The following is a 45,186-nucleotide window of genomic DNA, read 5'->3' as shown; positions in this document are numbered from 1 at the left end:
TTCTAAATAATTCATCTATTCGCTCTCTTTACCGAGAAGAAAAGAAGTTGAATAATTAACATGCCCACCGTAGTATAAAGCGAGCTCGTCATAATTTTAATCAACGTAAACCACGCCTCCTGTAGCGTAAACACCTCCAGGAAAAACACAAAGCTATGATGGATCAGGATGAGGATAAAGGCGTATGCCAGAAACCAGCGCCAACCCATCAGGTGTATGTTCACGGTGTCGTTGGTGTCATAACCATCGCGTGGCGTGAGAAGGTTCAAAACCGGGGCTCTTAAAAACGCCAGCAGCACACTGGCCCCTGCGTGTATGCCCATGGTGTCGTAAAACACATCTACCGAAAAGCCTGCTATAAAGCCAAGAAATAAAATCCAGGTGCGGTTGGTGTAGATCGGTAAAAAGAGCAGAAAAGCTACGTAAATAAAGCAGAAAGCTGTACTGTATAGCACCAGGTGGTCCATGAGCAGCACCTGCAAGGCTACAAACAGTACATACTGCACAATATGGGTGAGTCCGAACTTACTGGTCATGGGGAATAATTCCTGCGTTGTTTTCCAAAGTTTCGCGTTCCTCGCGTAGCGGGCTTTCTACCACATATACATAAGAGAGCTGCGCAAAATCTACCGACAAGGCTATTTCGATAGTATAAAAGCTCCTGTCCGGCTCCTGCTCTACCGAACTGATGGTGCCCACCACAATGCCCTCCGGAAACACGGTGGCAAACCCACTGGTTACAATGGTATCTCCCACAACCGGCTTTACGTGCAGCGGAATGTAGTCCAGGAGGGCGGTGCGGTAGTCGCCTCCGGTCCATTTAACCGTGCCCATGGTATTGTCTTTTTTGATTTTGGCCGATACCAGCATCTGGGAGTGCAGCAGCGAAGTTACGGTAGCATAATGCGCCGACACTGTTTTAATGCGGCCAACTGCTCCGGTAGAAGCAATAACTCCCATGCCTGGTTTAATGCCGTCGGCACTGCCAATAGAAAGGGTCAGGTAGTTATTCGTGCGCCTGATGGAATTGTTGATAACCCGGCTGGCATGCAGAATGTAAGGACTGGCCATCATAGAGTCGGAGGCAGCATACAGCATACCCGATAGCTCTGCTGTACTGTCGGCCTGTTCCTCGAGGTGCTGCCGGAGCACCTGTTCGCGTAGCGCAGCGTTCTCACGGGCGAGTATGCTGTTAACGGAGGCCAGCCTGAAATAGTCTGTTACGCTGCTTTGCACCTCCAGCACGCGCCCTACATAGGTGCTGGCAGAGTTAAAAAATGCGGCACCCTGGTAGGTGTTGTAGCGCACGACCATGTACACGCAAAGGATCTCCAGTAACACGAACAGCAGGAACGCACGGAACCGATATATAAAAGCGAAGAGGTCACGCATGTGCGCCTGTTACGTCAGCAATACGTTTTTAAAGCCTTCAATGTCTTTTATAGCTGCTCCGGTGCCTCTTACAACCGCTCTGAGCGGGTCTTCGGCAATATGAATGGGCAGTTTGGTTTTGGCAGCCAGTCGCTTGTCGAGGCCACGTAACAAGGCACCGCCACCTGTCAGGTGAATGCCGTTGTCGTAAATATCGGCCGAGAGTTCCGGTGGGGCAATTTCCAGCGCCTTCAGCACCGCTTCTTCTATTTTAGAGACAGATTTGTCGAGGGCGATGGCAATTTCCTGGTAGGTTACTTTTATAACTTTCGGAATGCCTGTCATCAGGTCGCGTCCACGAATTTCGTAGTCGGCCGGTGGGTTTTCTATTTCGGTGAGGGCGGCACCTACTTCTATTTTAATTTTCTCGGCAGAGCGCTCCCCGATCAGCAGGTTGTGCTGGCGGCGCATGTAATCCAGAATGTCTTTTGTAAACACATCGCCTGCCACTCGTATAGACTGGTCGCACACAATACCCGAAAGCGCGATTACGGCAATCTCAGTCGTACCACCGCCAATATCCACAATCATGGAGCCGATGGGCTGCTCCACGTCAATACCGATACCTATGGCGGCTGCCATGGGTTCCTGAATCATCCAGACCTCTTTGGCACCGGCGTGCTGGGCTGAGTCACGAACGGCTCGTTTCTCCACTTCGGTAATACCCGACGGAATACAGATAACCATGCGGTGCGACGGCTGGAACAAGCGCCGACCTGTGTCGATCATCTTGATCATGCCCCGGATCATCTCCTCTGCCGCATGGAAATCAGCGATTACACCGTCTTTTAAGGGGCGGATGGTACGGATATTTTCGTGCGTTTTTTCGTGCATCTGCATCGCATTCCGGCCAATGGCTATTACTTTGCCACTTGTGCGGTCTACGGCAATGATCGAAGGTTCGTCAACTACAATTTTATCGTTATGGATGATCAGGGTATTGGCCGTACCCAGATCTATGGCTATATCACTAGTCAGAAAATTAAATAGTCCCATCTTAAAGAAGTGCAGGCATGCAGATACCTCTGTTATATATAAAAGATACGATGTTCGTAAACAAAAACTTGCGGCAAAATTAGTGAATTTAAGCGGAATTAATAACCAACATTGCTTCTGGCGCTTATTTATTAATTTTTTCTGTTACTTACATGCTACATAATGCCTGTATGGTGGTAGGGTTAGGCAGCTTTCTCTGAAAAATTCTATTTCGGAAGATCTTAAGATATGTGGCTATGCTGAACCCTTGGCATCTAAAAGGTGTAGAACCCTTCGGAAGGCCTTTTTCATTAGAATAATTTGGTTGTTGGTTATTGATTATTAAATCCTGATTATTAAATGGTTGGTTCTGGAGCAACTCTGAATACTCCAACCAGCGGTACCCTGGCACCAAAAAGGTTCAAAATCTTTCGGAAGGCCATTTCCATTCAAATAATTCGGCTCATTCAGACAAATCAATCCTCGTCGAACATTCTTAGCTCAGCTTTAGGGTACGTATCGAAGTGGGCGGGACGTTGGGTAATGTCGTGGTAGCAGATCACGTCTTTGGCGTAGTAGTGGATCACCATGCTCTTGCGCGTGAGCTGTGGGTTCAGCACTGGGTTGCCGCCGTGCAGCAGGTTGGCATGCCAGATAAACACATCTCCCTTTTTAGCAAAAAAGTTCTTTTTCTGCAGTTGCTGCTCCTGAATTACGCTTTCTATCTTGTGCTCGTACTTTTTGTAGGCATTGTCGCCGATACGGAAGGTGGTGGAGCCACTGTCGAAGTCTTTGCTGAGCACGTAGGGGAGGGTGTGGCTGCCGGGGTAGTAGAAGAGGGCTCCGTTCTCCAGGGTTGTATCTTCCAGGGCAATCCAGGCGGCCAGCAGATTGCCCAGCGGGTAAGTTGTCATGTGGATCGAGTCGGAATGCGCTTTCTGCTCGCTGCCTTTCAGGAAGTTGATGGTCTGGAACGGGATGACCTGCCTGCCCAGGATGAACTGCAGGATCTGGAGCAGCTCCGGCGTGTAGAGCACATTTTTAAGTGCCTCCGAGTGCTTAAAGGCAAACATGATTTTTTTGTTCGTATAGTTAAAGCCTACCTCATGTTGCTGCAGCAGCCGGTCTATCTCGCTGTTGATGGTATCTGCAATTTCATCTGAAAAGAATTTCTGCAGAATAAGGTAGCCCTGCTCCGGCCAGGCCTTGAGTTGTTGCTGTATGTGTTCCGGAAAAGTGCTGAGCTTTTTGCTCTGTTGTAGTTCCTGCAGGGCAGTTGGTCTGTCGAGCCAGGGAGAAGGTTGTGGTGGCAGTTGCGCCAACTGCTCGCTGGAGATCGGTCCGAAAATGGATTTATCGAGCTGGAACTGGCGGTAAAGGAGCTTGTTGTGCTGCAGTTTTTTGTAGTTGATCAGGTTATGCAGTACATACACCGCTTTGTAAGAGCGCAGTTTGCCCGTATACTTATCCAGAAATCCCATTCGTAATCTAATTAAAATCAGCTCTAAATATACAGGTTTATCTGTGAAGGAGCTGAGGCAAATTCAAAATTAGAAACGCTAAAAAGAGACAGGCCAGATGTCTGCAAAAAAATAGCCCCTCCCGGCAGCAGAAGCGGGAGGGGCTATAGAACTAACTTCGGCAAAACTTCTCAGAACGCGACAGTAAACTCTTTCACCTCCTGCAGAGGGAAAAAAGTCCAGTGTCTTGTGTCTGACGTCTTGTGTCCTTTTTTAGTGTTTGAAATGACGCACACCTGTCATGACCATGGCCATGTTGTGGGCATCGCAATAGGCTATAGAATCTTTGTCTTTAATAGATCCACCTGGTTGCACCACTGCTTTAATACCAGCCTGGTCGGCTATTTCCACGCAATCGGGGAACGGGAAGAAGGCATCGGAAGCCATTACGGTTTTGCTGATGTCGAACCCAAAGCTCTGTGCTTTCTCGATGGCCTGGCGCAGGGCATCTACACGCGAGGTCTGGCCAACACCGCTGCTGAACATCATTTTGTCGGTAGCCAGCACAATGGTATTCGACTTGGTGTGCTTGCACACTTTGGCCGCAAATACAAGGGCTTTTTTCTCTTCGGCTGTTGGCTCGCGCTGGGTTACAGTTGTAAAGTCGGCTTCTGTTTCGGTTTTCAGATCTTTGTCTTGCTCAATTACACCGTTCAGGAGCGTTTTAAACTGCTTTTTAGAGAGTTCAACCGGCTTTTGCTTCAGCAGAATACGGTTTTTCTTGGAGCAGAGCAGTTCCAGGGCATCGGCATCATATTCCGGAGCTATCAGCACTTCAAAGAACAGCTTGTTCAGTTCGTCGGCGGTGCCCAGGTCTATCGGTCTGTTCGCGATAATAACTCCGCCAAACGCAGACACAGGGTCAGAAGAAAGCGCCAGAAGGTAGGCCTCTTTTATGGTGTCGGCGGTGGCGCAGCCGCAGGCGTTGGTGTGCTTCAGAATAGCTACGGCAGGTTCTTCGAACTCAGCACCTAAGGCTACAGCCGCATCTACATCTACCAGGTTGTTGTAAGAAAGCTGCTTACCGTTGAGTTGCTCAAACAGGTCTTCGAGCTTACCGAAAAAAGTGCCTTGTTGGTGCGGGTTTTCGCCGTAGCGCAGCGGGGTGGCCTGACGCACGCTCTGCTTAAATACCTGCTCCTGGCTTTCCTGGTTCAGGTAGTTAAAAATGTGGGTGTCGTAGTGCGACGAAATGTCGAAGGCTTTGGCCGCGAAGCGCTTGCGGTCTTCGAGGGTAGTGGCGCCATCTTTCTCTTGCAGCAGCTCTACCACCTCGTCGTACTGGTCGCGCGACGACACAATGAGCACATCTTTAAAGTTTTTGGCAGCAGCCCGGATCAGAGATATGCCACCAATGTCGATCTTCTCAATTACATCAGCTTCTGCCGCTCCCGATGCCACTGTTTCCTCGAAAGGGTACAGGTCTACCACCACCAGGTCGATGGGCGGTATCTCAAACTTCTCCCGCTCGGCCAGGTCAGAGTCGTTGTCGCGGCGGTGCAGAATACCTCCAAACACTTTCGGGTGGAGCGTTTTTACACGACCGCCGAAAATAGACGGATAGGCAGTTAAGTCTTCTACAGCTACCACGTTAGCACCTTGTTCCTCTAAAAAGGTTTGGGTGCCACCAGTGGAGTAAATAGTTACACCGTTGGCTTTCAGCAGCTCCACAAGCGGCTCCAGACGGTCTTTGTAATAAACTGAGATAAGTGCGGATTTAATTTTGGTAGTCTCCATATAGTCGTATATGTTATTTGCCTTTTTTAAATTTTGAATGCGTGATTGCGTGAATTATTCAGATGAAAATGGCCTTCTGAAGGCTTTAGATAGATGTTAGACACCAGACTTTTAATTTAGTTAAGAGTTAAAAGCTGTAGTCATATCAGCCATTTAACAATTTAACCATTAAGCCATTTATCAACCATCAATCAACAAACAACAATCATTTTAACTAACGTAATCTTGAAGCAGAGGTGCTAGCGCTGGCTGTTTTCTGTGCCGTTGCTCAGCAGCAGTTCCTCTACCACTTTGGGCAGGTACTCATGCTCGAGCTGCAGCACACGGGCTGCCAGTTCTTCGGGGGTGTCGTGGGGCAGCACCGGGCAACGGTACTGGCGCACCAGGTCGCCTTTGTCATACTCCTCATTCACGAAGTGAATCGAAATACCTGACTCCTGCTCTTTTGCCTGCACTACGGCCGTGTGCACATGTATGCCGTGCATTCCTTTGCCGCCATAATAGGGCAGCAGCGCCGGGTGTATGTTTATAATTTTATTCGGAAAGGCTTTTACAATGTGCTGCGGCACCAGCCACAGAAAACCCGCCAGCACAATCAGGTCGGGCTGGTACTCCTGCAGTTGCAGGAGCACTTTGTCGGAGTTAACGAATTCATTTCTGCTAAACAAAAGAGCCGGGACATTAAATGTCTCGGCTCTTTTCAGGGCATAGGCGTTTGGGTTGTTCGAGAACAAAGCAGCTACACGTATGGTGGTGTGGTGCTCAAAGTACTCCATCAGGCGCTGTGCGTTGCTGCCTGAGCCCGAAGCCAAAATAACTATATTCTTTTTATCTGGTTGTGCCAAGGGTTCTACTCATGAATTTTGGCGCAAAGATAGTGTTTATCTTTTAAGATTGGGAATTTGTCTGCTCCTGAAATGAATGCTTGATCTTAAACTGGCCGGTTGAAGAGGTTTAAACAGCAGGTTTGGTTTAAGGTAGAACTGTGTACCCTTGGCTAATTCAGGCTCAAAAACCTTCTGAAGGCCAATTGCATTCTAATAATTTATTTCTGCTTGGTTCTAGCCTTAAACGACCAGGTAAACCGGAAACTGGCTACATGGTCGCCAGCCTCGTCGGTGCCCAGGGCGGTGGCGGTAATCGTCTGGCCCTCGCCGGTGGCTTTTGCTCTTTCCACTGTCTGCTGTATCTGCTCCCCGTCTTCGCACACAAACAATATTTTGCCAACGGCCTTTTTGGTGAAGGTGGCCTCCATGTGCACCAGCAGCATGGAGATGGCAGGCCGCGCCTGGTGTATGTGCAGCAGGCAGAGCACCCCTGTCGAGAGTTCGGCGGCCATACTCAGGCAGGCGAAATAGATAGACCGGAAAGGGTTTTTGTTCAGGTACTTAAACGGTATGGTGGTGGTAGCCTTGGTTTCGGAGAGGCTGGCAACGCGCACATCTGCCAAAAGTGCCATCGGCAGGTTGGCCAGCATAAACAGCCGCATTTTGGCGGGCGAGGATATTTTTTGAATAAAAACCTCTTTTGCATCGGGTTGAGCCATAGGAGCAGGAGTTACATAAACAGAGCAGGCCAGACAGCCGCTGGTAACACTGGTACGTAAGGCAACCCATAAAAGAAACGGTTTTGCCTTACGAAGTAGCCGCTTGCTGGCTGCAGGTTTTGCAAAGACCTTCGGCCGAGAAGTGCAGCTTGGCTACTTTGTAACCAGCCGGCAATTGCATGGCCGGAATATGCACCTCACTTATACAAAAGGTTTGGCTGCAGTTTGTGCAGCTAAAATGGATGTGGTTGTCGAAGTGCTGGTGTTGCGTGCAGGCTTCCTGGCAAAGGGCATACTTTATGGCTCCGCTGATGTCGTTGATGCTGTGTAAAAGTCCTTTCTCCTTAAAGGAGTATAGCGTGCGGTAAATGGTAACGCGGTCGTAACGGTCGTTCAGGGTCTGTTCTATGTCGGCATGCGCTAGGGCATGGTCGTTTGTCAGGAATAAGTCCAAGATGTCGAGGCGGCACTTCGTGTTCCGGAGCCCGTAAGTCTTAATAAGTTCTTGTGCTTGTTTTGTCATGAGTTTTAGGAACCAACACGGCAAATATACGAGCATTCGCCGAGGCCTGAAAAGCCTTTGTGCGTTCTATATGAGAATGTTGCGAATTCAGCTGAAATTTTACTATAAAAATGTAGCACTTTTTTCATACAGTAACAAAAAACGTACGTATAGCCAAAAAACGATATTCAAAGCGAATTTACAGCAACAATACTTTCAGAGGTGTTTTGTTGTTGGATATTTTTAATGTTTAAATTTTTCTAAAATTTTTATTGAATGATGACAAATTTACGTTCCTTTTTTCTTTCAGCATTTTTTGTGCTGCTCTTTTTAGCAGGCTTCGCAACGGTAAGTAACGGGCAAGTAGTACATACTACCCTTAAAGACCGGACTTTCAACGTGCGCGAGCAGGTTACCTTCGATGTAGTAACTGCACAAGGCCCAGCACCTGCTAACACCAATGTTAAATTACGTTTTACCCTTATGGGTACCAACGCCACCTTGCTGGGCTCTAAAATACAAATGCAGTACATGCAGGGCAGCGATTGGGTTAACCTTCCATTTACTGACGGTGTCGCCACGTTCGGACCCGAAGCTGGTTTTCCGCTGGCAGATGCTACCCGGCAGTTTAGAGCTACCTTTGAGGCCGCCGGTAATCTTGGCTACCGCATCGAAATTGTGCCTGCAGCCGGTGGCGCTGCGCTGGCTGGTGCCGACGAGACATTTAATGTAAATGCCATATCGTCTCCTACAGTTAATTCAACGCTCGATAATTACCCAGCAGGTGAGTTAACATCTGGCCGCGATACCGAGTTCGATGTATTTTACTCAGCAGGCGACAGAACCGCAGACCTGGTTTATTTGAGATATGTTTTCACCAACCCCGCACAACGCGACAAAGTAAGGTTATATATTGCCCCTGACCCTGAAGGCACACCACCTGCATTTATGGCGCTTACAAAAGATGATCAGGGTAATTTTCTGTATGCTCCTGAAGGAGGATTCCTGCTAACAGGCACCTCTACCAGCCAGGCTAATTTGCTAATGCGTATTAACTTTGCGGAAGCCGGAACATACGAGTACAAAGTAGATCTTGTGCACGCCACCAATGGTGTAGTGGTAGCCACTGTTTTGGAAAATGTAACTGTTACACAGGGAGCTACTATTTCGAGCACACTCCATAACATGCAAAATATAGTTAAAGGTACAGCCACCGATTTTACAGTAGCTATAACAGAAGGCGTAACAGCAGATGGCCCGGTTCGCATCAGGTTTACGCTGGCAGACCCGGAGCAGGCTGCTAATGTAATGCTGATGGCAGAAACTGGCACAGCCGGTGAATACGAAACCCTGACATTGCAAGATGGCGCTTTATGGTACGGCCCGGAGGCAGGACTTCCACTTAAAGATGCAACCTTTAAATTCAGAGTACAGTTTGCTGAGGCAGGTAACTATGCCTATACCATACAACTTATTAAAATGACGAGCAACCGCCGTGTATTAGCTATGGCCGATGAAATGGTAGAAGTCTTAACCGTTACCAGTGCCAAAGATAAGATCGAGAACAGCCAGATTGTAGCTTATCCTACTGTTTCTAACGGTTCTGTTCGAGTAGACCTGGGCAGTGTGCGCGATGCCCAGATAGCGGTAGTAGATATGTTGGGCAAAACTGTGCTGACCATTGATCGTGCCAATGGGTCGGCCGAAATAAACACGTTGCGCCTTGCTAACGGCATCTATTTTATAAGAGTAATGAAAGGCAATGAAGTAGCCGTGAGCCGCTTTGTTGTTCGATAGTCTGTTTTGTGTTTTCATAAAAAAAGGCTGGGATATTTCCCGGCCTTTTTTTGTTTCAAAATCTAAGGTTCAAGCATGAAAGTCTTGTAAGGCAAGGTCCGGCACAAATTATTCAAATGAAATTGCCCTTCAGAAGGGAAAACTGTGCTTTAGATCCAAGGGTATATTAGTTTACGAAGAGCATGGAGAGGATGCCGGTTAGCATAAGCAGTTTGCCGAGGTTGCTCAGGAAAGTAAAGTCGCGTTTACGATCGGCCCGCACGAGCTTTACCAGAAACCAGATACTTGGCACGAAAACCAGCAACAGCATATAAATCTCGAAGACGAAACCAGTAGAAGGGTGAAAAATAACCAGCAGGATAAAAGCCAGGAAAACGGCAATAATCGGGTAGAGCACCAACTTTGTATTAGCAAGCCCGGCCACAATAGGTAACGTACGGCAGTCGAAGGTGGCATCGCCTTTAACGTCTTCCATGTCTTTTATTATTTCGCGGATAAACGAGATCAGGAACGCAAACACAGCATAGCTAATAGTGATCTTGTTCAGTTTATCGGCGTAAACGGCTACTACCAGTAGCATGGAGGCTCCCAGCAAGGCAATGGCAACGTTCCCGATGAGCATCATGCGCTTGAGCAGGGCAGAGTAACCCCACAACAACAGCACCGCCCCCAGGTTTATAAGCCCAACCGGCAACGATAGCCAGAAACCCATGAGCACGCCCAGTATCGAGAGCAGAAAATGCCAGCCCATTGCCGGACGCCTTCTGATAGACTTGCCTATAACCAGGCGGTCTGGCTTGTTGATGGCATCTATTTTAACATCGTAATAGTCGTTTATGATGTAGCCGGCAGCAGCCACAAAAACAGTAGAGAGTGTAAGTGTAACAAAGCCTGGCTCCCAGATACTGCTCCACCTGATGTGGTACGACAGCAGGCACACCTGTACCAGCGCCTGGCACAGTATGATCAGGACCAGGTTCGGAAACCGGATAAGACTCAGAAACTCTTTCAAGGCAGCCTTTCGTAGAATGGTAGGGAAAAATACGCTGCAAAGGTAAACCAGGCGCAACAGCATCACAAGGTATTTAAGTGCTCATAAAAAAAGCCCCTTTCAGAAGGAGCTTTTCTCTAAACGGTATAGTAATTCTTTCTACAACCTCTGAATGTTTACGGCATTCACTCCTTTTTTGCCCTCCTGGGTATCAAAAGCAACACGGTCGTTTTGCTGAATTTCTAATCCGTTTAAGCCGGTAACGTGCACAAAAAAATCTTCGTTCGTCTCGTCTTCTGTAATAAAGCCGAAGCCCTTAGATTCAATAAAGAATTTAACTTTTCCTGTTTTCATAAAAAAAATAAAATTTAATAATTATTAATTCCGGGTAAAATTAGAATAAAAAACTATATATGCAAGTACTAATTTAAATAAATTTGTATTGGAGTAAGAAATTTTATGATTAAGCTACCACGCATCCTGCGCTTTCATTACTTTTTCAATTAGTTCGCGCACGGCCCCTTTGCCGCCATCGCGAGTAGCTATAAAGCTACTGATGGCTTTAATGTCATCAGCGGCATCGGCGGGGCAGGCACGTAAACCACATCGTTGCATTACTTCAAGGTCTGGCATGTCGTCGCCCATATAGGCTACTGTTGCCGGATGTATACCCTGCAGGTAAATGTAATTCTCGAACTCCTCTACCTTGTCTTCAACTCCCAGAAAAATATCTTCTATATCAAGCGACTCCAGCCTAATGCGCACACCGGGTTCGTTTTTGCCAGAAATAATAGCCACATTAAACCCTTGCCGAATGGCATGTTTAATAGCAAAACCATCTTTGATATTGAAGGCACGCACCTGCTCGCCATCAGCAAAGGCATAGAGCAAACCATCGGTAAGTACGCCATCTACGTCGAATACGAAAGAATTGATGCGTGTAAGGTCTGTTTGTATGATAGACATAGAATTGATTTTAACTTGTATAAGTCTGAAAATAGAGGAAATTGGTGAAGTCCGGAAGTGTTAACCTGCTGATAAAAAAAGTTTTAGCATGCAGTGCAGCGGCTATATAGGATAAATTTATTTTTTTGAAATTTAGCAAAAAAATAAAGGTTCTTTACCGGAAAGAACCTTTAAAAACAGAGAATTTCTCTGACTCATATGTTTTTGATATTGCCTTAGCGCGTCAACTACGAGGGGTTGTTATCGCGCCACTCATATACCCACTTTGCCTGAATCTGCTCCAGGTGGCCTTCGTTAGCACCTTCGCGCTTGCCCTCGAAATTAGGTAAAGAAAGTACCCAATCTATAAGTTCTGTAAACCGGATGCGGTATATTTTCGATTCTGTGAAATCGTCCCCAAACTTTTCGTACAGGGCCATGGCTATATCTTCATGGTCTGCCCAGTGCATGGGTGGTTCATAGCTCTTGTTCATATGGTTCTTTTTCTTGATTTAAAAACTGCTTTGCCGGCCAGCAAAAATGCCTATCGTTTTTCTGAGGCAAGTTACTGTTTGCCTTCTGCAAATAAAATTAATTGTGGTGCCTGCCAGGCTATTAATGACCCAGGAAATCCTGCTCGGGTATGGTTATTACCAAATCTTCGTTGCCTTGCACCACGCACTGGCAAGCCAGCCGGGAGTTAAGACGCGGATCTACGGCCCGGTCGATAAAGTCTTCTTCTTTGTCTGTAATCTCAGGCAGGTCGTCCATGCCGGCCTCTATATACACGTGGCAGGTGCTGCAGCCGCACACACCACCGCAATTGTGTTGTAGTTTAATGTTGTTGTTGAGGGCCACATCAAGCACCGACTCGCCTTCTACGGCAGCATGAGTCTGGTCGGGAGCGCCATCAGCAAACTTAAACGATATATTTATAACTTTCATTAGTCTTTAATTTTAGAGTGCAAAGTTATGAAACGCTCGGCCCGAATCAAAACCAGCCTGTTTTAAAGCTTTACCTTATACTGCAACCACGGCCTGGCAGATGCCTGAGCGGAAAATTATTGTGGCGGTTGGCTGGCAGTAGCGGCTATGCTGGCAGATAGTAGCTCGTAAAGTTGTCTGTAACCGGTCTGCTGCTGCAGGAGGCGCAGGTGTTCCTCGAGCACGTTGTGGTCGCCACGTACGGCGGGGCCTGTTTGCACAATAAAAGGGTGGAAAGCGGTTGCCTTGGCTATAGTTTCCTGGATGAGCGGCTGCAGCAGCTCATGGGGCAGGTTAGCCTGCTGAAGAATCTCTCTGCTGATGCCAAGCAAATGGTTTGTGAAGTTGCAGGCAAAAACAGCTGCCACATGCAGTTGCTTCCGAGCCTCCGACGATACCATATGCACCGACTGGCTCAGGCTTTCGGCAAGGGCCTTTAGTTCTTGCCGGGTCTGCTCTTGCTGGGCTTCTATCAGAATTGGAATACTGCTGAAATCTACTGGCTTCTCTTTTGAAAAAGTCTGGAGCGGGTAAAACACACCGGCCCGGATGCTGGGTTTCTGTTCAAGCACCTGCAGCGGCTGCGAACCGGAGGTGTGCACCACTAAAGCGTTTTCCGGCACCTGTAGCTCCTGGGCTACTGTGGCCAGTGCAGCATCTGGTACCGCGATAATGGCGCAATCGGTGGCAGTGTGCTGCAGGTTGAGGTGAGCTAGGGGAGACGCTGCCGGTAGTTTTGCGGCCAATGCTTCGCGATGAGTTGCGGTGCGACTGTAAACGTAACTGATGGTATGACCTGCCGCCGCTAAAGCCTGCCCGAGGTGCCAGGCCACATTACCGGCTCCTATCAATGCTATCTTTTTACCATTTTGCTGCATAGGTTTTATTTCCAGGAGCTAAAGTAGGCTTTTTAGCCGCTAGATGTTAGATACTAGACTTTTTTAGTTAAAAGTTATGAATTAGAAATTACTCATTCAATCGAAATTTCTTCATCTTCAAATCAACCATTTAATAATCAGCAATTAACAACCAGCAACCAAATTATTCAAATGGAAATAGCCTTCAGAAGACTTTGCAGTGTTTTTTTGCTGAGGGTTCAGGCTTTACTTTTTAATATTTTTTCTCCCAGTCGGTATCTTCGAGGTTAAAAATACTGTCGACGGTACTGTTAAATATGGCTGCGATCTTAAGCGAAAGCAGTGTGGAGGGCACAAACTTGCCTATTTCAATAGAGTTTATCGTTTGCCGCGATACACTTACTTTTTCTGCCAGGTCTGCCTGTGTCATGTTCATTTTCGCCCTTTCTACTTTTATTGAATTTTTCATGAACAAGGTTACTCTTTAATTAGGTAGATTCTAGCATAAAAAATAGCGATGGCAAGCGCAAAAACCAAAATGCTGAAATGGTTTATCATCTCCAGTTGCCACGTAATAAGTCCTTTTGTAAAAAGATACCCTGTTAGATGTGCTACAATAAATGCCAGTAGAAAAGCCAATGTCATAGAGCTAAACCGTAAACTATACGACCTTTCGTCTTCCATTTTCTCTTTTGAGATAAAAATAAAGAACAAGCCCATCAGGAGTGGTACTTCTGCACCAATTGTATTGTCCAGAAACAATGTTGGTATGCCGACTGCTACTAAAGCAAAACCTGCATATTTTAAAAAATGCGATGTTAATAGTGTAGCTATCATACTGACAGATGTTATAGTGAGTAATAAGTTAAATGTAAATTTTATTACTCAAAAAGACAAGTTTACTTTACAAAAAGATTATTTTAATTTACAATTTTAAACTTTAGATATGGTGATCTCAGAACAGTATATAAGGATAGGTTTAGTAAATGCTTTATACATTGTTTGAATTATTCAGATGAAAAAGCCCTCCAGAAGCTTTTTCAGTAATTTTTGGCTCAGGGTGTATGCCTGCTTAGAGAGAGCTGGAAGTGCGGGTTTAAGGAAAATAGAAACAAAAAAGCCCTTGCTGCTGTAGCAAAGGCTTTTCAGGTAATTTAAGTGAGGTAGTGTTAAGCTACCTGCGCTTTTCGTTTATTCTTTTTGTCAATAGAAGGAGCTTTGCCATCTGCTCCTGTTTCCTGCTTGCGTCGCACAATGGCCATCACAAAGCCAATAGACATCACGATAGTACCGATCCAGAGAATGTTTACAAATGGTTTCTCCATGGCTTTCAGAATAATCCAGTCTTTCTGAGAGGCGTTTACGCCAATGGTGAACGTGTTCTTTTCGGTGTTGATGTTCATGAAGGTAATGCGCAGGCCCAGGTCTTCGATGGTTTCCGGTACACGGCCCATCATCTGGTCTTTAATCATGAGCACAGGGTGCGCGTGGTAGGCTTTGCGCTCGCCCAGAATCTTCATGTCGGCTTGTACTGCTACATCGCCGGCAGCCATTTCTACGCCAGGTACCTGCGGTATGCGCTCTATGCCGTTAAATATGGTTACGTAGTCGTTCAGAATCAGGGTGTCTCCGGCTGCTACCTCATGCTCCTGCAGTTGCCCCCACTCTCTTTCTTCAGGCGCTATAGACGATACGTGTGAGTAAAGGTCTTTGTCGGCAAAGTGCTCTATGTCGGGAGAAGCCAGCAGACCCATGTTCTCGTTTACCTGTGCACGTGGGTAAAGGGTAAATGTATCTTTGTCGCTGCTATACTCTACCTCAAAAAACGTGTTCTCCGGTGAGTGCAGGTCCAGGGTATCGCCAGTTTTGTAATAAACCTTATTTTTGGCTTTGATGTCGCCACGGGCTATAGCAACATATTCATCATCGGTGCGGAACAGGAGTTCTTTGCTCACATAGCCGGGTACGCCTTTCACTTCCATAAACTGGCCGTGGTAGCTCACTTTGTATTTGCCCATTTGTGTTGGAGCGTTGCGCCAGAGCAGCACGTTGTCGCGGTTTATTTCATCCGGAAATTCACGGGAATAAAGTAAGCCCGAGTTGTTTTGCGAGATGATGTTGGAATAGCCTGATGAGAACAGAATACCAATCAGCATAAGCGCTATGCCAATGTGCGCTACAGCACCACCCGATAAGCTCACCTTTTTCTGAACCAGGCCAGCTATAATGCTACCGTTAGCAAAAACAGCAAACAGTGCCGTAACGAACAACGTTATGTAAACCGGGTTATCCAGCTTAAAGGAGAAAATATCAAATTTATTTGACAATATAATAACGAGGCTGGCGAACAGCAGCGTAAACATGAGCGGAAGCGTAATGGCATCTTTAAAGCTGTTCTTGTTTGCTTTTTTCCACCATAGCAGCTGCCCCACACCGGTTAATATGGCAATAGCCACGCCTGCCCATAACTGAAATTTAGTGTAGTGCTCAATTTGGTCGGCAGGTAAGGCTGCATTAGACTCGATGCCGATAAAGCCCAAAAAGGAATTATAAACCGGAATAGAAGTAGTGGCCAGCACCTGGAAACCTGCCAGGCAAAGCACCGCTGCTCCAATAAACACCCAGAACTCGGCACTGTAAGTAGAAAGCTCTTTTTCGGTGCTCGGAATTTGTTTCCAGCGGTATACCAACAGGGCAATGGCCAGTACGGTAAAGGCTGCCAGATAAGTAAATAACTGCCCTGATAAACCTAAGTCGGTAAAGGAGTGCACGGAGGCGTTTCCTAAAATGCCGCTTCGGGTGAGGAAGGTGGCGTACAGAATGAGCAGGAAAGATGTGATAACCAGGATAAACGAAGCACTCAGGCCTTGCTTACTGCGTCGGTACGCGATCATGGTATGAATGGCACCGATGAGTACCAGCCACGGAATATAAACGGCGTTCTCTACGGGGTCCCAGTTCCAGTAACCACCAAAGTTCAGTGTTTCGTAGGCCCAGTAAGCACCCATCATAATTCCAATGCCCAAACTCACAGCCGCAAAATGCGACCAGGGCAGCGCATATTTTACCCAATCAGTAAACTTGCCTTTCCAGAGGCCGGCAACAGCAAAAGCAAAAGGAACCAGCGTAGCCGCAAAGCCCAGGAACAGAGTAGGCGGGTGAATAACCATCCAGTAGTTCTGCAGGAGCGGGTTCAGGCCAGTGCCATCGGTCGGCACAAAGTTCGGGTCCATTTTAAACACAGGCGCATCGGTCATGAAATCGCGCATGAGTATAAAAGGAGAGGAGCCTAACTTAAAATCACCGATAACGACTCCCAGAATCATAGAAGTCAGGAATATCTGAACGAAAGAGAAGGTCGCCATAACAGGTGCTTCCCAGGTTTTGTTGTTACGGGCCGAACGCATGAGCACCAGGCCAAGGGCTACGTGCCAGAACGTCCAGAGCAGAAACGAGCCTTCCTGACCTTCCCAGAAGCAGGAGATCATGTAGTAAACCGGCAGGTGATTAGAGGAGTGGCTCCAGGCGTAATAATATTCGTAGCGGTGCTCGTAAATAATATTGAATAAGCAGAAGATAACGGCTATTACAGCAAAGGAGTGCACATAAAAAGCACCTCTTGCCAGGTTGCGCCAGCTGGTATCGCCGGAGGCTTCGGCCTTTTTGCCGGAAGCCATAAAATAGGCATAAGAGGCTACAATGGCTGCCACAAAAGCAATGATCACACTCACATGGCCAAAGTCCCCGATCAGCGTATTTATCATTTCTAAGAGTTAAAAGTTAAGAGTTATGAGTTAAAAGTGGAATAGAGAAAAGAGCTGAGGGTAAAAAGCGAGTCTTAAACTCATAACTTTTAACTCTTAACTCTTAACTAAATTACAGGCTTGCTGTTACTTCCTTCTCCACGTATTTAGAAGGACATTTAAGTAAGATTTTGTCGGCCACAAACACCTGGTTTTGCATGTTGCCGGTAATAACTACCTGCTCCGAACGTTCGAAATCCTGTGGTTTAGGCTGAAAATAGACCACGCGTTGCTCCACGCGGTTGGTGTCTACTAAGGTAAAAGTGAAATAATTCGGATCTCTTGTTGGGTCGTACTGCATGCCTACAATATGGCCTTGCGCGTCTTTTTTGAGGCGGCCTACTACGTGTACTTTCGTGTCATCGCCATCTTTGGCACGCTCAATGGCTTCACCAAAAGAAACATAAGTGCTGGCGTCGCCTGCCGTAGACATAATAATGCCAATAGCCATAGCGATTACGATCATCCCGATGATATGTGACTTTTTCATCTGTTTTTGATTTAAAAAATACTCTTGCTCCGATTGTCTAACACGCAGAATTAAGATTTAAATCCATTGTGAGAGGCATTTTTAGTTATTTATCAGCTGGTATCCCGATTGTTCTTTACTGATTAAGACCAGATAGCCAGCACGTAAAAATTTGTTCCTTATAGAAGGGGGGCACTTATTAGCGGTTAACCATTTCGTCTTTCAGCTGCTTTTCGAGCTTGCTCACTTTGCGATCCAGTGAGATCAGGTAACCGACAACACCGCCCATTAAGGTTAGTAGCACCACTACCACCACGTATATTTTGCCATCGCGGCGTAGCATGTCTGCCATTTCTACTTCTGGCTCGGCTATAATGGTGGTGCCCTGGTTTTGCGCAGGCTGCGCCTGCACTTTTGCCCCTCCGAAAGAAGCTGCCAGCAGCAGACACCACAAGGTCAGTATTTTAAGCAATTTCATATAAGCGTTGTCTCAGTATTTCAAGTCTTGATTTAATGTTCACAATCCAGATGCCGAGCAGAGTCCAGCCAAGCACGGCCGGGTAAAATACCAGGCGCAGACGGCTGTCGAGGTCGTAGGCGTTAAAGCCGGGGTTGCCACCGTTGCCCGGGTGCAGCGAGTCGGTGAGGCGAGGCAGTATAAATAGTAGCGGAATTAGCGCTGCAAAGGCAAAAATGTTGTAAACCGCACTAATGCGGGCGCGCTGCTGCTGCTCTGCAAAGGAGCTGCGCAGCACCAGGTACGCAAAGTAAATGAGCAGCCCAATAGCGGCTCCGTTTTGTTTAGGGTCGTTGCTCCAGTACTCGCCCCAGGTAAAGCGGGCCCACTCCATGCCGGTAACAATGCCCAGTACGCCAAACAGAATACCCACTTTGGCAGCCTCGTGTGCAATAATATCGTTTTTAATAGTAGGCTGGCGCAGGTACTTAACAGAGTACACCACCGACACAAGCAGAATCAGGATCATGCCAAACCACATGGGCACATGAAAGTACAGGTTCCGGATGGTTTCGTTCAGAATAGCCAGCCGTGGTACCTCCGAAAGGAACCCGGCCACTACTGTAAACACCAGCAGCAGCACCGTTACTATTTTCCACCAGTTTTTCATTTTTAGATGCTAGATTATAGATTATAGATTATAGATGTTAGACAGAGAAACCTAAGCTTTTTGGTTTTGTATGTCTAATGCTAACTCTTTCATCTCTTTTCTATTATTCAGTTATAATTATTTTCTGTTCTAACACTTTTTCTGCTTTTACTTCCCATTTCAGATTATTTTTCTGAGATAGATTTTAGCTCCGGGTTTGTCTGATAATCAGGTTTCGAGAATCTAATATTTAAATTCTAACTTCTAGTATCTACTTAAGAACGCCAAAGGTACGGGAATAAGATATAAGATACAGTGACCACTATCATGTTTATAGCCAGTATCGTGAGTAGCTCGTCGAGGCTGGCACTGCGATCTAACCCATCGAGTGCGTTTTTAGACATTTTAATGAGCATCAGCAGCATAGGCACAATAACCGGGAAGCTTAGCACCGCCATCAGGGTTCCGTTGTTAGCAGCCTTCGCCGCAATTCCTGAAATCATGGTGAGCGATGTGGAGAAGCCAATAGCGCCTAGCAGTATCGTGAGCAGGAACATCGGCACATCCTGCACCGGGTTGCCCAGCACAAAGGCATAAAACACGAAACAGATCAGCGCCAGCACCAGCATCAGGCAGCTGTTATACAAGATCTTGGAGAGTATAACCCCCTGCGGACTCACGATAGAATAGAAGTATAACAAGCGCCCTCTGTTCTCCTGTACAAAACTTTTGGCGATAGCGTTTACCGACGTGAAAAGAAGAATAATCCAAAGTACGGCATTCCAGACAGGTACGGTAAGCACATTGGAGCGCAAGCCAAAGCTGAGGTAGCAGACAAAAACAGTGCTGCCTACATACAGGAGCATGCCATTAAAAGCATACTTCTGCCGCATTTCCAGCAGAAAGTCCTTTCGCATGAGGAATAAGATCTCTTTTAGCAGCACTTTTTGTAAATTTTTACAAAGTTACAACACAAAAGATTGCTTTCGTACTTTTTGTGCTAAAATCAGGAAGAGGGGGGAGAAGAGTTAGAGAGGTAGAAAGTTAGAGAGGTATTCTTACTACCGGCACTTGGTGTTTATACCTGTACTGATTTAAAACAGAAGCACAGACCTCGCAACGTCTTTCAGACCTGCGAGCGTCTGGAATAGCTTCGGTTCCTAGGTTATTTTGCCTCTACTTCTCTCTCCTGTAAGGTTAATTTGTTCGCCCTGTGGTTAAAAGGTGAAACAGGAGGTAGCTGCTGCGCAATCAGATTATTCTAATGGAAATCCCCTTCAGAAGAAAAATCAGTAAAATAGCTCCAAGGGTGTAAGCAGCTTTCTTACTGATTAGTTTTTAAGGCAACCATAAATTTATACTCCGGCGCAGCTCCTGCTTCGCCCAGGCGCTCGCAGGAGCTGCGCACACTGCGAGGTCTTACCTGCTCCTCCTCTTTGAATCAGCGAACAACCCTCAAATTATTCAAATAAAAATGCCCTTCAGAAGGCAAAATGCCTAAAAATGGCAAAGGGGTGCGGGCTAATGCAAGCACATGTTGCTTAGTCTTTCTTTTTCTTCTTCTTTTTGTGGCGGAGCACTTTGGCATCGCGGTAAAAAATTATTTCTTCGGCAATGTTGGTAATCTGGTCGCCGACACGCTCTATTTTTTTGATGATGGAAAACAGCACGAGGCCTTCGCTTACTTTAGCAGGATTAGCGGTAATGGCATTGGCTATAATGGTGTCGGCTTTCGCATAAATTTTATTCAGCGTTTTGTCGCGCTTTATCAGTTGCTTGGCCAGTTCGGTGTCGTCATATAAAAATGCTTTGCGGCAGTCGGCTAGCATGGCTTTGGCCTCTTCATACATTTCGTGGGTTTTGGTAGCCTCTACCAGTTCTGCATCCAGTGGCTTCTCGAGCTTCTGCACAAAGTAGGCAATACCTTCCGAATCATCGCCGATGCGCTCCAGGCTTGAGTTTATCTTGAGGGTCGCCAGCATCAGGCGCAGGTCTATGGCAACAGGTGTGAACAGCGCCAGCACGTTTTCGCTCATCCGGTCAATCTTCACATCGTAATCGTTCACCTTTTTGCCTAGCTTTATAACTTTGGCCGCCAGTTCATGGTCTATGGCCGACATAGCTTGCTGGCCACTCTGGAACTGGTAGTCTACCAGGTCCCACATCTCCAGCAGCTTTTCCTTTATCCGCTTTACTTCAATATCTATATGCGACATTTTTTTAATTTTGAATGAGTGAATGAGAGAATGTATAATTTTGAATGAGAGAATGAATGATTGAGAGAATGTTTATTCCTGATCATTGGATGAATGAGTAAAACTTATGTGGATGCCAGAAGCCTACACCTATTCACTCCTTCACTCAATCAAAACTCAAAATTCAAAAACTACCCGAACCGGCCGGTAATGTAGTTTTGAGTGCGAGTTTCTTTGGGGCTGGTGAAGAGGGTCTTGGTTTTGGCAAACTCCACCAGTTCGCCCATATAGAAAAAGGCTGTATGGTCGCTTACACGGGCTGCCTGCTGCATGTTGTGTGTTACAATTATAATGGTGTAGTTTTTCTTCAATTCATAAATCAACTCCTCTATTTTGGCAGTAGAAATAGGGTCGAGGGCCGAGGTCGGCTCATCCATCAGCACCACCGAAGGCGAAATGGCCAGGGCGCGTGCAATGCAAAGCCGCTGCTGCTGCCCCCCCGATAGCGCCAAAGCCGACTTATGGAGTTTGTCTTTTACCTCGTCCCAAAGCGTGGTCTGGCGAAGGGTTTTTTCGGCTGTCTCTTGTAACAACGTTTTGTCGCTGATGCCTTGTATCTTCAGCCCATAAATTACATTTTCGTAAATTGTTTTCGGGAATGGGTTCGGTTTCTGAAACACCATGCCTACCTGCTTCCGCAGCTCATCTACCTGCACCTCTTTTCGGTAAATATCCTGCTCGTCGAGCAATATCTGGCCTTGTACCCTGAAACCATCCACATAGTCGTTCATGCGGTTAAGGGTGCGCAGAAAAGTAGATTTGCCGCAACCAGATGGTCCTATGAAAGCTGTTACCAGGTTTTCTTCCATGGAAACATTAATATTTTTGAGGGCCAGAAAATCGCCGTAGTAGGCGTTGAGATCTATTGCCTCCAGCTTGTTCTTTTTTTTGCTCATGGTGTTCTATTACCACTTTATACGTTTCTGCCACTTGTGGCGAAGGTAAACAGCGATTCCGTTTAAGATAAAGGTAATTACTAGTAAAACAATAATGGCAGCGGCCGCATTGGTAGTGAAAGCTGCCTGTGGCCGCGATATCCAGTTAAAAATCTGGATGGGCAATACCGTAAACTCATCCATAGGCGAGGCCGGTGCAAAAGGAACATAAGCCAGCGCCCCAATAACGATAAGTGGTGCGGCCTCACCCACTGCTCTTGAGAGTGCGAGAATAACTCCGGTTAAAATGCCGCCAAATGAGGCCGGCAACACCTGGTACCACACCGTTTGCCACTTAGACGCGCCCAGTGCAAACGACCCATCGCGAATGCTGCGTGGCACTGCTTTTATGGCCTCGCGTGTGGTAACAATAACGATGGGCAGTATGAGCAACGAGAGCGTAAGGGCACCTGCCAGCAAACTGCCACCGAGCGCCATGAGCCGCACAAAAATCTCGAGGCCCAGCAAACCGTAAATGATAGAGGGTACACCTGCCAGGTTGGCGATGTTAATTTCCAGTATAGTAGCCATGCGGCTCTTTTTGCCATATTCTTCGAGGTAAACACCTGCTCCTATGCCTAGCGGAAAGGCGATAATGGTGGTCAGGAGCAGGATCCAGAGCGTACCGATCCAGGCGGTGTAGATGCCGGAGCGGTGCGCCCGCCGCGAAGGCAGGTTGTTCAGGAATTCCCAATCTATGCGGCCAATGCCATCTATCAGAATATCGATGAGGAACACGGCCAGCACAGCCAGCCCGATAAAGGTGCAGAAAATGCCGAAGAACTGAAAGGCCTTGTCTTTGAGTCTGTTTCTGTCTGCGTTAGTCATACTTTTCCTGATATTTCTTTTTGATCCAGAAACTGATGTTGTTGAGGGCAAAGGTGAAGATGAACAGCGTAATGCCTACAGCAAAAATGGTCCGGTACTCGAGCGAGCCGTGCGGCACATCGCCCAGACTCACCTGCACAATATAGGTGGTCATGGTTTCTACGGGCACCAGCGGGTTGAGCGTGAGGCGGGGTTGCTGTCCGGCGGCAATGGCCACGATCATGGTTTCGCCTACTGCGCGCGAAATGGCCAGTATAATAGAAACCAGAATGCCGGAAGAGGCAGCCGGTACCATCACCCCAAAAGCTGTTTGCAGACGCGTGGCACCCATGCCATAAGCAGCCTCCCGCAACGATTTTGGCACGGCGCTAATAGCATCTTCGCTCAACGACGAGATCATAGGTATAATCATAATGCCCATTACCATACCTGCCGAAAGCGCGTTGAATCCTGCCAGGCCCGGTATAAGCTGCTGCAGAAACGGCGTAACCACGGTTAGCGCAAAAAACCCATAGACAACGGTAGGTATGGTAGCCAGAATCTCGAGCAAGGGTTTTATAACAGCCCGGAAGCTGGCATCGGCATACTCGTTCAGGTAAATGGCAATGGTTAAGCCAATGGGTAAGGCAACGGCTATGGCAATGGCTGTAGTCAGAAAGGTGCCGGCCAGCAGGGGAAGAATACCAAATCGTTTCACATCGAACAGGGGTGTCCATTCGGTGTCGGTGAAGAACTCTATAACAGAGACTTCAGAAAAAAAGGCCACCGACTCCGACAGCAGTACCCAGATAATGCCCACTGTAACCAGTATGGTAATGGCAGCAGACAACCAGAGCAGCCCTTCTATTATTTTTTCGGTTAGTTTCACTAGGTTTCAGGGTGTAAAAAATTAGCAATAGACTTTTATTAGTTAAAAGTTATAAGTTAAGAGTTATTCACTCATTAAGAATTTACTTATGCCGTCTCCAAATTAAGAATTTAACCATTTAACAATTAAACCATTCAGCCACCAGCCTAATTATTCAAATAAAAATGCCCTTCAGAAGCTAAAATGCCTTTTTGGCTTCAAGGGTTGAGGTACTGGGTTTTAGGGTTTTTTTGCTGTTTCTGCTACAAAAGCTTTGAGTTTGTCGAGTTCCTGCTTGTATTTCTCCAGAGGCATAGGAATATAGCCGACCTCCTGGGTTAGTTCTGGTACCTCCTCAAAATAAAACTGCAGAAAATCGACTACGTGCTGCTTCTGGGCAGCCGTGGAGTTAACGTAAATAAACAGCGGGCGCGAAAGAGGGGCATAGGTGCCGTCTTTTACGGTGGCAAGCGAGGGCATAATGGCTCCTGCACCGTTGCTGTCGTCTTCGTCGTTTATGGGCACTGCTTTTAGCTTGGCCTTGTTTTCTTCGTAGTAGGCGTACCCAAAAAAGCCAAGCGCATAGGGGTCTGTAGATACGCCCTGCACCAGCACATTGTCGTCTTCGGAGGCGGTGTAGTCGCCGCGGCTGGAGTGGCTTTTGCCCACAATGGCTTCTGTAAAGTAGTCGTAGGTGCCAGACTCCACGCCGGCACCGTAGAGGTGCAGCTCCTGGTCGGGCCACTCAGGTCTAATCTGGTTCCAGCGGGTTATTTTGCCCTGCGCCTCCGGCTCCCAAATCTTTTTGAGTTCGGCTGCTGTCATGTCTTTTACCCAGGTGTTGCGGGGGTGCACCACCACGGTCAGGCCATCGTATGCCACCGACAGCTGCAGATAAGAGATGTTGTTGGCGCGGGCATCTTCTGCTTCGCTCTCCTTAATGCTCCTGGAGGCGTTGCTGATATCTATTTCGCCACGGGAGAACTTCTTGAAACCACCGCCTGTGCCCGATACCCCGATGGTGGTGCGCACGTTAGGGGCATGGTAACGGTACTCTTCGGCCACAGCCTCTGTAATTGGATATACAGTAGAAGAGCCATCGATGGAAATGCTGCCTGTAAGGCTGAAATCGGCATCTTCGCTGTATTGTGGGCCGCAGCCACTAAGCAGGCTGCCGGTAAGCACAACTGCAAGTAGCCACACGTGTTTAAGCCTGGTATGCGCCATAAAAATAAAGAAAGGTCTGTAAATTAAGGGTAATAAAGAAGCTTTAAGGTCTAAAATCAGGAATTACTACTCTCATACTGCCAAGTATGCCAAGTAGTTGTATGTGCGGGATGTTTGTCGGGAGATTAGTTTTAGGTGGAGCTTTCTTTAAATAATTATTTTTTAATAACGAACTGGCATGGTAAAAGCCAGTTTGGTGATGTTTTTTTGACTTTTGAATTTATTTTCAGTGTTCACTTCTCCTGTACTGGCTATTGCTGTTCAGGTATATTAGATTCAGTTGGTTTACTTTCTTCTGCTTCGCCCAGACACTCGCAGGAGCTGCGCACGCTGCGAGGCCTTTCAGTCCCTTCTATCAATCAACCATTTAACCATTTAGTCATTTAACCTTCCAGCTACCAACAATCAAATTATTCAAATGAAAAAGGCCTTCCGAAGCTGTTTTCAGGTAAAAAGGGTCAAGGGTCTGGTGCTAGAAGTTGAACTGTGCCTGCAGCCTGAGCCTGTTGCCTACCTGGCGGTTAAAGCCATTGCCCAACATATCGCCGGGGCCGTTGTAGATGGTGCTGGCATTGCTCGTGCTCCTGTCGCCGATGCTATAGTCGGCTACCAGTTCAAAATTCCGGAAAGGCTGCCACTCTGCTCCGATTTCTGTTTCGTAAACCCGGTGGGCGGTAGCATCGCGCTCATGTTTTTTACCTCCCTGGTAATACTGCACCTTCACGAAGGGCAGCAGCAACTGGTCTCCAAGCTTAATTTTATAAATGGTTTGTGCGTATCCACCTTTCAGCGGCTTCACCATAACCGATTTTGTAGCAGCATCATACTCGGGGCCTCGGCCAATGTTATATTCAGCCTGAAAGCCAAGTGGTTGCGGGAAGATTGCTATGGAGGCTGCTACACGCTGGTCGGTGTATTCTGGCAGCACGGTTACACCCGAAGAAACCTGATCGGGGGTAACTACATATTTACCTGTATAGGCTTGCAGGCCGGGTTCTACAAACTGGCCACTGGGCAGCTTAAACGGATAGGTCATGCGGGCAACTACGTGCAGCGTATTGTTGGCTTCCGGGCGGTTAGCGGTTTGGCCATTGTACACACCCAAACCAAACATACCATAATCGCCGGCACCTTTAAACTCGGAGTTAGTCAGCTCGTTCAGGCGGGCGCGGATTTCTGGCGGGGTCCAGTAAAAGAACACGCCCAGGTCGCGTTCGTTGGCTACGGCACTGTTCAGGGCATCGTTCCGGTCGAGCACAATGCGGTTGCTGCTCGACTGCATGTTCTCGAAGCCATAAGGCACCTTGCTCTGGCCAATACGCAGCCTGAAAGCCTTTTCTTTATCGAGTGCCACATCGAAATAGGCATCGCGGAGCTGAACGAAGTTAAGGGTGTTGGAACCAGGGGCAGAGGCAAAGTCTGGCTGCAGGTAAACGAAAACCCGCTCGTGCACATTGCCACTAAAAATAAGGCGCGCCCTTCTTATAAACACGCCTCCGCCTTCGCCAAGCGATTTATCGCACTGGTCGCACTTGAGTAGCGGGTTTGTTTCTAACAGGCGGTTGTAACGCACCTGCACGTAGCCACGCAGGTTTATGATTTCAGACCAGCTCTTTTTCTTGGGCGCTCCTTCTTCTGCAGCTCTAGGCGCTACAACAACAGATGTAGTGGAGTCGGTTTGCGCAGCAGCCTTAGGTGTAGCTCCGGTTAAATACACTATACCTATCCACAGGATAGCCTGTACTGTCTTTCTTACATTCATTATGGGTGAGATTTTTTCTTCAAAATCTGTTTTTTCTGATCCGGGGTCCAGTCGTAACAGAGAGAAACACAAAAGCCAGGTCAGTTAGTCAGGCTGCACCAGCTCCAGCACCACAAAGGTCTTGCTCTAGTATTAGTTGTTTGTTATGCTAATGTTAAGGTAATGTTAAGGTTCTGCAGTGGGCGCAGTAATTCCTTGATTTAATATGGCGGTTCTAAGTGCATACAAGTAAAATATGTCGGGTAAACCCTCGGCAATATTTTGCATCAAAACCTTCCGGAGGTACTTTATATTTGAATAATTGCGTCTTTACTCGGCATATCCAGGTTGAGTGTACTTAGGTGTAGTATCTATGTATAAGTGATCCAAATGTTCTTTACTTAAAATAAGTAAGTTAAGTCCAGGGCAATTAATAGAGCCTTAATATTAGGCTGCTTTATTTAACTATATGTTAATGTTGGCTTAAAGATGGCGTAAAACGAGTGCTCTACTTTTGCAGCGAGACTAAATTGAAAGTAGAACATGAAATCATTATTTACACTTCTCACCATTCTTATGGTTTCTATTAGTGCCTTTGCCCAGCAAGGTAAACTAATAGGCAAAGTAACAGATAGAGCTACCGGAGAGCCTTTAATAGGGGCAGTAGTGGTAGTTAAAGGCACTTCTAAGGGAGCTGCCACCGATCTTGACGGTAATTATGAAATAGCCTTAGAGCCTGGTACTTATTCTCTGGCAGTTAACTCCTTGTCTTTTAAGCCATATGAGAAAACAGGAGTAGTAGTGGCAGGAGGTAAAACTGCCACTATAAACGCGCTAATGGAGAGTAATGCCGCCCTTATAGAAGCTGTAGAGGTTGTAGGTACACGGCAGACTAACACGGAGATGGCCGTAATGCAGCAGATGCGCCAAAGCGAAGTAGTAGTGAGCGGTATGTCTGGTGAGCAAATTGCCAAGTCGCAGGATAGAGACGCAGCTGCTACTGTACGGCGTATACCTGGTGTAACTGTTATGAACGACCGCTATGTGGTTATAAGGGGTATGGGGCAGCGCTACAATACAGTAATGCTCAACGATGCCCTAACACCAAGTGTAGAAACAGATTCACGTGCCTTTTCTTTCGATTTATTGCCAACCAGTGTTATTGACCGTATCTTGGTCTACAAAAACGGTTCCCCTGAACTACCTGGTGAGTTTGGTGGTGGAGTCATCAAGATTTATACAAAAAACGTTGTAAACGAGAACTCTACCACGCTTGGTGTTTCTGGTTCTTACAGAGTAGGCACTACTTTTAACAACTTTCTGGTAGACCACAAAAGCAGCACCGACATGCTTGGTTATGATAACGGGTATCGTGCCATACCGGGTGGTGTGCCGGCTAATATAGATCGTAACTTAAGAGGGACGGATGCTATAGCTCAAACAGGTCGGCTTTTCTCTAATACCTGGGCTCCAAATTCTACCTCGGCCATGCCTGATTTACGCTTGTCACTGGGGTTAAATCGACAGTTCTACTTCGGAGCTGCACAAGTAAGTTCGGTTTCGTCTGTTTCATATAGCAACACCAATACCCTAACCAAAGGGACCTTTAATACTTATGATGATTTCAACGAAGAATTAGGGTACAGCGAATCGCAATTGAGTTTCCGTGATAAAGTTTACACTAACAATGCGCGCCTTGGGTTAGTCAGTAACTGGTCGGCCAGACTGAATAGTAACAATAAGATTGAGTTCAGAAACTTCTTTAACCAACTAGGTGTAAGCGAAGTGCTTGAACGTGAAGGAACCGATAACACAGGGCCGCACCGCTTTCAGCGCAATTATGCACTTCGTTACGAGAGCCGTAGCATTTACTCAGGCCAATTACAAGGAACACACGAGTCTGAAGACGACAAAACGACTGTTACCTGGACCGGAGGCTACTCTTATACCAACAGAAATGAGCCGGACTATCGTCGTTACCGCACGGGTAGCAGCAGCCCGGATGGTCCTTTTGCTATTATGTATCAGCCAATCCCATCCCCAAGCGATCTGGGTCGTTTTTACTCTAACCTTAATGAGCATGTCGTAATGGCTAACGGGCAAATAGAGCATAAATTTAATGCTGCTGATTCAACCTCTGAGAATGCTCCTTTAATCCGTGCCGGTTTTTATGTTGAGCGCAAGAACAGAGACTATGATGCACGCTTTTTCAGCTTTGCTCCATCTAACACAGGTTCTTTCAATCAAAGCTTAGAGTTTCAGCCAATTAACCAGGCTCTGGCTCCAAATAATATTAACAATACAACCGGCTGGACCATACTTGAAGATCAGAACCCGCTTTACAATTACAAGGCACAAAACACTCTGCTGGCAGGTTTTATAGGAGGTGTTACGCCTTTAACAGAAAAATTGTCAGCATCAGGAGGTGTACGGGTGGAGTATAACAACCAGCAATTGCAAGCTCTGTCTCTAACTTACCAGCAAATAGATCAGAACACACCAAAATTAAGTGTTCTACCTTCCGCTAACTTTACTTACGAACTTACACCACGTGCTATGCTGCGTGCCGGAGCAAGTATGAGCGTAAACCGTCCGGAATTCAGAGAACTGGCACCGTCGCCTTACTATGACTTTGTTTACCAACTGGAAGTAATGGGGCAACCAAACCTTGTAACAGCAACTATTTATAATGCAGATATGCGTTATGAGTTCTACCCTAACCCAACGGAGCTGATCTCTATCGGAGCCTTCTACAAATACTTTAACAAGCCAATAGAAACTGTTTTTGCCAACACTTCTGGTGCTAACACAATTACCTTCGAAAACTCCCAAAATGCCTATAGCGTGGGTTTGGAAGCAGAAGTAAGAAAATCGCTTTTGAATTTGTCTGAATCGGCTCTTATTCAGAATACCACGCTTGTTCTGAATGCTGCCCTAAACAAAAGCCAGGTACAATTAACGGAGACAAGTGCAGCCTACCAACCAGGAAAACGCCAGATGGTGGGGCAGTCTCCATATGTAGTAAATGCCGGTATCTATTACCAGGATGATGCCAGGCAACTCCAGGTGAACCTGCTGTACAACATAATTGGCCAGCGAATTTTTGCAGCTGGAAGTAACCTTCGCGAAACAATTTATGAGATGCCCCGCAACCAGATAGACCTGACCATAACAAAAGCCTTGGGTGAGCATTTCGAGTTAAAAGCTGGTATTTCTGACTTGCTTAACCAGAAGCTTCGCCTGATCCAGGATTCTGATGCAGACAATAAAATTACATCTGTTGATGAGCCTTTCCGGGAGTCGCAGAGAGGGCAGTACTCCACTGTGGGCGTAACCTACAAATTCTAACCATACCCAACCAAACAATCATTAAACCCTTACTAACTAATTCAATTTCAATTATGAAAAAATTATTCAACTTATTGCTGGTAGCTTTTCTGGCAGTTTCTTTCGTTGCCTGTAACGATGACGAAAATGAGACTGTAGATCCGGCGGGGCAGTTAACTACTACAGAGGAGAACGGTATGACAGTAGTTTCCGGTTCTGCATCTGCAAACTTTACCATGCGTGCAGGTACTAAATACCTTTTAAGAGGATTTGTGTACATTCAAGAGGGTGCTACCCTTACTATTGAGCCAGGTACAGTAATTATGGGGGAATCTACCTCAAGAGGTACTTTAATTGTGGAGCGTGGTGGTAAAATCATGGCAGATGGTACAGTCGATAAGCCAATCGTTTTCACCTCTAACCAACCAGTTAACCGTCGTGCAGCTGGCGACTGGGGAGGTATTATTATTCTGGGTAAAGCTCCTGTTAACCTTGGTTCTTCTGCTGTAATAGAAGGAGGTGTTCAAAGGGAGTACGGTGGTACAGACCCTAACGATAACTCTGGTGTGCTGCGTTATGTACGTATAGAGTTCCCTGGTATTGCTTTCCAGCCAAACAACGAGATCAATGGTCTTACTTTAGGTGGCGTTGGAGCTGGTACTACCATCGATTATGTGCAGGTATCGCATTGCGGAGACGACGCCTTTGAGTGGTTTGGTGGTACAGTAAACGCTAAGCACCTTATCGCTTACAAAACTGTAGACGATATGTTCGATACTGATAATGGCTTCTCAGGTAAGCTGCAGTTTTTAGTTGGTATTTCTGATCCGGCTGTAGCCGATGTGTCTGCCTCTAATGGTTTTGAATCAGACAACGATTCTAACGGTACTTCTGCTACTCCTATTACAGCACCAACTTATTCTAACGTAAGCTTATTCGGTCCGCTTGCTCCAGGTGCTACTGCTACTGTAAACAGCAACTATGGCCGTGGCTTGCACCTGCGTCGTAACAACCAAACTAAACTGCACAACTCACTTGTTGCTGGCTGGCCAGTTGGCTTGCTGCTAGATGGTGCTCCTACAGAAACAAATGCAACAGCAGGTACTTTCAAAATTCAGAACACTGTAATTGCCGGTGTTCCAGCAGGAAAAGCTCTTACTGTTACGTCTTCTAGTACTTTTGATGTTGCCACCTGGTTCAACGCTGCAGAAAAAGGAAACAGCGTGGTATCAGATGCCGCTACACTGGGTCTAACTGGTTCTTTCAAACAAGATGGTGCTCCGAGCTTCACTACAGGTGCTCAATTACAGTCAGGTGCCAACTTCACAGGGTTAGACAGCTTCTTTGAGCAAGTATCATATATCGGTGCCTTTGGTACAACAGACTGGACTGCAGGTTGGACTAACTGGACTCCAAATACTACTGCTTATTAATATAAGGAATTGATTGCAAATTTATGGGTGAGAAATAATGCTGCAATCGTAGTAGAGTGGCTTAGTCTCCCACTCTACGAGAAACCCGCCAACTGGCGGGTTTCTTTTTTATAGCTTCAGTCTGTATAAAATGCAGCTCAATTATTCTAATAAAAACGGCCTTACGGAGATTTTTTTAGATGTTAAACACTAGATTTTTTTGAGTTTAGAGTTTTCATGCATTCACTCAATCAAAAATTTCTCCATCTTCAAATTTCCAGATCTTCCCATCTCCAAATCAACCATTTAACAACCAACAACCAGCTATCAACCAATTATTCTAATAAAAAAAGCCTTCCAAGGGTTTTAGGCTTTTTTAAGGTCAAGGGTTAAAAGTCGTATGCAGGGGCGCCTCCGCTGCAGCTCCTGAACAAAAAGAAAATAACCACCACCAGAATTATAAGTACAAGTCCACCCATTCCGCAGCCACCACGGCCTCTGCCGCCGCCTCTTCTGCCACCGCCCAGCAGCCTGCTGAGCAGGAAAAATTTCATTAAGCCTCTTAACATAGTTTATTTTGTTAGTTTATAAAGTGTTTTGTTCTGCGGCAGCCACTGCTTGTAAAGCAGTATTCTTACTGCTTAGCAGAGAGTAAGGAGTACGCAACAAAAAAAGGGAGCGTTGCCATTGTAAAGAATTACAACAGAAACACTCCCTTTTTTGTAGAAGCTGCGAGCGGCGGCGCTTCGTTAACTGATAGGTACTTTCCGCAAAACGGCTTCTATAAAGTCTTTGGTTTTAATATTGTCGGCTTCGGCCTCATAGTTAAGTATAATGCGGTGGTTCATAACATCGTAGGCTACGTCTTTTATGTCTTCGGGCAGTACATAATCGCGCTCATCAAAGTAGGCAACAGCTTTGGCGGCGCGGTTCAGGGCAATGCTGGCGCGTGGCGAAACACCAAACTGTATATAATCGGCAAACTCATTCAGGTCGTATTCGGCAGGGCGGCGGGTGGCAAACACCAGCTCTATAATATACTTTTCCAATGTCTCTGATATCTGCACCTGGTTTATCTCATTCCGGATTGCAAAAATGTCTTCTTTAGACAGAACTTTGGCTACCGTGTCGTTGAACGACATATTGGCCATGCGTCGCATAATCTCCAGCTCATCAGCCTTTTTAGGGTAGTCTATATAGACCTTCATCATAAACCGGTCTACCTGTGCTTCGGGTAGTGGGTAAGTGCCTTCATGCTCCACCGGGTTTTGGGTAGCCAGCACCAGAAAAGGCAGGTCGAGGCTGTAGGTTGTTTCTCCTATAGTCACCTGTTTTTCCTGCATGGCCTCGAGCAAGGCCGACTGCACCTTGGCTGGCGAGCGGTTAACTTCGTCTGCGAGAATAAGATTCGCGAAGATAGGTCCTTTTTTCACCTCAAAGCGGGAAGCGTTCTGATTATAGATCATGGTGCCGATGAGGTCTGATGGCAGCAGGTCGGGCGTGAACTGAATGCGCTGAAAATCGAGGCGCAGTACTTTAGAGAGCGAGTTAATGGTTAAGGTCTTTGCCAGGCCAGGTACACCCTCCAGCAAAATGTGCCCGCCTGTAAACAAGCCTATCAGTAAGCGGTTTACCATGTAAGACTGGCCTACCACTACTTTTGCCATTTCACTAAATACCTGCTTTATCTTCTGCTGGTGAGCCTTCACCTTATCCTGATATAGTGTTTCTTCTGCTGGCATGTTTGCTGCTGTATCCGGTAAAACTTTTAAAGATAAGCATATTCGACCAGCTATACCAACGCAGGTAGTGCCGTTGCAGTAGCTGGAGGCAAAAAAAATAGCGCCTTGGGGCGCTAAATAGATTACTTGCCAGAAATTGCGTTGTATGATGATAAAGTTGACAACACAACCTATCAGAAATCAACATTTGATTATTTACTCTAACAGGATTAAGATAAAATCTTATGGCCTGTGTCCTTTAACAGATGACAGTACAAGTTCGAGTTTCGATAGTTTAAGTTGCTATTTGCTGTGTTAAGATTGCTGTGCCTGGTGGTTAATGACACTCAGGCGCGCTTTTTTTGCCTGCCTGACCATTTCAATAAGCTTTTCTAGCTGCGATTCTTCTACATCAAGCGGCAGCACCATGGTTGTTTTTTCTGATAGAATATGTACCCGGCGGTAGCGGGTCATCATATAAAGCATCAGAAAAAAGCCACTTACCAAAGCAAATGAGTCGTTAAAGTACACCATTAAGGCGGCTGCTATGCTGAGTCCCAGGTAAAGGGCTTTGCCGGTGGTTTTTATTTCCCAGTTAGAGATATCTTCCAACATAATAGAGTTGCTGCCTCTCAGGTCCCACGGTTTTCGGGTTTGGATAACCCGGTGAGTGGTAAGGGCCAGTTTCTTATCTACTGTTTGTATAAGATACTGCTCCCCATCAATTAGCCTGCTACAGGGCATCCTGGTTGGGAAATAAAGTTTGGTAGATTTCTGAAAGAGTAGAGGCGATAGTATCACAAAAAAATAGTTTGTTTACTCTTAAGATTCATTAAATCATTAAAAGGTTGCAAGCGAAAAAAAATAACTTTCTTGCAGTCTGTCAATCTTAAAGCTGCTCAATATTCATAATACATGGCAGCAGCTTATCATCAACAAAAAATTACTGCATTTTAGGGTAACTGCATACTCCTGAAACACCAACTAGTGTAGCAAATTCAAATAATGAAAAATTATATTCAGCTTTTACTAGTTGTGTTATTACTTTATCTACAGGAAAGCGCCTGTTAACAGTAACAGCCAAAGTTAACTTTAATTTTTCACAAACTAAATAAATTAGAATTTTGCATTAAATTTTCAATACAATATTACTGATTTATAATACTTTAAATTTTTGAATTGTGATTTTAAGAAGAAATAATCTTTAAACAAAATCGGCTAATTTATATTGCTTCTAAGCAGAAAGATACAAGTCTCCCTCATGCCCGTGGGCACGCTGGTTTTTAAACCGGGTAATATCAGCCTGCATCGAGGTATATATCTCCATTATCTCTTCCGATTCTTCAGTTAGCGGCTTAATGTGCTCTGCCAATAACTTTGCAGCTAACGGGTAAAACTTCGAGTCGTCGGTGTTGGCTGCCTTCACTTTAAAGTTACTGACAGAGGTTTCAAGTTTCTTCAGAACCGGGAATTGCGCCTTGTACTCATGAATGGTATCACGAAGCTTTTCCCGTATCATGAGGTACAGATCTTCTTCAAACGTCATGCCAAAGTCATCATCCTCTTCCTCATCGTCGAAGCTGAAATTGGCATCCTCATCAAAGTCAAAATCGTCTTTCATAGTTCGTTTAAAAAGTTATTCAGGTTGATAGTACGAGATTAAAAGTAGTTTGTGTCGGCGGCAGAATTTTTTTGTTAAAATGCCACTCGCCTAATTCTATATAGAATTGTAACCCGACTGCATATTTAGTATTAGAATCTCATATTTGCAATATTTGCTCTCCTTATTCTGCAGAACGCATTTACTTATAAATTGCTTCTAAGTTATAGCCTGCGACTTCACTTATCATATTCAGAAATTGCATCGCCTTGAAAGATACGGGCACGATTCACGACACACCATTTTATATGATTTGCATAAAATGTGTTATAAATTCCGATTAGTTGCGTGGCCGACTATAATGAGCGGGCTATTACATGTAACAAAAAAGCTGCTGGCGCTACTACCAAGGAGTAACACCAGCAGCTATGCCCTGCTATAGAACAGTGTTTAGGCGAATTTGCGCTCGATCAGGTGGAGTAATTTGCTTACGTGTTCCTGCTTTTTAGACCAGTCATATTTAGAGGCCAGTTCTTCTGTTACAAATTGTTTGGCTTGCTCGGGGTGCCCAAATTCATCCAGCTGTTTTATCGATTGGTAATAAGTCATGTTATCTCCATCAAAAAGCTCATTTATAAAGCTGAAGCGCTGGTTTATAGAGATTGAGTTCTTAAGCGACTCGATTTTACGGTTGCTGTGCGAGTCGGCCAGTGAGGTGGCTGAAGTGCCTTTGTAGAAATTTTCGTTCAGGGTGGGGCGTTCAGCTATTTTAAAGCGCTCGTTCAGGTTGCCCTGAGGCTGCACGGCAACTCTTGGAGCTTCTGTAATAGGTCTGGGAACAGATGCTTCACGCTGGGCCATATGTATAGGCGCTACCACATCTTTCTCTTCTACGGGGGCAGCAGGCGTGGGCTTTGCCAACTCCTGTGGCGCAGGTGTTGCTATGCTCAAAAGCTCCCGCTCACTTATAGGCAGCAACGTATTAAACTTCTCCACCAGCTCGTGCAGGGGCGTCCGGTTGTTTACATGAGCATTGCTGTAGAGCCTGTAGCGGCTCAAAATGTAATCGCGGTCGCGGCTAGTAGGCGATAAGGTGTCTATAAACCCTGCTACCACCTGTTTGTCGAGGTCTAAGTATTTGAGGTTGTCCTGCAGCTTGGGAAGCGTAATTTCTTCCTGTATCCGCAGAAATCTCTCTTCAAAAACGGTAGGCGGGGCAAGCACAAGCAAAAACGTGTCGTAAACAGCCTTCTGCAGCAGTGGCTCAAACGCGTTGCGCTTCATCAGTATCTTGCGCGATACCACATTCATGAAGTTCAGCAGCGCCTCCTTTACATCTTCGTGCTCATAGTCGAAGTACGGGCTGCGCAGGTTAGCCATTTCGTGGTGCCACTTCATCAGGAGCTCCTTTATTACAAAAAGATTTACCTGCTTAATAGGAGTAAAACCAAGCAGCTGAGGACCATTAACTGTGTCGTAAGAGGCAAAGTGGCGGTCGCAAAGCAAGTTTGCCAGGTCTTTGCTGTAACGCTCTAGGTGTAATTGATTATATTTGTCTTCCATTTTAGGTTTACGTTCTGCTGTAAACTGTAAAGATAGAAATAATATGCCAAACTTGATCGTGCTAAACCTGGCGTTCAGGCAGGTAGAAGTGCCCATCGGGCATAGTGTTTTCCAGGCCTTACAGGCAGCAGGTCTCGACTGGATGCATGCCTGCGGAACCAAAGGCCGTTGCACCACCTGCCGCCTGATCGTAACTGCGGGACTGGAGAACTTCGGGCCATTAACCATAAACGAAATGCGCTACCGCGATAATGGGCGGTTAAAGGAAAACGAGCGCCTGTTATGCCAGGCTACCTTGCATGGCGATGCTGCCGGCCGGGTGCCGCAACAAACCATGCTGCCTCACCTGCACTACGTCGAAACAGATGATAGCCGCCCTTAAAGCATAGGCAAGCCTTGACTAAAAACAGGCGAAAATCCTTTGGAAGGCTGTTTTCATTCGAATAATTTGAGCGTTGATTGTTTGCTTGTTGCTGATTGTTAAATTGTTTAATGGTTGTTTTGGAGAAGTTTTGAATGAGTGAACGAGTGAGTGAATTGATCAACTTTGAACTCATAACTAATAAAAATCTTTTAAATAAATGTTTATAGAACCGCGCGTTGGCAACGGAAACCACGCAAACAGGAGGGGGTGGGTAGAGGTCATCTGCGGCTCGATGTTTTCTGGCAAAACAGAAGAACTGATTCGCAGGCTCAATAGGGCCACTATTGCCAAGCAGAAAGTCGAAATTTTTAAGCCTGCCATAGACAAACGCTACCACGACATAGATGTGGTGTCGCATAATGCCAATGCCATCCGCTCCACACCCATCGATTTTGCTCAGGATATGCTGCTGCTGGGCGGCAGCTGCGATGTAGTAGGCATAGACGAAGCCCAGTTTTTCGATAATGGTCTGGCCGAAGTATGCGTAAAGCTGGCCAACAGTGGTGTGCGGGTAATAGCAGCGGGCCTCGACATGGACTACCTGGGCAAACCTTTTGGCCCCATGCCCGACCTGATGGCGGTGGCAGAGTACGTTACCAAAGTGCACGCCATCTGTGTGCAGTGTGGCGATATTGCTACTTATTCGTTTCGCAATGCCCTTTCAGAGCAACAGGTGCTGCTCGGCGAAACAGAGTCGTATGAGGCGCGTTGCCGGCACTGCTTTCTGGAAGGTAGAAAAGCCTTACGCTAGCGCCTGTTGGCCATACCCCAACAAGTGCTAATACTGCTGCAGCGTAAGTAATATTCTCTTAAATTTTCTGTTATTTACGAGGATCTAAGTTAAAGGCTATTCAGTTGCCTAAAGAAAATTTGACCAACCAATCTGGCTCATGAACCGAAAGGAGGCAAATTTGTTCTCTTTACAATACCTTGCCGGCAACAAGTCTTAAACGATTTCGGCTCACTACAAGCCTTTAGTATACAAGATGAAGAAACCATTACAGAGCATAGCAGCAGCAGGAATATTGAAGCATTATGCCTTACAGGCATTGTTACTCCTAAGCCTTGTAGTGGCAGGGACTGGTCAGGTGTATGGGCAAAGCAAGCTAGCCATTGGAGGCTGGCAACTGCATGTGCCTTACCAGCAGGGCCGGGCTGTAGCCGAAACTCCCGACAAGGTGTACTGTGCGACCCAGAGCGGCCTTTTCTTCTACGATAAAGAATACGATGCCATCCAGACCCTCTCCAAGGTAGATGGCCTGCGCGAACAGCGTATCAGCTCTCTTCGCTACGACCCTGAAACAGAAACGCTGGTAATTGCTTACGCCAATACCAACATCGACCTGCTGCGTGGCAACCAGATCATCAACATCAACGATATTTTCAGGAAAACCATAACCGGCGAAAAAGCCATACGGCACATTCTTATCCATAAAAAACTAGCGTACCTCTCGTGCAGTTTCGGAGTAGTGGTGCTAGACCTGGTTAAACACGAAATCAGGGACACTTACAGTAACCTGGGTCCTTCTGGTGAGGTGTTTAACGTAAATGCCGTTGCCATCCATCAGGACAGCATTTTTATTTCGTCGAATATAGGTGTGCGGGCAGCCAGATTGAGCGGTACCAACCTGCAGGATTTTAATAACTGGCAAAACCGCAATACAGGCCTTGCCTGGGCAGGCATAACCAACACCCTGCAAGTCTTTAACGGTAGCCTTATTGCCGGAACCCCCATGAACGGTTTGTTCAGGTGGGGCGGCAACGCCTGGGCGCCCCTGCAACTGCCAGTGCTGCATGGTCTGCGGAGCCTGAGAGCCACAGCAGGATATTTTATAGCCTCGGCTGATGCTGGCATTCTGTTGCTGAACAATGCAGGGCAAGCTTCGGTACTCACAAACCAGAAATACCGGCAGCCACGCGAGGCGCTGGTAGGAGCAGATAATATGTTGTGGGTGGCAGATGCCGCCAATGGTTTGGTTAGAGCGGCCGTGTCTGGCGCAGATCCTGTTTCTTTTGTGCCCAACGGCCCTTACTCGAGCAATAGCTTTAAAGTGTATGCTGCCAATGGCGCGGTGTATGGGCTGAGTGGTGGCTACAGTGAGTCGTATCTGCAGAGCGAGCTGTATGATGGGTTTTATGAATACCGTAACGGCGAATGGAACAACTACAACGTTCACCTTTACCCCGATCCTGCTGTTTTTCCTGGTGGCAAAGACCTGGTAGCTGCTGCCTACAACCCTGTTACAGATAAAATGTACTTTGGTAGCTTCGGAAACGGTTTAGTTGAGTGGAATGGTCTGAATAAATCAGTACTCTATAATGGATATAACAGTACATTGGTTAGCGCCAATAACCCCGACGACAAAACGTTATATATACGTGTAACAGACCTGGCTGTGGATCGGGAGGGAGTGGTCTGGGTAACTAACCGGAACCACCAGCCGGGCCAGCCCAGCCTGCACGCGCTGCACTCCGACGGACGCTGGGAAGCTTTCAATATGCCTGGCGTACCCGATGCCTCGAGGTTCGACCTGCTGCTGCTGGACGATTACGGAAACAAGTGGCTTTCGATCAGCAGAAGGGTTTTTAACCAGACGGGCCTTTACGTGTTTAATAGCGAAACAAAAGAAAGAAGGCACGTTTCAAGCGGATCAGGTGCAGGTGGCCTGCCCGACGGTTTTATTTACTCCATGGCAAAAGACCAGGATGGTGCTATCTGGATAGGAACTGCTGCCGGAGTAGGCGTTTTTTATAATACTGATCCCCGAACCATCTTCTCAAACCAGACTTTTGATGCCTATATACCCATTATTAACCGCAGACCTCTGCTAGATGGACAAACTGTACGTTCTATTGCCGTAGATGGTGCCAACCGTAAATGGATGGCAACCGACAACGGCCTCTGGCTTTTCAGCCCCGACGGTACAGAGTCTATTCATCATTTTACTTCGGAAAATAGTCCGTTGCCATCAAACAAAGTGCTTTCGGTGGCGGTGGAGCATCGTACGGGCGAGGTGTTTGTGGCAACAGACGCTGGCATGGCTTCTTACCGTGCAGGCGCTACCATTACCGAAGGCTCCCCAGATTGTGCCACGGTGTTCCCGAACCCGGTAGAGCGCAACTTTAGCGGGCTTATTGGCATAAGTGGCCTGCCGAACAATGCCAGCGTGCGCATAACCGATGTGGCAGGCTTTCTGGTATACAAAACCCAGGCTACTGGTGGCACCGTTACCTGGGATGGCCGTAGCTACAATGGCAAGCGGGTAAAGGCGGGTGTATACCTGGTTATGAGCTCAGATCGTGATGGCACACAAGCATGTATAAGTAAAATAGCTGTACTGGAATAGATGCTGGTTAAAACAAGAGGTATTGTCCTGAATTATATCCGGTTTCGGGAGTCCTCCATTATCGCCAAAATATACACAGAGCAGTTGGGGGTGCAATCTTACATCGTAAACAGTGTACGGAAAAAGAACAGCGGCTCCCGCATTGCCCTCTTCCAGGCATTTACCTTGCTTGAAATGGTAGTGTACACATCGCAGCGGGGTGGTATTACCCGTATTTCGGAGTATCGGTCAGCTTACCCCTTCAGCAGTATCCCCTTCGATATCCGGAAGAGTAGTATTCTGCTTTTCCTGTCGGAGATGGTTTCGCGCACGGTGAAAGAGGAGGAGGAGAACCCATCGCTGTTCGCTTTTCTGTACCAATCCATTATTCACTTCGATGAGCTGGAGACAGGTTTTGAGAATTTTCACCTGGTTTTTCTGCTGCAGTTAAGTCACCACCTGGGTTTTGGGCCAAGTTCAGGCACCGAAATAATTGAGCAGGTGGCGTTTTCGGCTCCCTCCGCGGTCGTTACTGCTGTGCCTACGGTACTGTCGTTGCAGGTTTACGAAGCTTACTTCGACCAACTGCTGCAAACGCCAGGGCAGGCGGGCATACCAAATGGTAAAGTAAGGCGGGAACTGCTGGCCATACTTATCCGGTACTACCAGCTGCATGTAGAAAAACTGGGCGAGATCAAGTCGCTGGCTGTACTCTCCGAAGTGCTTTCGGAATAAGTGCCGCCATCTTCCACCTTCTCAGAATACGCCCCCTACCACCACCTTCTCCTTGTGCACACTTTTGCGGCCATCCAGGTCGAAGAGCTCTATGTAGAAAAGATAGTAGCCGATAGCCGCCTTGGTGCCGTCTTCTCGCAGGCCATCCCAGCGGAAAAAGCCGTTAGTGGCCAATAGCTCATTCCGCACCAGTTTCCTGATCTCCCGCCCGCGCTCATCAAAAACCGTAATATTGGCCATAAACCCTGTTCTATCGGTGCTGTAGTTCAGGGTGGTAAAGTCGTGGAGGCCGTCGCCATCGGGTGTAAATACCTTCGGCTCTACGCTGAAAATGTTGGCGACCACCTGCTGCTCCTGTGCCTGCGAGTTCAGGTAGCCAGGCGTGGCATAGCCTGCGGCACTGGCAGCCGAATGAAAATTACTGCCAGTGGTTGGCCCCTCCAGCCGTATCCGCTCCAGCGATACCCCATTCAGGTCGTCAAGCAGCCCGAAGTGCATGTTCTGGTTGTAGTCGAAGCGATCGGCAATGCGGGCGTTTGGCTGCAGCACTACCACCGTACCGGCAGCATCGGGGTAAGCCGGCAGGCTCGTCATGCGCAGAAATGTTTCTTCGCGGCCAGCCGGATAGTTCATTTTAATGTTTTCGGGGTTGGATGTGAGCACCACGTACTGCCCCGGTGCCAGCACATAGCTGGTGGCGGTAATGGTGCGGTGATTAGCTACACTGTCGTTGCTGATGTTGGCGAGCTGCCAGTTCTGCAGGTTCAGGTATTTGCTGCTGCGGTTCACCAGCTCTACAAAGTCTACGCCGCCTGTGCGCGGATTAAACAGCACTTCATTTATCACCACATCGCCTGGGGCAGGAGCGGAGGGCAAGGCAAAGGTAGCTCGTATAGGCTGGCTATTCAGGTTGCCGGCACAGTCTACTATACCCGTAGCCGACAGGGTGTACTGTTGCAGCTCCTGTAGCGGGTTTGCCAGTTGCAGCACCACCTCCGTAAACAGTGGCCCCTGTACCTGTACGCTACTTACAGCCACAGCCGGGCTAAGGTTATAGCGTACAGGTGTTGCGACCTGCGCACTATCGAGCCGCTCGTTAAACCGCAGGAGCAGCCGGTCGGGTGCAGTGGCTGTTACATCTAAAAGTTGGGGCGGCGTGGTATCGGGGTTAGAGGTAGCCACAGAATTGGGTTGAGCCGGTGTGCCACCACGAGGATCTGCAGCGGCTGTCCAGTTCTCGAAACCGGTGCAGGGGTTGCTGACGTCTATCATCTCCAGGCTCCAGCCACCGTTGCGCTTGGTGTTGTCTTTGTACCAGGTGTCGTTGTAGTTCACAGCAAAAATAAGCCGCCCGTTTGGCTGGCGGAGCTGCAGCAGTTCGCCGGTGTTGTTCAGGCTCGGAAAGTTGCTGATGCCAATGGCGCGGCCAAACTGTGTGAAGTTCTGCACCTGGTTATTCGGCACCACCACCGCATACTCTCCGGGCTGCAGCTGCACATTGGGTAGGATAGTGGTAGAGGTAGCATCAGAATAACGGATTCCCTGCAGTGTTAGCACCCGGTTGGTGGGGTTAAAGAGCTCAATGTATTCTTGTGCAGGCAAGCCTACGGCAGGTGTTTCACGGGCCATAATCTCGGTAATCAGCAATTCGTTGTAACCGGGCAGCACCGCAGGCAGCACAAAAGAAAAGCTGCTCTGCACCGGCTCTGCCAGGGTGTTGCCGTAGAGGTCGGAGAGGTTGGTTATGCTGATGATGTTGGTGCCGGAGCTGAACGCCTGGCTAAACTGCAGCTGCACGGTGCCTGCCTCGGTAAGGGTGGCTGTTGTGGGCTGTAAGTTACCATTTAGGGTGTAATTGGCGGTATTGGTAGCTTGCTGTTGGGCCAGCGGTTCGTTAAAGCGCAATTCCAATTGCTGCGGACTTAGTGTTTGAGCAGCAACTAAGGCAGGTGGAGTAGTATCAGTTACATTAAAATCATCGAAATAGAAATTGCGGCTGTTGGCAGAGGAGTAGCGGAGCAAAATACCGAAGTAACCGGAGCGGGTGTAGGTGGCATCGGTGGCGGTGCCCTGGCTTTGGTAACTCTGTCCTTGCCCCGTCAGGTCAATTTCCAGGTGCCACTCCTGGCTGATGCTGCGCGTTACCCGCACCCGCACCACATTGTTGGTACTGCTGCCAATGGTACCATCCTGCCCGTTTATCACATATACCGGGTTGCCGCCACGGTCTTTCCGGAAAAGGCTCACCTCATCGGGGGTGCCGCCTATACGTACAAAATAGCCGCTGTTGTTGCCGTTCAGGTCATCGGAGTCGGAGATCAGGAAAATATCGGCGTAGTTGCCCGAGGAGGTGGCCAGCCGCAGGTTCGCCCAGAATTCCCATACGGTGCCGGTAACAGCCTGCAGCGGGGTGGTGAGCACCAGTGTGCTGCCTGTAACTGCGGGGCCATTGCTTTGCAGCTGCCCCGATGTGTTTACCACAAAGCTTTCGGTGTTGCCAGACCAGGTGGGGCTTTGGGTGAAATTGCCGTCAGCGAAATTTTCCTGAAGTTGAGCATTCAAAAAATACGGAAATAGCAGTAAGAGAATGAGTAAAGTTTGTTTCATGTGTAGAATTGTGATGAAAACTTATTTACTTTGCAACCCCGCCTGCTCGTGTAGCGAACAGGCGCGCCTAAGCCAGCTATAAAAGAAAAGGCTGTATGCTTTGGGACTTTTACGGGAGTTGGTTTAATTTTGGTATGGCAGCTAACAACGCTCCGCAGCAGTTAGAGCTGTAGAAACAGCAGGATTAAACTGCCTCCCCGTAGCTTATAGCACAGCAGGTGCAGGTGAGTTTTAGTTGTTGCAGAAAGCAGGTAAAGTTGCCCGTTTTCTGAATTATTTAAATGAAAATGGCCTTCCGAAGCCATTTTAGAGAAATTTAGTCAAGGGTTAAATTATGCTTTAGCAGCGTATGTAAACATGGAGTTCATTACATTAACATATAAAAACCATTTATCTATTTATTTATAAACTTTAAACATGAAAGTAGCAGTTGTAGGCGCCACAGGACTTGTTGGCGGCGAAATTTTGAAAGTGCTGGAAGAAAGAAACTTCCCGGTGGATGAATTATTGTTAGTTGCTTCAGAAAGATCTGTTGGTAAACAGATGGCGTTTAAGGGTAAACAGATAAAGGTTATCGGGTTGCAGGACGCGGTGGCGGCTGCCCCGCAAATTGCGATTTTCTCTGCCGGTGGCAGCACCTCCACTGAGTGGGCTCCAAAATTTGCAGAAGTTGGCACCGTGGTAGTAGATAACTCCTCGGCCTGGCGCATGGACCCTACCAAAAAACTGGTAGTGCCGGAGATAAACGCAAAAGAACTGACCAAAGACGATAAAATTATTGCCAACCCGAACTGCTCTACCATACAAATGGTGGTGGCCCTGAACAACCTGCACCAGGAGCTGAAAATGAAGCGTATTGTGGTGAGCACTTACCAGTCGGTAACAGGTACTGGCAAAAACGCCGTTGACCAGCTCATGAACGAGCGTGCCGGCAAAGAAGGCGACATGGCATACCCGTACACCATCGACCTGAACGTGCTGCCGCACATCGATGTGTTCCAGGACAATGGCTATACTAAAGAGGAAATGAAAATGATCCTCGAAACAAAGAAGATCATGAGCGACGACTCTATTCGGGTAACGGCGACAGCAGTGCGCATACCTGTAATGGGCGGCCACTCGGAGTCGGTAAACGTAGAGTTTGAGAAAGATTTCTCGCTGGACGACATCTACCGCATACTAGGTGAGACAGATGGCGTGAAAGTAGTTGACAATGTGAAGAACCTGGAGTACCCGATGCCGAAAGATGCCCATGGCAAAGACGAAGTGTTGGTTGGCCGAGTTCGCCTGGACGAAACGCAGCCTCGCACCGTAAACATGTGGATTGTGGCTGACAACCTGCGTAAAGGTGCCGCTACCAACGCCGTGCAAATTGCAGAGTACCTAATCAAGCACGAACTCGTTTAATTTCAGATGTTAGATTTTTGCTGACCGTTTTAAGGAACAACAAAAATTAATAATTCAAAAAAGCTGCTCTGGAAACGGGGCAGCTTTTTTGGTTATTCTACCGCTACTACTAACTGCTTCGTCAGTTTGCCTCACATCGTAAGAAATAAATCCTGCCTTTACATTTCTTGTTTATGCAGCCTTTCTGGCACACTGTCAGGTGCAAAAAAACGAAGACTCATCATTCAGCTATTTACACTGAAAAATTTGCTACGGATACTCTTTCATTCGTATAAGTCCGGTAAATTATGCTTTACTTGCTATGTATTGCATAAAGAACTTTAAAGCGCCGGGGCCGTTATGGCAAGGTACTTTTCTTATGCAGTAGCAGGCAAATAAACTTAAGATAACAAATATGGCTTCCGGACTTCTTGCTTTATTAGATGATATAGCTGCCCTCGTAAAAGTTAGTGCGGCCAGTCTGGACGATGTGCCTGCGCAGGTGGCAAAAACTACAGGTAAGGTTTCAGGTATTGTTATAGACGATACGGCTGTTACACCTAAGTATGTAGTAGGCCTGGACCCTAAG

The 45,186-nt window shown here is 47.1% G+C and carries 42 protein-coding genes; 9 read left to right on the top strand and 33 right to left on the bottom strand.

Going from position 1 to position 45,186, the window contains the following annotated elements; translation table 11 throughout:
• Positions 1-11: 11 nt before the first annotated feature.
• From FVR03_RS13550 to FVR03_RS13515, 8 genes are all read right to left on the bottom strand, one after another.
• Positions 12-536: a hypothetical protein gene (locus tag FVR03_RS13550; protein ID WP_147922294.1), complete on the bottom strand. Its 525-nt coding sequence runs from the start codon at positions 534-536 to the stop codon at positions 12-14.
• On the bottom strand, positions 526-1,392 hold the full coding sequence (mreC, locus tag FVR03_RS13545; RefSeq protein ID WP_147922293.1) for a rod shape-determining protein MreC: 867 nt from the start codon (positions 1,390-1,392) through the stop codon (positions 526-528). Before mreC ends, FVR03_RS13550 begins: the two co-directional genes overlap by 11 nt.
• A gap of 9 nt (positions 1,393-1,401) precedes the next feature.
• Positions 1,402-2,427 carry a rod shape-determining protein gene (locus FVR03_RS13540; RefSeq protein ID WP_147922292.1) on the bottom strand — a complete coding sequence of 342 codons (1,026 nt, stop codon included), beginning with the start codon at positions 2,425-2,427 and terminating at the stop codon, positions 1,402-1,404.
• 455 nt (positions 2,428-2,882) lie between these two features.
• Positions 2,883-3,887 (bottom strand): phytanoyl-CoA dioxygenase family protein, encoded by a 1,005-nt coding sequence (locus tag FVR03_RS13535; protein WP_147922291.1) that lies wholly within the window; start codon positions 3,885-3,887, stop codon positions 2,883-2,885.
• A gap of 252 nt (positions 3,888-4,139) precedes the next feature.
• A complete protein-coding gene (gene purH / locus FVR03_RS13530; RefSeq protein ID WP_147922290.1) occupies positions 4,140-5,663 on the bottom strand; it encodes a bifunctional phosphoribosylaminoimidazolecarboxamide formyltransferase/IMP cyclohydrolase in 1,524 nt (507 codons plus the stop codon).
• 239 nt (positions 5,664-5,902) lie between these two features.
• Positions 5,903-6,508 carry a phosphoribosylglycinamide formyltransferase gene (gene purN / locus FVR03_RS13525; protein ID WP_147922289.1) on the bottom strand — a complete coding sequence of 202 codons (606 nt, stop codon included), beginning with the start codon at positions 6,506-6,508 and terminating at the stop codon, positions 5,903-5,905.
• Positions 6,509-6,708: 200 nt separating this feature from the next.
• Positions 6,709-7,209 (bottom strand): PaaI family thioesterase, encoded by a 501-nt coding sequence (locus FVR03_RS13520; protein ID WP_255474216.1) that lies wholly within the window; start codon positions 7,207-7,209, stop codon positions 6,709-6,711.
• An 88-nt stretch (positions 7,210-7,297) separates the two neighbouring features.
• Positions 7,298-7,732 carry a Fur family transcriptional regulator gene (locus tag FVR03_RS13515; protein ID WP_147922288.1) on the bottom strand — a complete coding sequence of 145 codons (435 nt, stop codon included), beginning with the start codon at positions 7,730-7,732 and terminating at the stop codon, positions 7,298-7,300.
• A 255-nt stretch (positions 7,733-7,987) separates the two neighbouring features.
• Between FVR03_RS13515 and FVR03_RS13510 the strand changes: the two genes are divergently transcribed.
• The gene (locus FVR03_RS13510; protein WP_147922287.1) at positions 7,988-9,508 is read left to right on the top strand and encodes a T9SS type A sorting domain-containing protein; all 1,521 of its coding nucleotides are present in this window, start codon (positions 7,988-7,990) and stop codon (positions 9,506-9,508) included.
• A 166-nt stretch (positions 9,509-9,674) separates the two neighbouring features.
• Here FVR03_RS13510 and FVR03_RS13505 read toward each other — a convergent pair whose 3' ends face one another.
• The 19 genes from FVR03_RS13505 to FVR03_RS13415 all read right to left on the bottom strand — a co-directional run bounded on the left by FVR03_RS13505 (position 9,675) and on the right by FVR03_RS13415 (position 26,517).
• Complete coding sequence (locus FVR03_RS13505; protein WP_255474217.1) at positions 9,675-10,583, bottom strand: geranylgeranylglycerol-phosphate geranylgeranyltransferase; 909 nt, start codon at positions 10,581-10,583, stop codon at positions 9,675-9,677.
• A 75-nt stretch (positions 10,584-10,658) separates the two neighbouring features.
• Positions 10,659-10,853, bottom strand: a complete 195-nt coding sequence (locus FVR03_RS13500; protein WP_147922285.1) for a cold-shock protein — start codon at positions 10,851-10,853, stop codon at positions 10,659-10,661.
• 114 nt (positions 10,854-10,967) lie between these two features.
• Positions 10,968-11,465, bottom strand: a complete 498-nt coding sequence (locus FVR03_RS13495; protein WP_147922284.1) for a KdsC family phosphatase — start codon at positions 11,463-11,465, stop codon at positions 10,968-10,970.
• Positions 11,466-11,692: 227 nt separating this feature from the next.
• Entirely contained in the window at positions 11,693-11,938 is a 246-nt protein-coding gene (iscX, locus tag FVR03_RS13490; RefSeq protein WP_147922283.1) for a Fe-S cluster assembly protein IscX, read from the bottom strand.
• A gap of 121 nt (positions 11,939-12,059) precedes the next feature.
• The gene (locus FVR03_RS13485) at positions 12,060-12,389 is read right to left on the bottom strand and encodes a 2Fe-2S iron-sulfur cluster-binding protein (protein WP_147922282.1); all 330 of its coding nucleotides are present in this window, start codon (positions 12,387-12,389) and stop codon (positions 12,060-12,062) included.
• A 116-nt stretch (positions 12,390-12,505) separates the two neighbouring features.
• On the bottom strand, positions 12,506-13,306 hold the full coding sequence (locus FVR03_RS13480) for a Rossmann-like and DUF2520 domain-containing protein (RefSeq protein WP_147922281.1): 801 nt from the start codon (positions 13,304-13,306) through the stop codon (positions 12,506-12,508).
• Positions 13,307-13,538: 232 nt separating this feature from the next.
• The gene (locus FVR03_RS13475; protein ID WP_147922280.1) at positions 13,539-13,754 is read right to left on the bottom strand and encodes a helix-turn-helix transcriptional regulator; all 216 of its coding nucleotides are present in this window, start codon (positions 13,752-13,754) and stop codon (positions 13,539-13,541) included.
• An 8-nt stretch (positions 13,755-13,762) separates the two neighbouring features.
• Entirely contained in the window at positions 13,763-14,122 is a 360-nt protein-coding gene (locus FVR03_RS13470; protein ID WP_147922279.1) for a hypothetical protein, read from the bottom strand.
• A gap of 332 nt (positions 14,123-14,454) precedes the next feature.
• Entirely contained in the window at positions 14,455-17,049 is a 2,595-nt protein-coding gene (gene ccsA, locus FVR03_RS13465; protein ID WP_147922278.1) for a cytochrome c biogenesis protein CcsA, read from the bottom strand.
• 112 nt (positions 17,050-17,161) lie between these two features.
• Positions 17,162-17,578 (bottom strand): cytochrome c maturation protein CcmE domain-containing protein, encoded by a 417-nt coding sequence (locus FVR03_RS13460; RefSeq protein WP_147922277.1) that lies wholly within the window; start codon positions 17,576-17,578, stop codon positions 17,162-17,164.
• A gap of 178 nt (positions 17,579-17,756) precedes the next feature.
• A complete protein-coding gene (locus FVR03_RS13455) occupies positions 17,757-18,035 on the bottom strand; it encodes a CcmD family protein (RefSeq protein WP_222707232.1) in 279 nt (92 codons plus the stop codon).
• On the bottom strand, positions 18,022-18,684 hold the full coding sequence (gene ccsA / locus FVR03_RS13450) for a cytochrome c biogenesis protein CcsA (protein ID WP_147922276.1): 663 nt from the start codon (positions 18,682-18,684) through the stop codon (positions 18,022-18,024). Before ccsA (FVR03_RS13450) ends, FVR03_RS13455 begins: the two co-directional genes overlap by 14 nt.
• Positions 18,685-18,938: 254 nt before the next feature.
• A complete protein-coding gene (locus tag FVR03_RS13445; protein ID WP_147922275.1) occupies positions 18,939-19,580 on the bottom strand; it encodes a heme exporter protein CcmB in 642 nt (213 codons plus the stop codon).
• A 624-nt stretch (positions 19,581-20,204) separates the two neighbouring features.
• The gene (gene phoU, locus FVR03_RS13440) at positions 20,205-20,879 is read right to left on the bottom strand and encodes a phosphate signaling complex protein PhoU (RefSeq protein ID WP_147922274.1); all 675 of its coding nucleotides are present in this window, start codon (positions 20,877-20,879) and stop codon (positions 20,205-20,207) included.
• 170 nt (positions 20,880-21,049) lie between these two features.
• Entirely contained in the window at positions 21,050-21,814 is a 765-nt protein-coding gene (gene pstB / locus FVR03_RS13435) for a phosphate ABC transporter ATP-binding protein PstB (RefSeq protein ID WP_147922273.1), read from the bottom strand.
• Positions 21,815-21,823: 9 nt separating this feature from the next.
• Entirely contained in the window at positions 21,824-22,681 is an 858-nt protein-coding gene (pstA, locus tag FVR03_RS13430; RefSeq protein WP_147922272.1) for a phosphate ABC transporter permease PstA, read from the bottom strand.
• Positions 22,674-23,549 carry a phosphate ABC transporter permease subunit PstC gene (gene pstC / locus FVR03_RS13425; RefSeq protein ID WP_147922271.1) on the bottom strand — a complete coding sequence of 292 codons (876 nt, stop codon included), beginning with the start codon at positions 23,547-23,549 and terminating at the stop codon, positions 22,674-22,676. The genes pstA and pstC overlap by 8 nt, the downstream gene beginning before the upstream one ends.
• 219 nt (positions 23,550-23,768) lie before the next feature.
• A complete protein-coding gene (locus tag FVR03_RS13420) occupies positions 23,769-24,731 on the bottom strand; it encodes a PstS family phosphate ABC transporter substrate-binding protein (RefSeq protein WP_255474215.1) in 963 nt (320 codons plus the stop codon).
• A gap of 496 nt (positions 24,732-25,227) precedes the next feature.
• Positions 25,228-26,517: a porin gene (locus FVR03_RS13415; protein WP_147922269.1), complete on the bottom strand. Its 1,290-nt coding sequence runs from the start codon at positions 26,515-26,517 to the stop codon at positions 25,228-25,230.
• Positions 26,518-27,039: 522 nt separating this feature from the next.
• On the opposite strand from FVR03_RS13415, the gene FVR03_RS13410 reads away from it, so the two are divergent.
• Both FVR03_RS13410 and FVR03_RS13405 read left to right on the top strand, forming a co-directional pair.
• Positions 27,040-29,844: a TonB-dependent receptor gene (locus tag FVR03_RS13410; protein ID WP_147922268.1), complete on the top strand. Its 2,805-nt coding sequence runs from the start codon at positions 27,040-27,042 to the stop codon at positions 29,842-29,844.
• A 53-nt stretch (positions 29,845-29,897) separates the two neighbouring features.
• A complete protein-coding gene (locus tag FVR03_RS13405) occupies positions 29,898-31,256 on the top strand; it encodes a beta-helix domain-containing protein (RefSeq protein WP_147922267.1) in 1,359 nt (452 codons plus the stop codon).
• Positions 31,257-31,624: 368 nt separating this feature from the next.
• On the opposite strand, the gene FVR03_RS13400 is transcribed toward FVR03_RS13405, so the two are convergent.
• The 5 genes from FVR03_RS13400 to FVR03_RS13380 form a co-directional block, all read right to left on the bottom strand.
• Entirely contained in the window at positions 31,625-31,804 is a 180-nt protein-coding gene (locus tag FVR03_RS13400; RefSeq protein WP_147922266.1) for a hypothetical protein, read from the bottom strand.
• 180 nt (positions 31,805-31,984) lie between these two features.
• Positions 31,985-32,977 carry an AAA family ATPase gene (locus tag FVR03_RS13395; protein ID WP_147922265.1) on the bottom strand — a complete coding sequence of 331 codons (993 nt, stop codon included), beginning with the start codon at positions 32,975-32,977 and terminating at the stop codon, positions 31,985-31,987.
• 294 nt (positions 32,978-33,271) lie between these two features.
• Positions 33,272-33,757, bottom strand: coding sequence for a hypothetical protein (locus tag FVR03_RS13390; protein ID WP_147922264.1), 486 nt, complete (start codon positions 33,755-33,757; stop codon positions 33,272-33,274).
• A gap of 433 nt (positions 33,758-34,190) precedes the next feature.
• Positions 34,191-34,577: a hypothetical protein gene (locus FVR03_RS13385; RefSeq protein WP_147922263.1), complete on the bottom strand. Its 387-nt coding sequence runs from the start codon at positions 34,575-34,577 to the stop codon at positions 34,191-34,193.
• 429 nt (positions 34,578-35,006) lie between these two features.
• Positions 35,007-36,119, bottom strand: a complete 1,113-nt coding sequence (locus tag FVR03_RS13380) for a DUF8457 domain-containing protein (protein ID WP_147922262.1) — start codon at positions 36,117-36,119, stop codon at positions 35,007-35,009.
• 43 nt (positions 36,120-36,162) lie between these two features.
• Here FVR03_RS13380 and FVR03_RS13375 point away from each other — a divergent pair, with 43 nt between their 5' ends.
• The 4 genes from FVR03_RS13375 (at position 36,163) to recO (ending at position 40,604) form a co-directional block, all read left to right on the top strand.
• On the top strand, positions 36,163-36,501 hold the full coding sequence (locus FVR03_RS13375; RefSeq protein WP_147922261.1) for a 2Fe-2S iron-sulfur cluster-binding protein: 339 nt from the start codon (positions 36,163-36,165) through the stop codon (positions 36,499-36,501).
• Positions 36,502-36,700: 199 nt separating this feature from the next.
• Positions 36,701-37,294 carry a thymidine kinase gene (locus FVR03_RS13370; RefSeq protein WP_147922260.1) on the top strand — a complete coding sequence of 198 codons (594 nt, stop codon included), beginning with the start codon at positions 36,701-36,703 and terminating at the stop codon, positions 37,292-37,294.
• A gap of 235 nt (positions 37,295-37,529) precedes the next feature.
• On the top strand, positions 37,530-39,890 hold the full coding sequence (porZ, locus tag FVR03_RS13365; protein ID WP_147922259.1) for a type IX secretion system anionic LPS delivery protein PorZ: 2,361 nt from the start codon (positions 37,530-37,532) through the stop codon (positions 39,888-39,890).
• Entirely contained in the window at positions 39,891-40,604 is a 714-nt protein-coding gene (gene recO / locus FVR03_RS13360; RefSeq protein ID WP_147922258.1) for a DNA repair protein RecO, read from the top strand.
• A 21-nt stretch (positions 40,605-40,625) separates the two neighbouring features.
• Here recO and FVR03_RS13355 read toward each other — a convergent pair whose 3' ends face one another.
• Complete coding sequence (locus FVR03_RS13355) at positions 40,626-43,211, bottom strand: lamin tail domain-containing protein (RefSeq protein WP_147922257.1); 2,586 nt, start codon at positions 43,209-43,211, stop codon at positions 40,626-40,628.
• A 417-nt stretch (positions 43,212-43,628) separates the two neighbouring features.
• Between FVR03_RS13355 and FVR03_RS13350 the strand changes: the two genes are divergently transcribed.
• Together FVR03_RS13350 and FVR03_RS13345 are read left to right on the top strand one after the other, a co-directional pair.
• A complete protein-coding gene (locus tag FVR03_RS13350; protein WP_147922256.1) occupies positions 43,629-44,618 on the top strand; it encodes an aspartate-semialdehyde dehydrogenase in 990 nt (329 codons plus the stop codon).
• A gap of 394 nt (positions 44,619-45,012) precedes the next feature.
• On the top strand, positions 45,013-45,186 hold a 174-nt coding region (locus tag FVR03_RS13345; RefSeq protein WP_147922255.1), incomplete at its 3' end, for a DUF808 family protein.

Source organism: Pontibacter qinzhouensis (assembly GCF_008017455.1).
Classification (GTDB): Bacteria; Bacteroidota; Bacteroidia; order Cytophagales; family Hymenobacteraceae; genus Pontibacter; species Pontibacter qinzhouensis.
Note: the sequence above shows the minus strand (reverse complement) of the source record. Positions and strands in the feature narration are given on the sequence as shown.

Bases quoted from the DNA above. Each gene is read 5' to 3' on its own strand.
- FVR03_RS13550 (WP_147922294.1), bottom strand. From the start codon at position 536: ATGACCAGTAAGTTCGGACTCACCCATATTGTGCAGTATGTACTGTTT.
- mreC (WP_147922293.1), bottom strand. From the start codon at position 1,392: ATGCGTGACCTCTTCGCTTTTATATATCGGTTCCGTGCGTTCCTGCTG.
- FVR03_RS13540 (WP_147922292.1), bottom strand. From the start codon at position 2,427: ATGGGACTATTTAATTTTCTGACTAGTGATATAGCCATAGATCTGGGT.
- FVR03_RS13535 (WP_147922291.1), bottom strand. From the start codon at position 3,887: ATGGGATTTCTGGATAAGTATACGGGCAAACTGCGCTCTTACAAAGCG.
- purH (WP_147922290.1), bottom strand. From the start codon at position 5,663: ATGGAGACTACCAAAATTAAATCCGCACTTATCTCAGTTTATTACAAA.
- FVR03_RS13520 (WP_255474216.1), bottom strand. From the start codon at position 7,209: ATGGCTCAACCCGATGCAAAAGAGGTTTTTATTCAAAAAATATCCTCG.
- FVR03_RS13515 (WP_147922288.1), bottom strand. From the start codon at position 7,732: ATGACAAAACAAGCACAAGAACTTATTAAGACTTACGGGCTCCGGAAC.
- FVR03_RS13510 (WP_147922287.1), top strand. From the start codon at position 7,988: ATGATGACAAATTTACGTTCCTTTTTTCTTTCAGCATTTTTTGTGCTG.
- FVR03_RS13505 (WP_255474217.1), bottom strand. From the start codon at position 10,583: ATGCTGTTGCGCCTGGTTTACCTTTGCAGCGTATTTTTCCCTACCATT.
- FVR03_RS13500 (WP_147922285.1), bottom strand. From the start codon at position 10,853: ATGAAAACAGGAAAAGTTAAATTCTTTATTGAATCTAAGGGCTTCGGC.
- FVR03_RS13495 (WP_147922284.1), bottom strand. From the start codon at position 11,465: ATGTCTATCATACAAACAGACCTTACACGCATCAATTCTTTCGTATTC.
- iscX (WP_147922283.1), bottom strand. From the start codon at position 11,938: ATGAACAAGAGCTATGAACCACCCATGCACTGGGCAGACCATGAAGAT.
- FVR03_RS13485 (WP_147922282.1), bottom strand. From the start codon at position 12,389: ATGAAAGTTATAAATATATCGTTTAAGTTTGCTGATGGCGCTCCCGAC.
- FVR03_RS13480 (WP_147922281.1), bottom strand. From the start codon at position 13,306: ATGCAGCAAAATGGTAAAAAGATAGCATTGATAGGAGCCGGTAATGTG.
- FVR03_RS13475 (WP_147922280.1), bottom strand. From the start codon at position 13,754: ATGAAAAATTCAATAAAAGTAGAAAGGGCGAAAATGAACATGACACAG.
- FVR03_RS13470 (WP_147922279.1), bottom strand. From the start codon at position 14,122: ATGATAGCTACACTATTAACATCGCATTTTTTAAAATATGCAGGTTTT.
- ccsA (WP_147922278.1), bottom strand. From the start codon at position 17,049: ATGATAAATACGCTGATCGGGGACTTTGGCCATGTGAGTGTGATCATT.
- FVR03_RS13460 (WP_147922277.1), bottom strand. From the start codon at position 17,578: ATGAAAAAGTCACATATCATCGGGATGATCGTAATCGCTATGGCTATT.
- FVR03_RS13455 (WP_222707232.1), bottom strand. From the start codon at position 18,035: ATGAAATTGCTTAAAATACTGACCTTGTGGTGTCTGCTGCTGGCAGCT.
- ccsA (WP_147922276.1), bottom strand. From the start codon at position 18,684: ATGAAAAACTGGTGGAAAATAGTAACGGTGCTGCTGCTGGTGTTTACA.
- FVR03_RS13445 (WP_147922275.1), bottom strand. From the start codon at position 19,580: ATGCGAAAGGACTTTCTGCTGGAAATGCGGCAGAAGTATGCTTTTAAT.
- phoU (WP_147922274.1), bottom strand. From the start codon at position 20,879: ATGTCGCATATAGATATTGAAGTAAAGCGGATAAAGGAAAAGCTGCTG.
- pstB (WP_147922273.1), bottom strand. From the start codon at position 21,814: ATGAGCAAAAAAAAGAACAAGCTGGAGGCAATAGATCTCAACGCCTAC.
- pstA (WP_147922272.1), bottom strand. From the start codon at position 22,681: ATGACTAACGCAGACAGAAACAGACTCAAAGACAAGGCCTTTCAGTTC.
- FVR03_RS13415 (WP_147922269.1), bottom strand. From the start codon at position 26,517: ATGAATGTAAGAAAGACAGTACAGGCTATCCTGTGGATAGGTATAGTG.
- FVR03_RS13410 (WP_147922268.1), top strand. From the start codon at position 27,040: ATGAAATCATTATTTACACTTCTCACCATTCTTATGGTTTCTATTAGT.
- FVR03_RS13405 (WP_147922267.1), top strand. From the start codon at position 29,898: ATGAAAAAATTATTCAACTTATTGCTGGTAGCTTTTCTGGCAGTTTCT.
- FVR03_RS13400 (WP_147922266.1), bottom strand. From the start codon at position 31,804: ATGTTAAGAGGCTTAATGAAATTTTTCCTGCTCAGCAGGCTGCTGGGC.
- FVR03_RS13395 (WP_147922265.1), bottom strand. From the start codon at position 32,977: ATGCCAGCAGAAGAAACACTATATCAGGATAAGGTGAAGGCTCACCAG.
- FVR03_RS13385 (WP_147922263.1), bottom strand. From the start codon at position 34,577: ATGAAAGACGATTTTGACTTTGATGAGGATGCCAATTTCAGCTTCGAC.
- FVR03_RS13380 (WP_147922262.1), bottom strand. From the start codon at position 36,119: ATGGAAGACAAATATAATCAATTACACCTAGAGCGTTACAGCAAAGAC.
- FVR03_RS13375 (WP_147922261.1), top strand. From the start codon at position 36,163: ATGCCAAACTTGATCGTGCTAAACCTGGCGTTCAGGCAGGTAGAAGTG.
- FVR03_RS13370 (WP_147922260.1), top strand. From the start codon at position 36,701: ATGTTTATAGAACCGCGCGTTGGCAACGGAAACCACGCAAACAGGAGG.
- porZ (WP_147922259.1), top strand. From the start codon at position 37,530: ATGAAGAAACCATTACAGAGCATAGCAGCAGCAGGAATATTGAAGCAT.
- recO (WP_147922258.1), top strand. From the start codon at position 39,891: ATGCTGGTTAAAACAAGAGGTATTGTCCTGAATTATATCCGGTTTCGG.
- FVR03_RS13355 (WP_147922257.1), bottom strand. From the start codon at position 43,211: ATGAAACAAACTTTACTCATTCTCTTACTGCTATTTCCGTATTTTTTG.
- FVR03_RS13350 (WP_147922256.1), top strand. From the start codon at position 43,629: ATGAAAGTAGCAGTTGTAGGCGCCACAGGACTTGTTGGCGGCGAAATT.